Source organism: Puerhibacterium sp. TATVAM-FAB25, assembly GCF_046535855.1.
Taxonomy (GTDB): domain Bacteria; phylum Actinomycetota; class Actinomycetes; order Actinomycetales; family Cellulomonadaceae; genus Puerhibacterium; species Puerhibacterium variabilis_A.
The window spans coordinates 1-56966 of sequence record NZ_JAXUAK010000004.1; the positions used below are offsets into that span (position 1 = coordinate 1).

General features: G+C 75.6%; 48 protein-coding genes and 1 riboswitch (1 of these 49 running past the window's edge). Of the genes, 27 read left to right on the forward strand and 21 right to left on the reverse strand.

Going from position 1 to position 56966, the window contains the following annotated elements; all coding sequences use genetic code 11:
• Positions 1-226 precede the first annotated feature (226 nt).
• Genes U5M74_RS05405 through U5M74_RS05415 form a run of 3 tightly spaced genes read left to right on the forward strand, consistent with a single transcriptional unit; the run spans position 227 to position 2929 of the window.
• Positions 227-1624, forward strand: a complete 1398-nt coding sequence (locus U5M74_RS05405; protein ID WP_410906885.1) for a cytochrome P450 — start codon at positions 227-229, stop codon at positions 1622-1624.
• A 31-nt stretch (positions 1625-1655) separates the two neighbouring features.
• Positions 1656-1955, forward strand: a complete 300-nt coding sequence (locus tag U5M74_RS05410) for a hypothetical protein (protein WP_410906887.1) — start codon at positions 1656-1658, stop codon at positions 1953-1955.
• Positions 1952-2929 carry a UDP-glucuronic acid decarboxylase family protein gene (locus tag U5M74_RS05415; protein ID WP_410906889.1) on the forward strand — a complete coding sequence of 326 codons (978 nt, stop codon included), beginning with the start codon at positions 1952-1954 and terminating at the stop codon, positions 2927-2929. The genes U5M74_RS05410 and U5M74_RS05415 overlap by 4 nt, the downstream gene beginning before the upstream one ends.
• A 78-nt stretch (positions 2930-3007) precedes the next feature.
• Here U5M74_RS05415 and U5M74_RS05420 read toward each other — a convergent pair whose 3' ends face one another.
• The 10 genes from U5M74_RS05420 to U5M74_RS05465 all read right to left on the reverse strand — a co-directional run bounded on the left by U5M74_RS05420 (position 3008) and on the right by U5M74_RS05465 (position 14206).
• Positions 3008-4048, reverse strand: coding sequence for a glycosyltransferase family 9 protein (locus U5M74_RS05420; RefSeq protein WP_410906891.1), 1041 nt, complete (start codon positions 4046-4048; stop codon positions 3008-3010).
• A complete protein-coding gene (locus U5M74_RS05425) occupies positions 4045-4782 on the reverse strand; it encodes an SDR family oxidoreductase (protein WP_410906893.1) in 738 nt (245 codons plus the stop codon). Before U5M74_RS05425 ends, U5M74_RS05420 begins: the two co-directional genes overlap by 4 nt.
• 30 nt (positions 4783-4812) lie before the next feature.
• Entirely contained in the window at positions 4813-6324 is a 1512-nt protein-coding gene (locus U5M74_RS05430) for a PfkB family carbohydrate kinase (RefSeq protein ID WP_410906895.1), read from the reverse strand.
• Complete coding sequence (locus U5M74_RS05435) at positions 6321-7058, reverse strand: SIS domain-containing protein (protein ID WP_410906897.1); 738 nt, start codon at positions 7056-7058, stop codon at positions 6321-6323. Before U5M74_RS05435 ends, U5M74_RS05430 begins: the two co-directional genes overlap by 4 nt.
• Complete coding sequence (locus U5M74_RS05440; RefSeq protein ID WP_410906899.1) at positions 7055-8353, reverse strand: glycosyltransferase; 1299 nt, start codon at positions 8351-8353, stop codon at positions 7055-7057. Before U5M74_RS05440 ends, U5M74_RS05435 begins: the two co-directional genes overlap by 4 nt.
• Positions 8354-8444: 91 nt before the next feature.
• Positions 8445-9455 carry a glycosyltransferase gene (locus tag U5M74_RS05445; protein WP_410906901.1) on the reverse strand — a complete coding sequence of 337 codons (1011 nt, stop codon included), beginning with the start codon at positions 9453-9455 and terminating at the stop codon, positions 8445-8447.
• The gene (locus tag U5M74_RS05450; RefSeq protein WP_410906902.1) at positions 9452-10540 is read right to left on the reverse strand and encodes a glycosyltransferase family 9 protein; all 1089 of its coding nucleotides are present in this window, start codon (positions 10538-10540) and stop codon (positions 9452-9454) included. The genes U5M74_RS05445 and U5M74_RS05450 overlap by 4 nt, the downstream gene beginning before the upstream one ends.
• Positions 10537-12090, reverse strand: coding sequence for an HAD-IIIA family hydrolase (locus tag U5M74_RS05455; protein WP_410906903.1), 1554 nt, complete (start codon positions 12088-12090; stop codon positions 10537-10539). Before U5M74_RS05455 ends, U5M74_RS05450 begins: the two co-directional genes overlap by 4 nt.
• Positions 12087-13805: a carbamoyltransferase gene (locus U5M74_RS05460; protein WP_410906905.1), complete on the reverse strand. Its 1719-nt coding sequence runs from the start codon at positions 13803-13805 to the stop codon at positions 12087-12089. Before U5M74_RS05460 ends, U5M74_RS05455 begins: the two co-directional genes overlap by 4 nt.
• A gap of 209 nt (positions 13806-14014) precedes the next feature.
• Complete coding sequence (locus U5M74_RS05465) at positions 14015-14206, reverse strand: hypothetical protein (protein ID WP_410906907.1); 192 nt, start codon at positions 14204-14206, stop codon at positions 14015-14017.
• Positions 14207-14422: 216 nt separating this feature from the next.
• On the opposite strand from U5M74_RS05465, the gene U5M74_RS05470 reads away from it, so the two are divergent.
• A complete protein-coding gene (locus U5M74_RS05470; protein WP_410906909.1) occupies positions 14423-15184 on the forward strand; it encodes a PAS domain-containing protein in 762 nt (253 codons plus the stop codon).
• 91 nt (positions 15185-15275) lie between these two features.
• Here U5M74_RS05470 and U5M74_RS05475 read toward each other — a convergent pair whose 3' ends face one another.
• The 3 genes from U5M74_RS05475 to U5M74_RS05485 all read right to left on the reverse strand — a co-directional run bounded on the left by U5M74_RS05475 (position 15276) and on the right by U5M74_RS05485 (position 17292).
• Positions 15276-16235: a hypothetical protein gene (locus U5M74_RS05475; protein ID WP_410906911.1), complete on the reverse strand. Its 960-nt coding sequence runs from the start codon at positions 16233-16235 to the stop codon at positions 15276-15278.
• Positions 16232-16831 (reverse strand): SigE family RNA polymerase sigma factor, encoded by a 600-nt coding sequence (locus U5M74_RS05480; RefSeq protein WP_410907271.1) that lies wholly within the window; start codon positions 16829-16831, stop codon positions 16232-16234. Before U5M74_RS05480 ends, U5M74_RS05475 begins: the two co-directional genes overlap by 4 nt.
• Before the next feature lie 188 nt (positions 16832-17019).
• Positions 17020-17292 (reverse strand): DUF4235 domain-containing protein, encoded by a 273-nt coding sequence (locus tag U5M74_RS05485; protein WP_410906913.1) that lies wholly within the window; start codon positions 17290-17292, stop codon positions 17020-17022.
• A 303-nt stretch (positions 17293-17595) separates the two neighbouring features.
• On the opposite strand from U5M74_RS05485, the gene U5M74_RS05490 reads away from it, so the two are divergent.
• The 9 genes from U5M74_RS05490 (at position 17596) to U5M74_RS05530 (ending at position 30681) form a co-directional block, all read left to right on the forward strand.
• On the forward strand, positions 17596-18927 hold the full coding sequence (locus U5M74_RS05490; protein WP_410906915.1) for an ABC transporter substrate-binding protein: 1332 nt from the start codon (positions 17596-17598) through the stop codon (positions 18925-18927).
• A 170-nt stretch (positions 18928-19097) separates the two neighbouring features.
• Positions 19098-20024 (forward strand): carbohydrate ABC transporter permease, encoded by a 927-nt coding sequence (locus U5M74_RS05495; protein ID WP_410907273.1) that lies wholly within the window; start codon positions 19098-19100, stop codon positions 20022-20024.
• Positions 20025-20089: 65 nt separating this feature from the next.
• Positions 20090-21001, forward strand: a complete 912-nt coding sequence (locus U5M74_RS05500; protein ID WP_410907275.1) for a carbohydrate ABC transporter permease — start codon at positions 20090-20092, stop codon at positions 20999-21001.
• A 19-nt stretch (positions 21002-21020) separates the two neighbouring features.
• On the forward strand, positions 21021-21626 hold the full coding sequence (locus tag U5M74_RS05505) for a hypothetical protein (RefSeq protein WP_410906917.1): 606 nt from the start codon (positions 21021-21023) through the stop codon (positions 21624-21626).
• Between the two features lie 206 nt (positions 21627-21832).
• The gene (locus U5M74_RS05510; RefSeq protein ID WP_410906919.1) at positions 21833-24256 is read left to right on the forward strand and encodes a rhamnogalacturonan lyase; all 2424 of its coding nucleotides are present in this window, start codon (positions 21833-21835) and stop codon (positions 24254-24256) included.
• 117 nt (positions 24257-24373) lie between these two features.
• Positions 24374-25708, forward strand: a complete 1335-nt coding sequence (locus U5M74_RS05515; protein ID WP_410906921.1) for an ABC transporter substrate-binding protein — start codon at positions 24374-24376, stop codon at positions 25706-25708.
• 1 nt (position 25709) lies between these two features.
• On the forward strand, positions 25710-26663 hold the full coding sequence (locus tag U5M74_RS05520) for a carbohydrate ABC transporter permease (protein WP_069984156.1): 954 nt from the start codon (positions 25710-25712) through the stop codon (positions 26661-26663).
• Positions 26660-27592 carry a carbohydrate ABC transporter permease gene (locus U5M74_RS05525; RefSeq protein ID WP_410906923.1) on the forward strand — a complete coding sequence of 311 codons (933 nt, stop codon included), beginning with the start codon at positions 26660-26662 and terminating at the stop codon, positions 27590-27592. The genes U5M74_RS05520 and U5M74_RS05525 overlap by 4 nt, the downstream gene beginning before the upstream one ends.
• Positions 27589-30681: a glycoside hydrolase family 2 TIM barrel-domain containing protein gene (locus tag U5M74_RS05530; protein WP_410906925.1), complete on the forward strand. Its 3093-nt coding sequence runs from the start codon at positions 27589-27591 to the stop codon at positions 30679-30681. The genes U5M74_RS05525 and U5M74_RS05530 overlap by 4 nt, the downstream gene beginning before the upstream one ends.
• 104 nt (positions 30682-30785) lie before the next feature.
• Here U5M74_RS05530 and U5M74_RS05535 read toward each other — a convergent pair whose 3' ends face one another.
• A complete protein-coding gene (locus tag U5M74_RS05535) occupies positions 30786-32846 on the reverse strand; it encodes a beta-galactosidase (protein WP_410906927.1) in 2061 nt (686 codons plus the stop codon).
• 92 nt (positions 32847-32938) lie between these two features.
• Entirely contained in the window at positions 32939-33985 is a 1047-nt protein-coding gene (locus tag U5M74_RS05540; protein WP_410906929.1) for a LacI family DNA-binding transcriptional regulator, read from the reverse strand.
• Between the two features lie 160 nt (positions 33986-34145).
• On the opposite strand from U5M74_RS05540, the gene U5M74_RS05545 reads away from it, so the two are divergent.
• Complete coding sequence (locus tag U5M74_RS05545) at positions 34146-35012, forward strand: alpha/beta hydrolase (RefSeq protein ID WP_410906931.1); 867 nt, start codon at positions 34146-34148, stop codon at positions 35010-35012.
• A 63-nt stretch (positions 35013-35075) separates the two neighbouring features.
• On the opposite strand, the gene U5M74_RS05550 is transcribed toward U5M74_RS05545, so the two are convergent.
• Positions 35076-35795, reverse strand: coding sequence for a hemerythrin domain-containing protein (locus U5M74_RS05550; RefSeq protein ID WP_410906933.1), 720 nt, complete (start codon positions 35793-35795; stop codon positions 35076-35078).
• Between the two features lie 134 nt (positions 35796-35929).
• A riboswitch (TPP riboswitch) is annotated at positions 35930-36035 on the forward strand.
• Between the two features lie 84 nt (positions 36036-36119).
• On the opposite strand from U5M74_RS05550, the gene U5M74_RS05555 reads away from it, so the two are divergent.
• Genes U5M74_RS05555 through U5M74_RS05565 form a run of 3 tightly spaced genes read left to right on the forward strand, consistent with a single transcriptional unit; the run spans position 36120 to position 40197 of the window.
• A complete protein-coding gene (locus U5M74_RS05555) occupies positions 36120-37232 on the forward strand; it encodes a thiamine ABC transporter substrate binding subunit (RefSeq protein WP_410906935.1) in 1113 nt (370 codons plus the stop codon).
• The gene (locus tag U5M74_RS05560; RefSeq protein WP_410907277.1) at positions 37229-38950 is read left to right on the forward strand and encodes an ABC transporter permease; all 1722 of its coding nucleotides are present in this window, start codon (positions 37229-37231) and stop codon (positions 38948-38950) included. Before U5M74_RS05555 ends, U5M74_RS05560 begins: the two co-directional genes overlap by 4 nt.
• Positions 38950-40197, forward strand: a complete 1248-nt coding sequence (locus U5M74_RS05565) for an ABC transporter ATP-binding protein (protein WP_410906937.1) — start codon at positions 38950-38952, stop codon at positions 40195-40197. The genes U5M74_RS05560 and U5M74_RS05565 overlap by 1 nt, the downstream gene beginning before the upstream one ends.
• A 25-nt stretch (positions 40198-40222) precedes the next feature.
• Here the strand turns inward: U5M74_RS05565 and U5M74_RS05570 are convergent, their stop codons facing one another.
• Positions 40223-41398 carry a PrsW family intramembrane metalloprotease gene (locus U5M74_RS05570; protein WP_410906938.1) on the reverse strand — a complete coding sequence of 392 codons (1176 nt, stop codon included), beginning with the start codon at positions 41396-41398 and terminating at the stop codon, positions 40223-40225.
• A 93-nt stretch (positions 41399-41491) separates the two neighbouring features.
• Positions 41492-42361, reverse strand: a complete 870-nt coding sequence (locus tag U5M74_RS05575) for an aldo/keto reductase (protein WP_410906940.1) — start codon at positions 42359-42361, stop codon at positions 41492-41494.
• 165 nt (positions 42362-42526) lie between these two features.
• Here U5M74_RS05575 and U5M74_RS05580 point away from each other — a divergent pair, with 165 nt between their 5' ends.
• Positions 42527-43150, forward strand: coding sequence for a dihydrofolate reductase family protein (locus U5M74_RS05580; RefSeq protein ID WP_410906942.1), 624 nt, complete (start codon positions 42527-42529; stop codon positions 43148-43150).
• A gap of 110 nt (positions 43151-43260) precedes the next feature.
• Complete coding sequence (locus U5M74_RS05585; RefSeq protein WP_410906944.1) at positions 43261-44604, forward strand: S1C family serine protease; 1344 nt, start codon at positions 43261-43263, stop codon at positions 44602-44604.
• 88 nt (positions 44605-44692) lie between these two features.
• On the opposite strand, the gene pgi is transcribed toward U5M74_RS05585, so the two are convergent.
• Positions 44693-46408, reverse strand: a complete 1716-nt coding sequence (gene pgi, locus U5M74_RS05590) for a glucose-6-phosphate isomerase (protein WP_410906946.1) — start codon at positions 46406-46408, stop codon at positions 44693-44695.
• Positions 46409-46550: 142 nt separating this feature from the next.
• On the opposite strand from pgi, the gene U5M74_RS05595 reads away from it, so the two are divergent.
• On the forward strand, positions 46551-47333 hold the full coding sequence (locus U5M74_RS05595) for a copper homeostasis protein CutC (RefSeq protein WP_410906947.1): 783 nt from the start codon (positions 46551-46553) through the stop codon (positions 47331-47333).
• A gap of 96 nt (positions 47334-47429) precedes the next feature.
• On the opposite strand, the gene U5M74_RS05600 is transcribed toward U5M74_RS05595, so the two are convergent.
• Positions 47430-48587 (reverse strand): GNAT family N-acetyltransferase, encoded by a 1158-nt coding sequence (locus U5M74_RS05600; protein WP_410906949.1) that lies wholly within the window; start codon positions 48585-48587, stop codon positions 47430-47432.
• A 183-nt stretch (positions 48588-48770) separates the two neighbouring features.
• Between U5M74_RS05600 and U5M74_RS05605 the strand changes: the two genes are divergently transcribed.
• The 4 genes from U5M74_RS05605 (at position 48771) to U5M74_RS05620 (ending at position 52840) form a co-directional block, all read left to right on the forward strand.
• Entirely contained in the window at positions 48771-49217 is a 447-nt protein-coding gene (locus U5M74_RS05605; RefSeq protein WP_410906951.1) for a hypothetical protein, read from the forward strand.
• Positions 49218-49359: 142 nt separating this feature from the next.
• Positions 49360-50553, forward strand: a complete 1194-nt coding sequence (locus U5M74_RS05610; protein WP_410906953.1) for an aminoglycoside phosphotransferase — start codon at positions 49360-49362, stop codon at positions 50551-50553.
• Positions 50550-52172 carry a sensor histidine kinase gene (locus U5M74_RS05615; RefSeq protein WP_410906955.1) on the forward strand — a complete coding sequence of 541 codons (1623 nt, stop codon included), beginning with the start codon at positions 50550-50552 and terminating at the stop codon, positions 52170-52172. The genes U5M74_RS05610 and U5M74_RS05615 overlap by 4 nt, the downstream gene beginning before the upstream one ends.
• A complete protein-coding gene (locus U5M74_RS05620) occupies positions 52169-52840 on the forward strand; it encodes a response regulator transcription factor (protein ID WP_410906957.1) in 672 nt (223 codons plus the stop codon). The genes U5M74_RS05615 and U5M74_RS05620 overlap by 4 nt, the downstream gene beginning before the upstream one ends.
• 10 nt (positions 52841-52850) lie before the next feature.
• Here U5M74_RS05620 and U5M74_RS05625 read toward each other — a convergent pair whose 3' ends face one another.
• The gene (locus U5M74_RS05625) at positions 52851-53843 is read right to left on the reverse strand and encodes a LacI family DNA-binding transcriptional regulator (RefSeq protein ID WP_410907279.1); all 993 of its coding nucleotides are present in this window, start codon (positions 53841-53843) and stop codon (positions 52851-52853) included.
• Positions 53844-54129: 286 nt separating this feature from the next.
• On the opposite strand from U5M74_RS05625, the gene U5M74_RS05630 reads away from it, so the two are divergent.
• The 3 genes in view from U5M74_RS05630 to U5M74_RS05640 are tightly spaced (at most 56 nt apart) and all read left to right on the forward strand, a layout consistent with a single transcriptional unit that may run on beyond the window.
• Positions 54130-55419: an ABC transporter substrate-binding protein gene (locus U5M74_RS05630; RefSeq protein WP_410907281.1), complete on the forward strand. Its 1290-nt coding sequence runs from the start codon at positions 54130-54132 to the stop codon at positions 55417-55419.
• 6 nt (positions 55420-55425) lie between these two features.
• Positions 55426-56466 carry a carbohydrate ABC transporter permease gene (locus U5M74_RS05635; protein WP_410906959.1) on the forward strand — a complete coding sequence of 347 codons (1041 nt, stop codon included), beginning with the start codon at positions 55426-55428 and terminating at the stop codon, positions 56464-56466.
• A 56-nt stretch (positions 56467-56522) separates the two neighbouring features.
• Positions 56523-56966: the 5' portion of a carbohydrate ABC transporter permease gene (locus tag U5M74_RS05640; RefSeq protein WP_410907283.1), read on the forward strand. The gene runs 390 nt beyond the window's last position; 444 of the gene's 834 nt are visible here — the first part of the coding sequence; the start codon lies at positions 56523-56525; the stop codon falls past the right edge of the window.

Sequence of the window (56966 nt, forward strand, 5' to 3'; positions counted from 1 at the left end):
CCCCCCCCCGCGCCCCCCCGGCCCCCGCCCCCGCCCCCCCGCCCCCCCCCCCCCCCCCCCCCCCCCCCGGCCCCCCGGCCCCCCCCCCCCCCCGGGGCCCGGGCCCCCCCCCCCCCCCCCGGGGGGGGGCCCCCCCGGCCGCTCGCGCGCCGCGCCCGTCCTGCCCCGGCCGAAGCTCCACCTTGCCCTGCCCCAGGCCCCGAGACCCCGTCCCCGAGAGGAACGCATGAGCGCGACACCGGTCGACCTGTCCGCCCGCGAGACGCTGGACGTGCTGCGCCACGTGCTGGCGCCGATGCTCGCCGAGGGAGCGATCGTCCGGCGGCCGCGCGTCACCGCGTGGGCGGAACGCCAGCAGGTCGACCGGCAGGCGGCCCGGGTGCTCGACACGCTGCGCGACCGCTACGGCGGCGCCCCGCTGTCCGTGCGGCTCGGCCCGCGGCGCGTCGTGCTCGTCACCACCCCGCAGGACGTCGCCCGGATCCTCGACGGCTCGCCGGAGCCGTTCACGCCGGCCACGCGCGAGAAGACCGCCGCGCTCGGCCACTTCCAGCCCGCCGGCGTGCTCATCTCGCCGCCGGCGGCCCGCCGCTCGCGGCGACCCCTCAACGAGCGGGCCCTCGCCTCGGGCCACCGGGCCCACCCGGACGCCGACCAGGTCGTCGCCCAGGTGGCGCGCACGGCGGACGAGATCGCCGCCGCGGTGGACGCGTCCGGCGGGCTCGATGCCGCCGCGTTCACCGAGGCCTGGTGGCGCCTGGTGCGCACCGTGACGCTCGGCGAGCGCGCCCGCGAGGACCACGAGCTCACCGACCGGCTCTCCGCGCTGCGCCGCCGGGCCAACTGGGCCTACTTCCAGCCGGTGCGACACCGCCTGCGTGCGGCGTTCCGCGAGCAGGTGGCCACCCGCGTGGCCGAGGCCGAGCCCGGCACGCTCGCCGCCGCGGCGCGCGCCGCCGCGGAGGAGATCGCCCGGGCCGCCGACGGGACCGGGTACGCCTACGACCCCGCCGACCAGGTGCCCCACTGGCTGTTCGCCTTCGACGCCGCCGGGATGGCCACGCTGCGCGCGCTCGCCGTCGTCGCCGCCCGCCCGGCCGTGCGCGAGCGGCTGGTCGACGAGCTCGCCGCCGCCGACCCCGTCCTCGGGGACGCCGGGCCCGGCGCCCCCGTGCTGCCGTACGCGCGGGCGTGCGTGCTCGAGAGCGTGCGGCTGTGGCCGACCACGCTGGTGATCCTGCGCGACGCCACCGAGCCGACCGTCTGGGGCGAGCGCACGCTGCCCGCCGGCACCGGGTTCGCCGTCGTCAGCGGCTACGTGCACCGCGACGCCGGCCGCATCGACTTCGCCGACGCCTTCACGCCGGAGGCGTGGCTCGACGGGCGCGCCGACGCCGACCGCGCGCTCGTGCCGTTCAGCGCCGGACCGGCCGAGTGCGCGGGCCGCGACGTCGTGCTGTTCACCACCAGCCACCTGCTCGCCCGCCTCGCGGGCCTGGGCCTCACCGTCGACCGGGGTGAGCACCTGGCGGACGACCCGCTGCCGCGCACCGTCGACCACCTGCAGCTCCGCTTCCGGCAGCGCGAGCGAGTGACGTCGGTGGGCGGCACCGTGAGCACGTAAGCAGCCGGAAGGACCATGGGAGGAGCGCGGGATGAACCAGTCGTCCGAGACCAGGACCACCACGGACCACGACGAGATCCGCCGTTGGGTCGAGGACCACGACGGCCGTCCGGTCACCGTCCGCGGCACCGAGGGCTCCGGGGAGGACGCCGGCGTGCTCCGCATCGACTTCCCCGGCGGGGCGAGCAGCGGCGGCAAGGACGACCGCCTCGACCCGGTCGAGTGGGACGAGTGGTTCCGGAAGTTCGACGACGCGGGGCTCGCCTTCCTGTACCAGGAGCGCCGCGCGGACGGCGGTGACAGCACCTTCTTCAAGCTGGTGTCCCGGTGAGGGCCGTCGTCACCGGTGGCGCCGGGTTCCTCGGCAGCCACGTGTGCGAGCGGCTGCTGGACGACGGCTACGAGGTGGTCGCCGTCGACAGCATGATCTCGGGGACCCCGGCCAACGTCGCCCACCTGCGGGCCCGCTCCGGGTTCCGGCTGGTGCGCCACGACGTCACCCGCGGCCTGGGGGCCGCCGACGACGGTCCCGTGAACCTCGGCGCCGTCGAGCTCGGCGAGGTCGACCTGGTGCTGCACATGGCGTGCCCGGCCTCGCCGGTCGACTACGCGGCGCACCCGCTCGAGACGCTCGACGTGGCCTCCCGGGGCACGCGGGCGGCGCTGGAGCTCGCCGCGCGCGCCGGCGCCCGCTTCGTCACCACCTCCACCTCGGAGGTGTACGGCGACCCGCTCGTGCACCCGCAGCGCGAGGAGTACTGGGGCAACGTCAACCCCATCGGCCCGCGGTCCGTCTACGACGAGGGCAAGCGGTTCGCCGAGGCGCTCACCATGGCCTACCGGCGCTCGAGGGACGTCGACGCCGGCATCGTGCGGATCTTCAACACCTACGGCCCGCGGATGCGGGGGCACGACGGGCGCGTGGTGCCCACGTTCGTCCGCCAGGCGCTCGCCGGCGAGCCGCTGACCGTGGCCGGCGACGGCACCCAGACCCGCTCGCTGTGCTTCGTCGACGACCTCGTCGACGGCCTGCTGCGGTTCGCCGGGACGCACGAGGCCGGCCCGGTCAACCTCGGCAACCCGCACGAGCTCACCGTGCGGCAGATCGCCGAGGACGTCATCGCGGCCACGGGCAGCTCGTCCCGCATCGAGCACATCGACCTGCCGACCGACGACCCCAAGGTGCGGTGCCCCGACATCACGCGGGCGCGTGAGCTGCTCGGCTGGGAGCCGAAGGTCGCGTGGGAGGACGGGCTCGAGCGCACCGTCGCCTGGTTCCGCGAGGTGGGCGCCGCGGCGGCGTGACGCCCCGACGACGGCGGGCGGGCCGGTTCCTCGAGCCGGCCCGCCCGCCGTCGTCGTCGTGGGGTCAGGACACCGCGGTCAGGACGGGACGCTCCCGGGCGCCGCGACCGGCGCCGCGGGCTCGCGCCCGAGCAGGGTGGCCGCCTCGAGCACCTCGTCCACGGTGATCTCCGCCAGGGCCGGGTCGAGCTCGTCCGCGTGCGGGTCGCCGGGGGCGGCGGGGTCGCCGTGCCACAGCACGGTGTGCCGGTCGAGGTCGACGGCCGGGCCCCAGGCCGCCGGCGGCGTGGGCCCGAAGAGGGTGACCGACGGCGTGCCGAGGGCCGTGGCGAGGTGCGCCACGCCCGTGTCCCCCGAGAGCAGCAGCCGCGCGGTCCCGACGACGTCGGCGAGCGCGGGCAGGTCGAGCCGCCCGGAGGTGTCGGAGAGGCGGCCGGCGCCGTGCCGCTCGGCCTCAACGCGCACCCGCGCGCACAGCTCCCGCTCGGCGTCGCCGCCGGTGAGCACCACCTCGGCGCCCGCGGCCGAGAGCGCCGCGGCGACCCGGCCCCACCGCCCGGGCGGCCAGCGCCGCGAGCCGGACGCGGCGCCGGGGTGGACGACGACGTGGGGCCCGCGGCCCCCGGGCGGGTCGAGCGGGCCGAGCCGCAGGTCGTCGGGGCCGCACCCGCCACCCGCCGCGCGGACGAGGCGGCACCAGCGGAGCACCTCGTGCTCGGCGGGGTCCCAGGCCGGGCCGTCGTGGCCCGCCTCGGGGCTGGCGAAGGCGACGAGCCGCCCGGGGCGGGTCGCCTGCAGCAGGCGGTGGCTCTGCGGGCCCCTGCCGTGCAGGTTCACGGCGACCTCGGGCGTCTCGGAGCGCCCGGTGCCGGCCCCCCACGCGAGCGGCTCGAGGCCGCTGGCGGGCAGCACGTCGTCGACCAGCCCGTACGACGCGAGCCACCGGCCGAGCCCCGCCGGGGCGGCGAGCACCACCCGCCGCCCCGGCCAGGCCCGGCGCACCCCGCGCAGGGCGGCGACGCCCGTGAGGGCGTCGCCCAGGCCGATCGCACGCAGCACCAGGACCGTCCCGCCGGGACGGCCCGGGGCGTCGTGCGCGCCGGCCGCCGCGCCGGTCACGGCCAGGAGGCCTCGCCGGAGGCCATGACGAGCATCTCGCGGATCTCGCTGCCCACCGGCTGGGTGAGGGCCGTGATGACCGCGCCGGCGGTCGCGGCCGGGTCGTTGAGGTCGGCGTCCGGCCCGGGCTTGTACTGCTCGGTGCGGCCGTCGAAGAACGCGGTGCGCATGCCGCCGGGGATGAGGCAGGTGACGCCCACCCGGCCGGCGTACTCGGCGGCCAGCGCCTGGCTGAACCCGCGCACGCCCCACTTGGACGCGCAGTACGCGGTCGCGTCGCCCGCGCCGCGCAGCGCGAGCGTCGAGCCGACCGTGACCACGGTGCCGCGGACCTTCTCCAGGTGCGGCAGCGCCGCCCGGACCACCGCGACCGTGCCGAACAGGTTGACCCGCAGCACGCGCTCCCACGTCTCCGGGCTGATCTCCAGCAGCGGGCCGCACGCGTCCGTGCCGGCGGCGGTCACGACGGCGTCGGGCGGGCCGACCTGCGCCACGAGGTCCTCGACGGCCGCCGCCGCCGCGGCGCTGTCGGACAGGTCGACCTCCACGTGCGGCACGTCGGCCTTGGGCGGCGTGAGGTCTAGGACGGCGGGGGTGCCGCCCGCGGCGGCGACGGCCTCGACGAGCGCGGCGCCGAGGCCGCTGGCACCGCCCGTGATGAAGACCGTGCCGACCTTCCGCGGCGTGAGGGCCGCCGGCGCGGTGCTGGTCTCCTGCGTGGGAGCGGACGTCATGGTGTGTTCCTCTCTTCGGGGGTGGGGTCGTCAGGAGGCGCCGAGCGGCACCGAGCCGTCGGTGCGGGCGCGCTCGAGGATCGCGGTGGTGGACAGGCCGTCGAGGTAGGGCAGGACGACGGTGCGTCCGCCGTGCCGGGCGACGACCTCGGCCTCGGGCAGCTGGTCGACCGTGTAGTCGCCCCCCTTGACCCACATGTCGGGCCGCAGCGCCTCGAGCGCGGCGCGCGGGTCGTCCTCGTCGAAGACGACGGCCGCGTCGACGCAGTCGAGCGCCTCGAGCACGCGCACGCGGTCGGCGGCGGTCACCACCGGGCGGCCGGGGCCCTTGAGCCGGCGCACCGAGGCGTCGGAGTTGACCAGCACCACGAGCCGGTCGCCCAGCGCGCGGGCCGCCTCCAGGGTCGCGACGTGGCCGGCGTGCAGCAGGTCGAAGCACCCGCCGGTGGCCACGAGCGTGCCGGCCGGGCGCAGCCGGGCGCCGAGCCGCTCGAGCGCGACGGACCCGGTGGCGCCGCCGTCCGGCATCCCGGCCGCCTCCGCGGCACCCTGGTCGGCTCCCCGGTCGGCTCCCTGGTCGGCTCCTTGGTCGGCTCCGCCGCGGCGGAAGCCCTCGGCCCCGCCGGCGGACACCCAGGCGCTCGCGGCGGCGACGGCGTCGCGCACCGCGTCGGGCACGCGGCCGCCGCGGCCGAGCACGTCGACGGCGGTGGCGGCGAAGCGGTCGCCGGCGCCGCACGGGTCGCCGCCGGACGCCGGCACGGTCGGCACGTGCACCGGTGCGCCGCCGGCCTCGGCGACGAACGCGCCGCGGGCGCCCGAGGTCACGCACACCGCGCCCGCGGACCACGCCGCGGCGAGCGCGCCCGCCAGGGCACCGGCGTCGTCGGCGGGCACGTCGAGCTCGAGCCGGGCAGCCTCCCGGCGCGCCTCCTCGAGGTTCGGGGTCACCAGCGCGACGCCGGGCACCGGCGCGCCGCCGCGCGGGTGCGGGTCCCACACCACGGGCCGCTGCCGGGCGACGTCGGTGAGCACCTCGCGCAGCACCGGGTCCGTCGTCACCCCGCCGCCGTAGTCGGCGACGAGCACGGCGTCGCACGCGGCCAGCGCGGCCGCCACGTGCCGGGCGTCGACGTCCCGCGGGCGGCCGGGGCCGCCGTCGTCGAGCCGCACCAGGCTCTGCCCGGAGCTGCGCACGCGCGTCTTGCGGCGGGTGCCGCCCTCGTGGCCGAGGGCCACGACGGTCAGGTCGCGCAGGTGCTCGCGCAGCGCGCGCCCGCCGTCGTCGTCGGCCAGCGGCGCGACGAGCACGACGTCGGCGCGGCCCGCGCACAGCAGCGCGGCGAGGCCGGCGCCGCCGGGGCTCTCGCGCACGACGTCGACGTCGACGACCGGCACCGGCGCGTCCGGGCACAGCCGCGTGACGGTGCCCTCGACGTCACGGTCGAGCAGCACGTCGCCGACGACCGCGACGACCGGGCGGGTGGTGCTGCGGGTGGTGCTGCGGGCGGTGGGAGCGGGACGGGGGCCGGCCGCGCTCATGCCGAGGTCCCCTGCAGCCGGGCCGGGCGCACCCGGCGGCGGCGCTCGACGCGCGCGTCGATCGCGGCGCACAGCGCGTGCACCGCCACGAGGTGCACCTCCTGCACGGCCGACGTCGACGCCGCCTCGACGGCGATGACGTCGTCGCAGGCGTCGGCCAGCGGGTTGGGGCCGGGGCCGGTCAGCGCCCAGGTGTCGATGCCCAGCTCGCGGGCGCGCCGCACGGCGGCCAGCACGTTGGGGCTCTTGCCCGACGTCGACATCGCGATCAGCACGTCCCCGGGGCGGCCGTGCGCCGCGACCTGGCGGGCGTACATCTCCTCGGGCCCGTAGTCGTTGACGATCGCCGAGAGGCTGGAGGTCTCCGCGTGCAGCGCGATCGCGGACAGCGGCGTGCGCTCGCCCTCGAACCGGCCCACGAGCTCGGCCGTGAGGTGCTGCGCCTCGGCGGCGCTGCCGCCGTTGCCGGCCACCAGCAGGCGCGCCCCGCCGAGCAGCCGGTCGGCGAGCTCACGGCCCCACGCGTCGAGGCGGGCGCCGTCGCCGAGCAGGCTGTCCAGGCCGGCCACGAGCTCGCCGGTGTGCCGCGCGAGCCAGCTGCGGGCGCCGGGCGGCGCGGAGGGCAGCGGGCGCGGGGGCGCCGCCGGAGGTGTGGCGGGAGGCGCGGTGACGGGCACGCCCACCGGGACGGCGAGCGGCGTCGCCAGCGCGCGGGTCGTGGGCTCGGTGGTCATCGGGCACCTCCGGTGGTCGTGGCCGTGACGCCGTCGGCGGCGCCGGGCGCCGGGACGGTGAGCGGGGCGGGCCAGGGCACCGCCGCGCCGGGCGCCAGCTCCGCGTAGACCTCCGCGGTGCGGCGTGCCACGGTGGCCCAGCCGTACAGGTGCTCCGCGCGCACGCGGGCGGCGGCGCCGTACCGCAGCCGGGTCGGCCGGTCGGTGAGGCGCCGGAGCGCCGCGGCCAGGGCCGCCGCGTCGCGCGGGGGCACCAGCAGGCCCGTGCGGCCGTCGACCACCGTGTCGAGCAGCCCGCCCACGGCGCTGCCGACGACGGGACGCCCGCAGGCGGCCGCCTCGAGCGGGACGATGCCGAACGGCTCGTACCAGGGCGTGCACACCACGACGTCGACCGACCGCAGCAGCGCCGGGACGTCCGGGTGGGCGACCGCGCCGAGGAAGCGCACGCGGTCCGCGACGCCGTGCTCGGCGGCGACCTTGCGCAGGCGCCACACCTCCTGGTCGTCGTCGAGCGCGTCGGGCGCCGGTCCGCCGGCGACGAGCAGCTCGGCCTCGGGCACGTCCGCGAGGGCCTCGATCACCGTGCCGACGCCCTTGCGCTCCACCAGCCGGCCGACCGACAGCAGCCGCAGCCCGGTGCGGCTGTCCTGCGCCGCGCGGTCGGCGCCGGGCGTGAAGTGCCCCAGGTCGACGCCGCACGGCACCACGCGGATCCGGTCCGCGGGCGCGCCGAGCGCGTCGAGCTCGTCCACCTCGTCGTGGCACGTGGCCACGACGCGGTCGACGTCGCGGCACAGCCGCGACTCGAGCTCGACGCGCCGCGCGGGGCTGGTGTCCGCGGCGCCCTGGTGGCGCCGCTTCACCGACCCGAGCGCGTGGAACGTCTGGAGCACGGGCACGTGCACGCCCGTGGCCTCCTCGACCTGCCGTGCCGCGCGGACCGCGGCCAGGCCGGACATCCAGAAGTGGGCGTGCACCACGTCGGGGCGCCGCGCCGGGTCGGACCACAGGCGGGCGAGCTCGTCGCCCATGGCGTCCATCCACGGCAGCAGGTCGTCCTTGGGCAGGGGCGCCGCAGGGCCGGCGGTCACGTGGACCACCTCCACGCCCCGGTCGAGCGGGACCCGTTCGGGCAGGGCCGCGTCGTCGCGGCGCGTGCAGACCTCGACCTCGTGGCCGGCGGCGGCCAGGTGGCGGGAGAGCTCGGCGACGTGGACGTTCTGCCCGCCGGCGTCCGCCCCGCCGAGGGTGGCGAGAGGGCTGGCGTGCTCGGAGACCATGGCGATCCGCATGCGGTCACCTCCTGTGTCGGGTGCCGGACGTCCGGTTCTCGAGCCGTCCGGGACTGCGGGTTCTCGTGGGACGCAGCGCGTGCGCCGAGGCTCAGGTGGCGACGGCCTCCGAGAGGAGCGCGGTCCACCGGTCGGTGAACCGCTCGAGCGAGTAGCGGGCGAGCACCTGCTCGCGGGCGGCCTTGCCGTACGCCGCGGCCTCGGCCGGGTCGGCCAGCCAGCGGCGCGCGGTGGCCGCGAGCACGTCGGGGTCGGCGCTGAGCACGCCGGCCTCCGGCGGCACCGCGACCGGCGCCTCGGTGACCGGCAGGGCCAGCACCGGCAGCCCGATCGCCATCGCCTCGAGCAGCGACAGCCCGAGGCTGGTCCAGCGGTAGGGGTGCAGGTAGGCCCGCGCCCCGGCGACCGCGGCGTGCATCGCGTGCTGCGGCAGGTCCTGCAGCCGCCCGGCGCTCGCGGCCGCGGCGGGGGTGCCGACGGCGTGCAGGTGCTCAGCCAGCCCGTCGGTGCCCATGCCGTAGACCTCGAGCGGCACGTCACGGGCCACGTGCAGCAGCACGTCGGTGCCGGCCACGCGCCAGCGGCGCACCGGCTCGTTGACGACGGCGGCGACGTGCGGCCGCTCGCCCGTCCACAGGTGGCCGGGGTCGGGGATGCCGTGGTCGACCACCGTGGTGCGGGCGGTCCCGCAGTCCCACATGAGCCGGTTGAAGGCGGTGACGTGCACGACCGGCACCGTCCCGTCGGCCACCACGTCGAGGTCGGCCAGCGGGTGGCGGCTGCGCGCGGCGTGGTCGGTGGGCGCGTTGTGCTCGACGTAGAGGGCGGGCACGTCCCGCCCGGCGCGGCGGCCGGTCCACTCCTCGAGCAGGCCGACCTCGTGCGGCCGCTGCAGGACGACGACGTCGATCGCGCCGTCGTCGAACGCCGCGCGGATCTCGGCGGGGCTCGCCTCGGTCACCGACGCCGGCCAGTCCCACGTCTGCGCGCGGCCGCGGCCGTCGGGGCCGCGGTCCGGCAGCAGGGGGACGACGTACTCGTGCGGGCCCTGGACGAACGCCGTCGCCCACGACCCGTGCACGTGCCACAGCAGCACCCTCATGCGGGAACCTCCGTCCGGTGAGTCGTCGCAGCGGCGCCGGCCGCCGTCCGGGCCGGCGGCCGGCCGGCGAGGCCGGTGACCGCGCCCACGACCTGGCCGCCCGGGACGGACGCCAGGCAGGGGTGGCCGGCCACGGGGCACTCACGGGCCCGGGTGGCGCGGCACGGCGCGTCCTGGTCGCCGAGCACGGCGACCGGCACGCCCCACGGGGCCCACCGGTCGGCGGGCACCACGGGGGAGAACAAGCTGACCACGGGCGTGCCCACGGCCGCGGCGAGGTGCGCCGGGCCGGTGTTGCCGACCACCACGCACGCCGCACGCGCGAGCACGGCGGCCAGCTCGGCGAGCGTGGTGCGCCCGCCGAGGTCCACGGCGCCCGGGGCGCCGGACGCCGCGTGGGCGGCCAGCTCGCGCTCGCCGGGCCCGCCGGTGACGACCACGTCCCAGCCGGCGGCGCCCAGCGCGGCCACGTAGGCGCGCGCGTCGTCGGGCCGCGGGGCGCGGGCGGGCACCGAGGCGCCGGGGTGCACGACGACGTAGGGGCCGGCGGGCAACAGGTCGGCGACCGCGGGCGGCAGCGCGGCGAGCGGCCGGCGGACGGCGAGGCGGCCGTCGTCGGCGGCGGGCAGCGGCGCACCGGCGGCGCGGGCCAGGTCCAGGGCGGCCTCGACCTCGTGCAGCCCCTCGGGGCGGCGGTGGCGCACGTCGAGCAGCGCGCCGGGGTAGTCCTCGCTCGTCGCGCTGACCCGCCGCACGCCGGCCATGCGCGCGAGCAGCGCCATGGGCAGCGGTGACTGGTGGAACGACGTGAACACCACGGCCTCGTCGTAGTCGCGGGCCGCCAGCCCGGCGACCAGGCCGGCGACGGCGGCGGGGTCGAACGCGCCGGGGGCGTAGCCGCTCCACGGGGCGTCGAAGCGCAGCACGTCGCGCACGCCGGGCAGCAGGCGCGCGGCCTGCAGGCCCTGGCCGGAGACCAGCAGGTCCACGTGGTCGTGGGCGGCGGCCAGCGCGCGCACGGCCGGCCCGGTGAGCAGCACGTCGCCGTCGCTGTCGAGCCGGACGGCCAGGACCCGCGCGCTCACAGCAGCCTCACCGCCTCGGCCAGGTCGGCGGCGACGCGCGGCGCGGCGGCGACCTCCTCGGCGCGGGTCTCGGGCGTCGGCACCAGCACGGCGCGGGCGCCGGCGGCGACGGCGGCGCCGACGTCGGCCCCGATGTCCCCGACCACGGCGCACTCGGCCGGCAGCACGCCGAGCTCCCCGGCGGCGCGCAGCACCATGCCCGGCTCGGGCTTGCGGCAGACGCAGCGCTCGTCGGGGGTGTGCGGGCACCGCTGCCACGTGGCGAAGGGGCCGAGCAGCTCCTCGACCCGCGCCTCCACGGCCCTGACCTGCTCGGGCGTGAGGAAGCCGCGGCCGATGCCTGACTGGTTGGAGACCACGCCGACCGCGATGCCCTGAGCGCGCAGCCGGTCGAGCACGCGGCGGGCGCCCTCGACGGGGCGCACCAGCTCCGGGTCGCCGTTGTAGGGCACGTCGTGCACCAGGGTGCCGTCGCGGTCGAACAGCACGGCGCGCAGCGGCGGCGGCCACGCGGCGGCGCCCGTGCCGCCCAGGGCCCGCCGCCAGCGCCACGTGCCGGCGGCGCGGTGGGCGACGGCGGCGAACGGGATGGCCACGCTCGTCCACGCCATCCGCCGCGCCTCCGCGGCGAAGCCGTCCTCGCCCGGGCGCGGGCCGGGGCGCAGGCGCCGGGCGAGGAACTCGCCGGCCAGGCCGGCCCACGCGGTGGCCGCCACGGCGGCGAGGCGCGGGCGCCGCGCGGCGGCGAGCACGGGCACGGCGGCCGCGGCGGCCACGGTCGCGGCGTGCCACGCGAGGCGGCCGCGGCCCGTCTCGGCGACCTCGCGCCAGCGCGGCCCGTGCAGGGCGCGCATCAGCGCGTCGTCGGCGTTGCCACGCTGCACGCGCAGGCTCACGCCGTCGTCGGCGGGGCGCACCGGGTGGGTGATCGCGCGCTCGCCGCGGACCAGCCGGCCGCCGGCGGCCCGGACCCGCAGGGCGAGGTCGGCGTCCTCCCGGTAGGCGCGGGGGAACCGCTCGTCGAAGCCGTGCACCTGCTCCAGGACCGTGCGGCGGTAGGCCATGTCGGCCGTGGCCCAGGCGGCGGTCTCGAGACCCGCGGTGCTGCGCTCCCAGTCGGTGGGGCGCCGGTGGGCCGGCAGGGGCACGGTGATGCGGCCCTGCACCCCGGCGACGTCGGCGTGCGCGTTGGCGAGGTCCTTGGCGAGGCCGCCGGCCCAGGCGGGCGGCAGCAGCACGTCGTCGTCGAGGAACGCCACCCACTCCACGCCCGCGGCGGTGCGCCACCCGGCGTTGCGGGCGGCGGCCGGCCCGCGGCCGCCGGTGCGCACCGAGCGCACCGGGACGCCGGCCACCTGCACGGGCAGCGTCAGCGGCGGGTTCGCCGCGCCGTCGTCGCCGGCCGGCAGCGGGCGGTCGTCGACGACGACCACCTGCGCCGGGCGGGGCGCCTCGGGGCAGGCCTCCAGGGTGCTCGCCAGCGAGGTGAGCAGCCCGGCCAGCTGCGGGCGCCCGACGGTGGGCACCACCACGGCGTACGACGTCGTCATCCGGCCACCCCTGCGGCCGCGCCGTCCTCGGCGAACAGCGCACCGCGGTGCACCAGGTGCGGGCCCACGACCAGCAGGTCCACCGGCGCGGACCCGAACAGCTCCAGGGCGTCGCGCGGGTCGTCCACCATGGGCCGCCCGGCGGTGTTGAGGCTCGTGTTGACCACCACGGGCAGCCCGGTGCGGTCGCGGAACGCGCGGATCGTGGCCTGCAGCCGCGGCTGGGAGTCGTCGACGGTCTGGATGCGCGCGGTGCCGTCCACGTGCGTCACCGTGGGGATGCGCTCGCGCCAGGCGGGCACCACCTCGTGCACGAAGAGCATGTACGGGCTGGGGATCGGGCCGCCGGAGAAGATCTCCGGGGCGTCCTCCAGCAGCACCATCGGCGCCACCGGGCGGAACTGCTCGCGGCCCTTGACGTCGTTGAGGCGCCGCACGTTGTGCGCGTGGCCGGGGTGGGCGAGCAGCGAGCGGTGGCCCAGGGCCCGCGGGCCGAACTCGGCGCGGCCCTGGAACCAGGCGACGACGCCGTCGGCGGCGAGCACGTCGGCCACCGCGCCGGGCAGGTCGTCCGGCGTGGTGAACGGGACGCGGGCCTGGCGCAGCCAGTCGGCGAGCTCGTCGTCGGACCACTCGCGGCCGAGCGCGGCGGAGCCCATGGGCTCGATCGGCACGCCCGCCTCGGCGGTGAGCTGCAGCGCGGCCCCGAGCGCGGTGCCGGAGTCGCCGGCGGCCGGCTGCACCCACACCTCGTCGAACGGCGAGTCGCGCCAGATGCGCGAGTTGGCCACGCAGTTGAGCGCGGTGCCGCCGGCCAGCGTCAGGGCGGTGTCGCCGGTGCGCTCGTGCAGCCAGGTGGCCAGGTCGACGAGCACCTCCTCGAGGCGCGCCTGCACCGACGCCGCGAGGTCGGCGTGCGCGGGCGGCAGGCCGCCGTGCGCGTCGTCGGGCGTCAGGGCGTCCGCCATCGCCGGGTCCTGGATCGCGCCCGGCGTGGCGCGCGGTGCCCACCGCGTCCAGTCCGGCGCCTCGGCCCGGAACCCGCCGTCGGGCGTCACGTAGAAGACCTCGCGCAGGTCCTCGAGGAACCGCGGCTCGCCGTAGGACGCCAGGGCCATGACCTTGTACTCGTCGCTGGAGCGCAGGAACCCGAGGTGCTCGGTGAGCGACTCGTAGACCAGCCCGAGGGAGTGCGGCAGCTCCTGGCTCGCCAGCACCTCGAGCTTGCCGTCCACGTAGCGCCCGGCCAGGTGCGAGGAGCGCTCGCCGCGCCCGTCCAGGGACATCACGCTGCACGTGCGGAACGGGGAGGCCAGCGCCGCGGAGGCCGCGTGCGCCACCTCGTGCGGCACGAACCGCACCGTGGCAGGGGACAGGCCCGGCAGCGCGGTCGCGATGAACTGCGGGGCGCGCTCGGCGTACTGCACGCGCAGCCAGTCCCACGGGTCGGGCAGCCCCATCTCCTCGGTCGGCTTGGCCAGCGCGGGGTCGAACGAGTACGCGACGGCGTCGAGGTCGCCCGGCTCCAGGCCGCCGACCTCGAGGCACCACCGCATCGCCTGCTCCGGCAGCTCCCAGGCCGCGAACGGCACCGGCCGCTTGCCGTGCTTGCGCCGCGAGAAGCGCTCTTCCTCCGCCGCGGCGACGACCCGCCCGTCGACGACGAGGGCGGCGGACGGGTCGTGGAACAGGGCGTTGACTCCGAGCACTCGCATCGAGGCTGACCTCCACAGTTGCTGTCGCGGGCGTTGCGGTCCGGGTGCACCGTGTGCACGGTTCACCCCACTCGCAAGAGAAGTGGCTCTCTCGCTCGCAAGTTGAAGCGGGTGAAGTTGCTGCTCTCCTGGGCGGTGCCGGCCGTGCCCACGCACGACGAGGGCCGGCGGCGCCGCAGCGCCGCCGGCCCGTCACCGCCGGGGGGCGGTCAGCTCTCCGAGCCGCCCTCGGGCTCGTCGATCGTCGAGCGCGGGTTGAGGTTCGCCGCCTCCGCGTCGGTCTCGCTGTCCGACTCGGCGTCGCCGGACGCCTGGTCCCCCACGCGGGGGTTGAGCGACTCCGGCTGCGCGTCCGGGTCCTGGTCCGGGTCGTACGGGGCGGTGCTGTCGTTCTCGCTCATCGAGTCCTCCTTCACGTGCCAGCGGCCCGCGCAGGGCCGTCGCCCTTCGCGGGCCCCTTCACGCTGGCACGGTCCGGCGACGCTCGCAGGCGGGCCGCAGGCGGCACCACCTGCGCAAACACTTCTCGACTGGCGCGATCTTCACCCGCGGCTACGGTTGGGGGCACGGGAGGTCAGGAAGCGGCCCCCAGGATCTCGGTTCTGGGAGGTAGTCAGATGACAGTCGCGCTCGACGCACCGAAGGCCACGGCGCCGGCACGCTCGAACAGCGGTGCCACGGCCGCCGACCTGGCGAGCGTCACGCAGGCGATCGCGGTCGGCACGCCGCTGCTGGTCGGCCGGTACCGGGTCGACCTGGCGAGCGGGCAGTGGTGGTGGTCGGACGAGGTCTACCTCATGCACGGACGCGAGCCCGGCGAGATCGAGCCGGGCCTCGACACCATGTGCTCGCGCAAGCACCCCGACGACCGGCAGCGCCTCATCCGCGCCGCCACCGTCGCGCTCAAGGCGGGCAAGCCGTTCGCCTGCAGCCACCGCATCGTGGACCCGAGCGGCAAGGCCCGCACGGTCGTGGTCACCGGACAGGGGCGTCGCGACCACGGCGGCAAGCTGACCGAGGTGGTCGGCTACATCGTCGACGCGACCACCGTGCAGCGCGAGGCGCTGGAGCGGGAGGCGCAGCAGGCGGTGTCCCGGGCCTTCGTCCACGCCGCGGCGGTGGAGCAGGTCAAGGGAATCATCATGCTCGTGCGCGGCGTCGACGACATGACCGCGGCCCGGGAGCTGGCCGAGGTCGCGCAGAACGTCACGGTGCCCGTGCACGTCGCCGCCTCGCAGGTGATGACGGCGATCAAGAAGGCCGGCGCCGCCGGCCCGACGGGGGAGGCGACGCTCGAGGCCGCGCTCGCCGCCGTCCACCCGGTGGAGCGCCCGCGGGGCCACGAGGCCCAGCTCACGCGCCGCCGCTCCCGCGGCTGACCCGCTCGGCCGGCCGGGATCCCAGCGCCCAGCCGCCGCCGTCGGACCGCCCCTGCGGGCGCCGACGACGGCGGCTGCGCCGTGCCCGGCGCTAGCAGTTCTCCCACCGGGCGCAGCCCGCCATCTCGAGCGTGGGCTCGATCGGCGGCGCGCTCGCCGGGCGCTCCTCCAGGTACGTCTTTCGGGACGTGACGTCGAGATCCCCGGTCACGACGTCCTGGACCATGGCAGCGCCGGCCACGTTCGCCCGTTCGAGGAGCCGATGCTCATCGGCGTCGTAGACCAGCCGGTAGGTGGTGCCCTCGACCGTCCGGGTGGCGCCGACGCCGGTACGCCCGGCGGCGTCGGTCGCCTCCTCGAGGACGGTGGTGCCGGGCAGGCCGGTGATGACGTGCCACGCCGCGTCGCGCAGCGCGGGCGGCGCGGGGCTGGCGTCGAGCAGCTCGAGCGCCATCTCGGCCACCTTGTCGTCCGGCGTGCCGACGCTGCGGCCCTCCTCGACCGAGTCGCGAAGGATCTGCTCGAGCCGGTCAGGATCGGTCGGCAGCTCGTAGAGCTCGTCCCAGCCGATGAGGGTGTCGGCACCGTCGACCATGAAGCGTCCCCAGGCCGCCGGACCGGACGCGGTCGGCGCGCTCGTGTCGCCGTCCTCGAACCACAGCCCGGGCTCGGTGTGGCCGTACCAGTGCTCCGAGACCACGACGTCCAGGTCTCCCGAGGAGCTCGTCGACGCGATCTCCGAGCGGACGTACCAGTAGGGCGCGTCCGGCCAGCCGGCCTCGGTGGGCGGGGACGGCGTCGGGCTCGACGCGACCTGCAGCACCGCCGTCTGCTCCGGCCCGGGCGCCCACGGCTGGGCCTGCACGGTCCACCCCGCGGCCACGACCACGGCGGTCAGCGCGCCGACGCCCGTCGCCGCCCGGCGGCGGGCGCGCCGCCGACGCGCGGCGGGGACCACCCGGGCGGTGCGCACGTCGATGCGTGGGACGACCGCGTCGGCGAGCTCGCGAAGCTCCCGGCCGAAGTCCTCGTCCTGCTGCTGCGCGGTCATCGTGCGCTCCTTCCGGACGCCGGGGCGTCGGTCACGGGCTCGGCCGTCGCGGCGCCCAGCACGGACCGCAGCTGGGCCAGGCCGCGCGAGGCCGTGGACTTCACGGTGCCGACGGAGACGCCGAGGTCGGCGGCGACCTCGCGCTCGCTGAGGCCGACCAGGTGGCGGAGCACGACGACGCGGCGCTGTCGCGGGCTGAGCGTCGCCAGCGCCCGCACCAGCCGGTCCCGGTCGGCGTGCTGGGCGGCGGCCGACGTGCCGTCGGCGCCCTCGGGCAGCTCCGCGGGCGCGGTGAGCACCTCCCGCCGGCGCTTGCGCCACATGTCGATGCGCACGTTCGCCAGGACCCGGCGCGCGTAGGCGAGCGGGTCACGGTCCCGGGCGCGCGACCAGTGGAGGTACGTGCGCTCCAGGGCCTGCTGGACGAGCTCGTCGGCGAGGTGCTCGTCGCCGCACAGCAGCCACGCGGTGCGCGCCAGCTGCGGGGCCGCCCACTGCATGAAGTCCGTGAACTCCTGCTCGCGGGACGTGGCGACGCGGACGAGCTCGAACCCGTCCGGGGGCGCGTCGTCGTCGGCGGCCTCGCCGGCGATCATCGTCATGCTCATGACTGTGACACGGCCGGTGACCGGGAAAGGTTGAGCGCCGCCCCAGGATTGTCCGCGCCAGAAGACGCCGACGGCTGGAGAAGCAGGACGGAGCTCAGCGAGTTCCGTCCTGCTTCTCCAGCCGTCGGCCGCACGGGGGCGGCGGGGCTGCGCGGACGCCTCCGGCGCCCGTCACGTCACTTCGAGACGAACCGCGCGACCGCGCGGGCGGCGCCCTTCTTCGCGAAGCGCTGGGTCAGCGCGGCGACGCCGGCGGAGACGGCCGCGAAGGTGGTGGCCTGGACGATGCCCAGCGACTCGTCGTCCTTCTTCAGCGGGTGCTCCGCGTGGGTGGCCTTCTGGAAGACGATCCCGACGAGCTTCTGCGCCAGCCAGCCGGCGGCCAGCGTCAGGCCCAGGGTCATGACCTTCTCGACGACGGTCTCCTTGGTCTGCTGCGACTCCGCCACGGGCACTCCTTCGACATCGGATCGGCTGGCCTGCACCACCGTAGCGTCCACCGCGACGCTCGCCACCGGCGCCGTCGGCGCTGCACCGGCGCGCACAGGACGAGAGGGAGCGCTCGACGCCGTCGTCCGAGGTCGTCCCGGCGTCGACGCCACGCCCGTTTCGCCCCTTTCGCGGGCGTGATCCAACCGTGTGGGAAAGCGCTACCCAAGCCCGCGAATCTCTTGTATCGTTTCAGCCGCACGCAGAGGTGTGATGGCCGTCACCGGCCCACCGACGACGGTGACCAGAGCAAGGAGGCTCACATGAGGATCACGCGCAACGCCGCCGCAGCGGTCGGCGTCGCCGCCGGTGTCGCGCTCGCCCTGAGCGCGTGCGGGAGCGGCGACGGGCCCGCCCAGGGCGCCGAGCCCGGGTCGGCGGAGTCCCTGGACACGGAGCGGGACATCACCCTCTCGCTCGCGTGGTGGGGCAACGACGACCGCGCGGCCAAGTACGAGGAGGCCGTCGACCTCTTCGAGGAGAAGTACCCGAACATCACGGTCCAGACGCAGTTCCAGGCGTGGGACGACTACTGGACGGCGCGCAGCACCGAGGCCGCGGGCCAGACCCTGCCGGACGTGTTCCAGATGGACCTGTCCTACCTGCGCCAGTACGGCGCCACGAACCAGCTGCTCGACCTCAACGGCCAGACCGGCGTCAACCTCGACGTCGAGGGCGTGGACGACACGCTCCTGGAGTCGGGCGTCATCGACGGCTCGCAGTACGGCATCCCGACGAGCACCAACACGCTCGCCTTCTTCTACAACGCCGACCTCACCGAGAAGTTCGGCATCGAGCCGCCGGCCGAGGGCTACACCTGGGACGACTACGCGGCCTGGGTGCAGGAGGTCTCCGAGGCCGGTGCCGGGGCCGACCCGGCCGTCTACGGCTCGGGCGACTACACCGGCACGTTCTGGTTCTTCCTGCAGTGGCTGATCCAGGACGGCACCGACCCGTTCACCGAGGACGGCGGGCTGAACTTCGACGAGGCCGACATGACCGCGTGGCTCGAGCAGGCGCAGCCGCTGCGCGAGGCCCAGGCGTTCTACCCGATCGAGAAGTCCAAGCAGCTCGAGCCGCTCGGCGGGTTCACGGTCAACGAGGCGGCCTCGGAGATCAGCTGGGACAACTTCCTGGCCGGCTACGTCGCGGACTCCGGCACCGACAACATCCAGATGCTGCCGATCCCCGCGAACGACGAGGGCGAGACGGGCATGTTCTACAAGCCGTCGATGCTGCTGTCGGCCTCGGCCGCCACGGAGGAGCCGGAGGCCGCCGCGGCGCTCATCGACTTCCTCGTCAACGACCCCGAGGTCGGCACGATCTTCGGCACGTCGAAGGGCGTGCCCGCCGTGGCGGCCCAGCGTGACGCGATGGAGGTCGAGCCCGGCTCGATCGACGAGCGCGTCGTGGCCTACGAGGAGCAGGTCGCCGAGCAGGTGACCGAGTCCGCGCCGGTCCCCGTCGAGGGCTTCGGCGCCATCGAGGCGGAGTTCAAGCGGCTCGGCGAGGAGCTGCAGTACGGCACGATCACGCCCGACGAGCTCGTCGAGCAGTGGTTCGCCTTCGCCGAGGACACCATCCCGCAGTCCTGACGCGGCCCGCCCCCACGGGGGCCGCACCGGTGGCGCGGCGCGCTCGACGACGCGAGCGGCGCACCGACGGCGCACGACGCCGCGCCGCGCCGCGCCACCGGGACCCTCATCCTGCGACCTGAACGGACGACGTCATCGTGACCGTGACCCGTGAACCGATCGAGGCGGCGGTGCCCGCCGCCGTGCCGCCCGCGGGGCGTCCGCGCCCGCGGTGGAAGCGCGAGGACGTGCGCGCCGGGTACGCGTTCCTGTCGCCGTGGCTGCTGGGCTTCGTCCTGCTGACCGCGGGCCCGATGATCGCGTCGCTGTACCTCGCGTTCACCGACTACAACCTGTTCCGCAGCCCGCAGTGGGTGGGCCTGGAGAACTTCACCGACCTGTTCTCCGACAAGCGGTTCCTCACGTCGGCGAAGGTCACGGCGGTCTACGTGCTGCTGGGCACGCCGATCAAGCTGATCGCCGCGCTGGCGGTGGCGATGCTGCTCAACATGCGGCACCGCGGGCAGGGCGCCTACCGGTCGATCTTCTACGCGCCCTCGCTCATCGGGGCGAGCGTGTCGGTGGCGATCGTGTGGAAGGCGATGTTCATCGACGAGGGCGTCGTGGACCGCATCAGCCAGTTCTTCGGCGGCCCGGCTGGCGGCTGGGTCGGCGACCCGACGATGACCATGCCGATGATGATCCTGCTGGCCGTGTGGCAGTTCGGCGCCCCGATGGTGATCTTCCTGGCGGGCCTCAAGCAGGTCCCGGCCGAGCTCTACGAGGCGGCGGCCGTCGACGGCGCCGGCCCGGTGCGCAAGTTCGTCCGCATCACGCTGCCGATGCTCAGCCCGGTGCTGTTCTTCAACCTGCTGCTGGAGACCATCAACGCCTTCCAGGTGTTCTCCTCGGCGTTCATCATCTCCGGCGGCACCGGCGGTCCGGCCGACTCCACCCTCTTCTACACCCTGTACCTCTACGTCAAGGGCTTCAGCGAGTTCCGGATGGGCTACGCCTCGGCGATGGCCTGGGTGCTGGTCGTGGTGGTCGGCATCCTCACCGCCATCCTGTTCCGCACGTCCAAGGCCTGGGTCCACTACAGCGGAGACGCACGATGAGCGAAGCGATCACCCCGAACCTGCCCGCCAAGGCCGCCGGCGCCGTCGAGCTGCTCGACCCCGCCCTGCGCACCACCGGCACCGGCCCGGACGACGCGCACGGCCGGGCCGACTCGGCCCGCCGCCGCGCCGCCGCCCGCCGTCGCCGGGGCGTCAGGTCGCTCGGCTTCCACGCGCTGGTCCTCGTCGTGACCGTGGTGATCCTCTACCCGGCCGCCTGGATGCTGATGAGCGCGTTCAAGCCGTCCAGCGACATCGTCGGCAACATCAACCTCATCCCCGAGAGCTTCACGCTCGACAACTTCGCCAAGGCGATGGGCGGGATCGGCGGCGTGTCGTTCTGGACGTTCTTCGGCAACTCGATGCTGCTGGCCGTGCTGTCGGTGGTGGGCGTGGCGCTGTCCTCGGCGGTGGCGGCCTACGCCTTCGCCCGGATCCAGTTCCCCGGCCGCGGGATGTTCTTCGCGGTCATGATCGGCACGCTGCTGCTGCCGTTCCACGTGGTGCTCATCCCGCAGTACATCCTGTTCAACAACCTCGGGATGGTGAACACCTTCCTGCCCCTGCTGATCGGCAAGTTCCTGGCCGCGGACGCGTTCTTCGTCTTCCTCATGGTGCAGTTCATGCGCGGCCTGCCCCGGGAGCTGGACGAGGCGGCCCGCATCGACGGCTGCGGCCACTGGCGCACGTTCAGCTCCATCGTGCTGCCCCTGCTGCGCCCGGCGGTGATCACCAGCAGCATCTTCGCGTTCATCTGGTCCTGGAACGACTTCCTCGGCCCGCTGCTGTACCTCAAGAAGCCCGACCTCTACCCGCTGCCGGTGGCGCTGCGCCTGTACGTCGACCAGACCTCGGTCTCCGACTACGGCGCGCAGATGGCCATGGCGGTGCTCGCGCTCGTGCCGGTGATGCTGTTCTTCATCCTGTTCCAGCGCTACATCGTCGACGGCGTCTCGACCCAGGGCCTCAAGGGCTGAGGCCGCGACGGTGACGGCCATGACGGACCGGGGTGCCCGGCGCGGCGAGGCGCTGACGCTGTTCGGCGAGGTGCTGCTCACCGGCCTCCTCGTGCTCGTCGGCAGCCTGCCCGTGGTGACGGTGCCGGCGGCGGTGGCCGCCGGCACCGCGCACCTGCGGCGCCAGGTGGCCGGGCTGGACCACGGCGCCGGCCGCTTCGCCGTCGAGTGGTGGGCGGCGACCCGGCGGCTGTGGCCGCTGGGGGCCGGCGCCCTGGTGCTCGCGGCGCTGCTCGGGCTGAATTTGCGGCTCGTCGGCACCGGGGCGCTGCCCGGCGGCGAGGTGGTGCGCTGGGTGACGCTCGCCGTGGCCGCGGCGGCCCTGGTCGTGCTGCTGCGGACCGCGGGGGCCTGGTCCGACGCGGAGGGCGCCCCGCGCGCCGACGTCGGCGCGCGCCGGGCGCTCGCCGCGGGCGCCCGCGCGGCGGGCGACGACGTCGCCGGCTCCGTGCTGCTGCTCGTAGCCGTGGGCCTGTGCGCCACGTTCGTGTGGATGCTGCTGCCGCTCGCCGTCGTCGCCGGCGGCCTGCTGAGCATGGCGGTCGTGGGCGTCGAGGCCCGACGCCGCTCCACCGCGGGGCGCTGAGCGCGCCCGAGAGAGCCCGGGAGGCGACCTGGGAGGCGACCTGACGGACGACCTGACGCACGACCTCATGACCTGACAGACCACCCGCCGGCGTCCGAGGACGCGCGCCGGCGAGGGCTCCGGCCCGGACCCCGGGCCGGACGGCCCGCCCTGCGCGGCGGGCCTTGCGACCGACCACGGCAACGACGCACGGAGGGGGACGAGCGATGCGCACCACCAGGGGGACGTCGAGCACCGGAGGCCCCGGCGCGTGGCGCCGGGAGACCTACGGACCACGAGCACCGCGGCGGGGCACACGACGGGGCACACGACGGGGCACACGGCGGGGCACGCAGCGCGCGGTCGCCGCGCTGACCGTCGCCGTCCTCGCGGCGAGCGGGACGGCGGGGGCCGCGGCGGCGCACGACGACGGCTCCGGGCGCGGCCACGGCCACGCGCGGGGCACGCAGCTCGAGGACCTGGACCGCGGCCTGGTCGCCGTCGGCACGAGCGAGGGGATCTTCCTGTCCTGGCGGCTGCTGGGGGACGAGGTGACGGGCCGCACCGCGACCGGGATGGCGGGCGCCGACTTCGTCGTCTACCGCGACGGGAGGCGGCTCGCCACGGTCACCGGCTCGACGAACTTCGTCGACCCCGACGGCACGGCGCGGTCGCGCTACGCCGTCGCGCCGGTCACCGACGGCCACCAGGGCCGGCGCAGCGCACCGGTCACCGCCTGGGCCGACGGCCACCTCGACATCCCGCTCAGCAAGCCGCCCGCCGGCGTCACGCCGCTCGGCGAGCCGTACGACTACGCGGCGAACGACGCCTCGGTGGCCGACCTCGACGGCGACGGCGCCTACGAGGTCGTCGTGAAGTGGTACCCGTCGCGGGCCAAGGACGTGTCGCAGAAGGGGTACACCGGCAACACCTACCTCGACGCCTACGAGCTGGACGGCACCCAGCTGTGGCGCATCGACCTGGGCGTCAACGTCCGCTCCGGCGCGCACTACACGCAGTTCCCGGTCTACGACTTCGACGGCGACGGCCGCGCGGAGGTCATGGTCAAGACGGCGCCGGGGACCAGGGCGACGACGTACCGGGACGGCCGCCCGGCGAGCAGCCGCTTCGTGCAGATCCCGCAGGACGACCGGCGGGCCGGCGTCACGCACGACGACGACTACCGCTGGAGCGCCGCCGACTACGCCGAGCACCTGGTCGAGGTCTTCCAGGAGTGGACCACCTACCCCGAGGTGCGCAGCGGCCAGTGGCCCGCGACCCTCGAGGAGGCGTTCGGCATCGAGCCGCGGTACGACTACCCGCTGGCCGAGGACGACGCCCGCGAGCTCGTGGACTTCTTCGTCGACGAGTACGCCCCGGGCCGCTCCGACCGCAACGACCTGCGCACCTTCGACGGCTTCGTGCTGTCCGGCCCGGAGTACCTGTCGGTGTTCGACGGGCGCACCGGGCGGCCGCTGGACACGGTGGACTACGAGCCGGGCCGCACCGACGACGGCCTGCGCTGGGGCGACTACGAGTGGACCCGCATCGAGCCGGGCAACCGCGTCGACCGGTTCCTCTCCGGCGTCGCGTACCTGGACGGGGAGCGCCCGTCGGCGATCTTCGCCCGCGGGTACTACACCCGGGCCGCGGTCGTGGCCTACGACTGGGACGGGCGGCGCCTCTCGACCCGGTGGACCGCGGACTCCGGCTTCAAGCCCATGGGCAACCCGTTCGACGACCGCGTGCCGGACCCGGCGCCCGACCGCTCGAACCCGCTGACCGCGCTGTGGGGGCAGGGGTTCCACTCGCTCGCGGCGGCCGACGTCGACGGCGACGGCCGGCACGAGATCGTCTACGGGGCCGCGACGCTCGACGACGACGGGTCGCTGCTGTACTCGTCGTCAGACACCCTGCCCGAGGGCTCGGCGGACCCAGGCGCGACGGCGAACCTGGGGCACGGCGACGCCCTGCACGTCACCGACGTCGACCCCGCGCGCCCCGGCCTGGAGATCTGGAGCTGCCACGAGGGCGGGGCCGGCGTGCCCTACGGCTCGGCGCTGCGCGACGCCGCCACCGGCGAGGTGCTGTTCGGCGCCTTCTCCGGCCGCGACACCGGCCGCTGCATGGTCGGCGACGTGCGCACGGACGTGCCGGGCCTCGAGGTGTGGGCGTCGATGCCGGGCGGGACGGACGCCTCCGGCACCCTGAGCGCCACGGGCGAGCGGCTGTCGGACGCCGTCCCGGGCACCAACCAGTCGGTGCGCTGGGCCGCGGACGGGTCCACGCAGCTCGTCACCGGCGCGCGGGAGGAGACCCCTGCGATCGTCGACGGCGACGGCACCGTGCGCCTGACCCTGACGGGCACGCGCACGAACAACGACACCAAGGGCAACCCGTCGCTCGTGGCCGACGTGCTCGGCGACTGGCGCGAGGAGGTGCTGGTGCGCACGGCGGACTCGTCGGCCCTGCGGCTGTACCTGTCCACCGAGGTCACCGACCGCAAGATGTACACGCTGATGCACGACCCGCAGTACCGGGCCGACGTCGCGCGCCAGCAGACCGCCTACAACCAGCCGGCGTACCCGGGCTTCTACCTGGCCGCGGACACCGACTTCGCGCACGTGCCGGTGCCCCGCCTGCGGCACTGAGCCCGACGGTGCCGGCGGGACCAGATGCCGACCACCTGTTAGGTTGGGCGCGCGCTCGGGGCAGAGCGCACGGGGGGCGACGCTGCCACCAGCCGATTCACGACGAAGTGAGGACGGATGCGAACGATCACCAGACGGGAGCTCCTGGGGCTCGGGCTCGGGGCCGGCGCGGCGGCGGTGCTCGCCGGGTGCGCCACGCCGGGCACGACGTCGGTCAACGCCCAGCCGGTCGTGCCGGCCGCCGCGGGCGAGAAGGTCACGCTGACCTACTGGGCGTGGCTCAAGGACCTGCAGAAGGTCGCCGACGTGTGGAACGCCCAGCACCCGGACGTCCAGGTCGAGGTGGCCTGGATCCCGGGCGGCAACTCCGGCGGGTACCAGAAGCTGTACTCGGCGCTCGCGGCCGGCGGCGGCCCGGACCTGGCGCAGGTGGAGATGCGCACGGTCCCGGAGTTCATGCTCGTCAACGGGCTCGTGGACCTGACCCGGTACGGCGTCGAGGAGCACGCCGAGAAGTTCGACCCGACCCTGTGGTCCCAGGTGAGCTTCGCCGGCGGCGTCTACGGCATCCCGCAGGACTCCGGCCCCACCGGCACGTACTACCGGCCCGACCTCTTCGAGCAGGTCGGGGCCGAGGTGCCGACCACGTGGAGCGAGTGGGCCGAGGTGGCGCCCGCCTTCCGCGACGCCGGGATGTTCATCGACGCGTTCCCACTCTCCGACACCTCCGTCTTCACGGCCCACGCGATGCAGGCCGGCGCCACGTGGCTGCGCACCGCGGAGGACGGCTGGGAGATCGACATGGCGAGCGAGGTGACCCTCGACGTCGCGCGGTTCTTCGACAAGGCGATCGACGACGGCGTCGTCTCCACCTCGCTCAACCCCTACAGCCCCGGCTGGTTCGCCGCCGCGGCCGACGACAAGATCGCCTCCCTGGTGAGCGCGAGCTGGGGCGACGCGCTGCTGGCGGGCGTCAGCGGCGCCGAGGGGAAGTGGCGCGTGGCGCCGGCCCCGCGCTGGGACCACGGGTACGGCTCGTCCTTCATCGGCGGCTCGACGTCGGCGGTGATGGCGAACAGCAAGCACCCGAAGGAGGCGATGGAGTTCGCCGTCTGGCTCAACACCGACCCCGCGGGCATCGACGCCATGATCGAGCACTCGGGCATCGGCTGGTCGCCGGCGCGCGACTACATCGGCCAGGCGCGGCAGCAGCCCAGCGACTTCTTCGGCGGCCAGCGCTACAACACCGAGGTCTTCCAGCCCGCCACCCAGGAGCAGAACCCCGACTGGCAGTGGTGGCCCATCACGCAGCAGACGTTCAACATCCTCGCCGACGGCTTCCGGTCCAAGGCGACGGGCGGCACGCTCGTCGACGCCGTGGTCGCCGCCGAGCAGCGGACCATCGAGGTCTTCCGCAACAAGGGCCTCACGATCCGGAAGGCGGAGGGCTGACATGGCGACCGCGACCACCACCCGTCCCGCCGCCGCGGCGGGGACCACCGACCGGCGCCCGCGCCGGCGCTCCACGGCCGTCACCCGGGCGCCCTGGATCCTCGTGGCGCCGTTCCTCGCGCTGTTCGTGCTGACGTTCGTGCTGCCGATCCTCGTGGCGATCGGCCAGAGCTTCACCACCGTCACCCGCGAGGGCCTGTTCGGCGAGGCCGGCGTGACCAGCAGCTTCGCCTGGTTCGAGAACTACCGGCTGGCGCTCGAGGACGGCAACTTCATCGCCTCGATCGGGCGCATGCTGCTGTTCGGCGTCGTGCAGGTGCCGATCATGATCGTCGCGGCCACGCTGCTCGCGCTGCTGCTCGAGTCGGCGTCCGCGCGCTGGCCGGGGCTCTTCCGCGCGGCGTACTTCCTGCCCTACGGCATCCCGGGCGTGCTGGCCACGATCCTGTGGTCGTTCCTCTACGTGCCCGGCCTCAGCCCGATCATCGACGTCACCAGCATGCTGTTCGGCTTCGAGCCCGACTTCCTCGGGGCCGGGACCGTGCTGTGGTCCATCGCGAACATCGTGACCTGGACCTACGCCGGCTACAACATGCTCATCATCGTGGCCCAGCTCAAGGCGATCCCGCCGGAGCTGTACGAGTCGGCCCGCGTGGACGGCGCCGGCCCGTGGCGCACCGCCTGGAGCATCCAGCTGCCGCTGATCCGCCCGGCCCTGGTGCTCACCACGGTGTTCTCGATCATCGGCACGCTGCAGCTCTTCGCCGAGCCGCAGCTGCTGCAGACCGTCTCGCCGGCGATCGACTCGCAGTACACCCCGAACCTCTCCGCCTACACGACGGCGTTCGCCTACAACGACTACAACGTGGCGGCGGCCCAGTCGGTGCTCATCGCGCTGGTCGCCTTCGCCCTGTCGTTCCTCTTCCTGCGGCTGACGAACAGGAGCTCGCGATGACGACCGCCACCGTCCCGACCCGCCCCCTCGGTCCCGCGGACCGCGCCGAGGCGGCCGACCCCGCGGGGCGCGCCGGCCGCGGCCCCGGCCGCCGGCCCGCCACGACGATCCTCGTCACCGGCATCCTCGTCGTCGTCGCCGTCTACTTCCTCGTGCCCGTCTACTGGGTGGTGGTCGCGGCGACCAAGACCACCGACGACCTGTTCGGCACGAACGGGTTCCTGCTCGGCGAGCAGTTCGCGCTGTTCGAGAACCTCCGCGCCGTCCTGGGCTACGACGACGGCATCTTCGTGCGGTGGTTCCTCAACTCGGTGGTCTACGCGGGGGTGGGCGCGCTCGTGGCGACGTACCTCGCCGCGGCGGCCGGCTACGCCCTCGCCAAGTACCGGTTCCGCGGCAGCAACCTCGTCTTCGGCCTGGTGCTCGGCGGCGTCCTCGTGCCCGGCACCGCCACGGCGCTGCCGCTGTTCCTGCTGTTCAGCCAGCTCGGCCTGGCCAACACGTACTGGAGCGTGCTCATCCCGTCGCTGGTGTCGCCGTTCGGCCTGTTCCTGTGCCGGATCTACGCCGACGCCACGGTGGACGGCTCGCTCGTGGAGGCCGCCCGCATCGACGGCGCCGGCGAGCTGCGCATCTTCCACACCATCGGCCTGCGGATCATGACGCCCGCTCTGGTGACCGTGTTCCTGTTCCAGCTCATCGGCATCTGGAACAACTACTTCCTGCCGCTCGTCATGCTCAGCGACCAGGAGCTGTACCCGATCACGCTCGGCCTGAACAACTGGCGCAGCCAGACCGACCGGCTGCCGGAGTTCTACGAGCTGACCACCGGGGGCGTGCTGCTCTCGGTCATCCCGCTCGCCGTCGCCATGATCGTGCTCCAGCGGTTCTGGCGCGGCGGCCTCACGGAAGGCGCTGTGAAGGCATGACCCTGCTGTCCCACGAGTCCACGGTCCCGGCCGCCGGGCGCGTCGAGCCGCCGCGGGCGGCGCTCGACAGCGACGCGCCCCGGCTGTCCCTCGACGGGACCTGGCGGTTCCGGCTGCTGCCCGGCGTGCCGGGCACGCCGGGCGGCCACGGGGTGTTGCCCGACGGCGAGGCGCCCGACGACTTCGCCCGACCCGACTACGCGCCCGGCGCCGGCTGGGACGACGTCCCGGTGCCGGCCCACTGGGTGCTGGTCGGCGACGGCCGCTACGGGCGCCCGATCTACACCAACGTGCAGTTCCCGTTCCCCGTGGACCCGCCGCACGTGCCGGACGAGAACCCGACCGGCGACTACCGGCGCGACGTCGAGGTGCCGGAGGCCTGGACGCGCGAGGGCCGGGTGCTGCTGCGGTTCGACGGCGTCGAGTCGTTCTTCCGGGTGTGGGTCAACGGCGTCGAGGTGGGCGCCGCCTCGGGCAGCCGGCTCGCGCACGAGCTCGACGTCACCGAGGTGGTGCGCCCCGGCGCCAACACCGTCGCGGTGCGGGTGGTGCAGTGGTCGGCCGCCAGCTACCTCGAGGACCAGGACCAGTGGTGGCTGCCGGGCATCTTCCGCGACGTCACGCTGCTGCACCGGCCGGCCGGCGCGCTCGACGACGTGTGGCTCGACGCCGACGTCGACCCTTCGACGCTCGAGGGGACCGTGGTGCCCGAGCTGCGCGCCGGCGCAGCGGCCTTCCCCGTGCGGCTGCGGGTCGACGAGCTCGGCGTCGACGTGACGTGGCAGACGCCCGACGACGTCGCGCCCGTGGCGGTCGGCGTGGTCGAGCCGTGGTCGCCCGAGACGCCGCGGCGCTACACCGCGACCGTGGCCGCGACGGGGGAGACCGTCACGCTGCGGCTCGGGTTCCGCCGGGTCGAGATCGTGGGCGACCGGCTGCTGGTCACCGGCCGGCCGGTGACGTTCTCCGGCATGAACCGGCACGAGACGCACCCGGACCGCGGCCGCGTCTTCGACGAGGCGCACGCCCGGGCGGACCTGGCGCAGATGAAGCGCCACAACGTCAACGCGATCCGCACCAGCCACTACCCGCCGCACCCGCGGCTGCTGGACCTCGCCGACGAGCTCGGCCTGTGGGTGATCCTCGAGTGCGACCTCGAGACCCACGGCTTCGAGGCCGGCGGCTGGGTGGACAACCCCAGCGACGACCCGCGCTGGCGCGAGGCCTACCTCGACCGTGTCCGCCGCACCGTGGAGCGGGACAAGAACCACCCGAGCGTGGTGCTGTGGTCGCTGGGCAACGAGTCGGGCACGGGCCGCAACCTCGCCGCGATGGCCGAGTGGGTGCACGGCCGCGACCGCACGCGCCCGGTGCACTACGAGGGCGACTACGCCGGCGAGTACACCGACGTCTACTCGCGGATGTACGCCACGGTGCCCGAGGTGGAGTCGATCGGGGCTGCCGACGGCAGCGCCGGCCGGTCGTTCACGCCGCTGCTCGGCTGCAGCACCGCCGACGCCGCGCGGCAGCGGTCCAAGCCCTTCCTGCTGTGCGAGTACGCGCACGCCATGGGCAACGGCCCCGGCGCGCTGGACCAGTACCGCGAGCTCGTCGACCGCTTCGACCGGCTGCACGGCGGGTTCGTCTGGGAGTGGCGCGACCACGGCATCCGCACCACGACGCCCGACGGCGTCGAGTACTTCGCCTACGGCGGCGACTTCGGCGAGGTGGTGCACGACGGCAACTTCGTCATGGACGGCATGGTGCTGTCCGACGGCACCCCGAGCCCCGGCCTGGCGGAGTTCGCCCACGTCGAGCGGCCGGTCGTCGTGCGGCCCGCCGCGGCCGGATCAGCCGGTGCGACCGGCGGCGCCGTCGAGGTCCGGAGCCGCCGGTTCGCCGCGGACACCGCCGACCTCGAGCTGCGCTGGCGCGTCGAGCACGACGGCGCGGTGGTGGCGCAGGGCACGGCGCCGGCCGCGGACGCCGACGGCCGGCCGGTGGCCGCCGGCCGGCGCGCCGTCGTCGAGCTGTTCGACGCCGCCGCGCTCCCGCAGCCGGCGCCGGGCACCGAGGCGTTCGCCACGGTCGAGGTGGCCCTGCGCGAGGCGACCGCCTGGGCGGAGGCCGGCCACGTGGTCGGGCGCGACCAGTGGGCGCTGCCCGTCCCCGCCCCGGTCCGCGCGCCGCGCCGGGCGGGCGTGCCGCTCGCGGACGCGCCCGTCGTCTTCCGCGGGGCGGAGCTCGTGGAGCTCGCCGGCGCCGCCGTCTCGGCGCCGCGCGTCGAGCTGTGGCGCGCACCCACCGACAACGACCGCGGCGCCGCGATGGGCAGCTACGACGTCGACGACCCGACCGCGCTGCCCTGGCGCGGCGAGCCCGCCCTGCCGGCCGCGGTGCGCTGGCGGGCCCAGGGCCTCGACCGGCTGGTGCACCGCACGGTCGACGTCGAGGAGTCGCCGCAGCGGCTGCGCGTGCTGCGGCGGGTCTCGGCCGCCCAGAGCCGGGCGTCGCTCGACGTCGAGGAGACGTGGACCGCCGAGCGCGCCGCCGACGGCGCGGTCGAGGCCGTGCTGCGCGTCGTCGTCGCGCCGGACGACGGCTGGCCGGACGTGTGGCCCCGCGTGGGCGTGCACCTCGGGCTGCCCACCGACGTCGACGGCGCCGGCTGGCTCGGCCTGGGCCCGCACGACTCCTACCCCGACGTGCGCGGGTCCGTCGTCGTCGGCCGGTACCACGCCGGGATCGGCGACCTCACCGTGCCGTACGCGCGGCCGCAGGAGTCCGGGCACCGCTCCGAGGTCCGCGAGCTGGACCTCGAGCGGTCGGGGCGACCGTGGCTGCGGATGGTCGCGCGCCGCGACGCACAGGGCCGCCTGCCCGGGTTCACCCTCGCGCGGCACTCGGCGCACGAGCTGGCCGCGGCCGGGCACCCGCACGAGCTGCCCACCCCGCGGCGGCACCACCTGTACGTCGACGCCGCCCAGCACGGCCTCGGCTCGCGGGCGTGCGGCCCGGACGTGTGGCCGACGGCGATGCTGCGGCCCTCGGCGCGCACGCTCGAGCTGCGCTGGCGGGCGCTGGGCTGACCGGCCCCGGCACGGACGGACGGCGGCGCCCCGCGGAGGGGCGCCGCCGTCCGTCCGTGCGCGGGGCACCGGTCCGGGACGCCGGCCCGGTACCCGCGCGGGCGTCAGCCCTCGCGGACCACGCGCACGGCGCCGCCGGGCACCACGAGCGTGCCGTCGACCTCGTCGCCGGTGACGAGCTCGCTGCCCGTCGCCTTGACCGCCGCCTCCGCCGGGCCGTGGTTGATCGCGAACAGCCAGGACCGGCCGTCGTCGGCGTGCCGGCGCACCAGCTCCAGGCCGACGGCCGGCTCGTCCTCGGGCAGCACGCCGGCCTCGGTCGCGACGGCGCGGGCCAGCGCCGTCGTCGCGGCCTCGTCGAGCCGGGCGCCGGTGTACCAGGCCGCCCCGCCGCCGGGCGTGGCGCGGCGGGTCACCGCCGGCCAGCCGGACAGCACGCCGTCGTCGTACACCGCGACCACGTCGGTGCCCTCGGCGACGTGCGTGCGCTCCGTCCACAGGTCCGCCACGGCGCCCTCGGGCAGCGGGCCGCCCACGACGCGCACCGTCTCGCCCTCCTGCAGGGTGGCGAACTCCTCGGTGCGCACGCCGAGCAGGTCGCGGAACGCGCCGGGGTAGCCGCCGAGGCGCACGTGGTCGTGCTCGTCGACGATCCCGGAGAAGTACGTGACCAGCACCGTCGCGCCGCGGTCGGCCGCCGCCGCGAGGTTCGCGGCGTCGGCGTCGGTGACGAGGTACAGGGTGGGCACGACGACGAGGTCGTAGCCGGCGAGGTCGCCGCCGGGGTGCACGACGTCGACCGTGACGCCCAGCCGCCACAGGGCGGCGTACCAGGCGCGCACCTGGTCGGTGTAGCGGAACGCCTGCGTGGGGTGCGAGTCGAGCTCGGACGCCCACCACGCTTCGTAGTCGAAGACGAGCGCGGCGCGCGAGCGCACGCGCGAGCCGCGGACCTCGCCCAGCGCGCGCAGCGCGCGCCCGAGAGTGACGACGTCGCGCCACACGTCGGTGCCGGTGCCGCCGTGCGGCACCATCGCCGAGTGGAACTTCTCCGCCCCGGCGGCGGACTGGCGCCACTGGAAGAACATCACCGAGTCGGCGCCGCGGGCCACGTGCGACAGCGAGTTGCGCAGCATCTCGCCCGGCGCCTTCGGGCGGTTGCGCGGCTGCCAGTTGACCGCCGAGGTGGAGTGCTCCATGAGGATCCACGGGTCGCCGCCGGCGATGCCGCGGGTGAGGTCGGCGGAGAACGCCAGCTCGACGTGCCGCTCGTCGTCGGCCGCGATCGTGTAGTGGTCGTTGGCGACCACGTCGAGGTCGGCGGCCCAGGAGAAGTAGTCCATGCCCTTGGTGCCGGTGGACGCCATGAGGTTCGTGGTCGTCGGCACGTCGGGCGTGAGCTCGCGCAGCGTGTCGCGCAGGTCGCGGTAGTAGTCGCGCAGCGCGTCGGAGCTGAACCGGTCGAAGTCGAGCTGCTGCGTGGGGTTGGCGTAGGTCGGCGCCGCCAGCGGCGGCAGCACGTCGTCGAACGAGCCGTAGCGCTGCGACCAGAACGCCGTGCCCCAGGCCGCGTTGAGCGCCTCGAGGGTGCCGTAGCGCGCCCGCAGCCACTCGCGGAACGCCTCGGCGGCCGCGTCGGAGTAGTCGCGCGGCACGTGGCATCCGATCTCGTTGTCGACGTGCCACAGCGCCAGCGCCGGGTGGTCGCCGTAGCGCTCGGCCATGCGGGCGGCCATCTTCAGCGCGTAGTCCCGGTAGACGGGGTGGGTGGGGGCGTAGGCCTGGCGGCCGCCCTGGTGCAGCACGGTGCCGTCGGCCAGGCGGGGCAGGATCTCGGGGTGGCGGCGGGTGAGCCACGGCGGGGGCGAGGCGGTGGCGGTGGCCAGCGCGACGCGCACGCCGCCGTCGTGCAGCCGGTCCATGGTGCGGTCGAGCCAGGCCCAGTCGAGCTCGCCCTCGACCGGCTCGATGGTCGCCCAGGAGAAGATCGCGACGCTGACGAGGTTGACCCCCGCCTCGCGCATGAGGCGCACGTCCTCGACCTGCACCTCGTCCGGCCACTGCTCGGGGTTGTAGTCGCCCCCGTAGCCGAGCCCGTCGATCCGGGCGTTCCAGGGCCGCACGGCGGCCGGGTCGAAGCCCTCGGGGGCGCTGCGTCGTCGCATGGCGGCGAGTATGGCACGGGGGCCGTCCCGGCGGCAGGGGATGTGGTGAAACGGTTCAGGGCGGCGACGCGGGCCGGGCCCCCGCGGCGCGGTCAGCGGCTGCGGCCGCCGCTCGACTCGCGCACCACGAGCTCGGGCTGGAACAGCACCTGCTCGGCGCGCCCGTCGTCGCCGCGCAGCAGCAGGTCGGCCGCCCGCTCGCCGAGGCGGTGGCGCGGCTGGCGCACGGAGGTCAGCGGCGTCGCGAGCTCGGCAGCGAACGTCACGTCGTCGTAGCCGACCAGCGCCATGTCCGTGGGCACGGCGATCCCCAGCTCGCGCAGGGTGCGCAGGGCGCCGAGCGCCGTGAGGTCGTTGACGCAGAAGACCGCCGTCGCGCTGTCCCCGGAGGCCGCCAGGCGCCGGGTCGCGGCCTCGCCGCCCTCGGCGTCCAGCGACGGCACGGTGAGCTCCACGACGGCCTCGGCCGGGTCGAGGCCGGCCTCGGCGACCGCCTGCAGCACGCCGGCGTGCCGGTCGGCGCACTGGCGGATGGTGTGCGGCCCGTTGAGGAACGCGATCCGCGCGTGCCCCTGCGCCAGCAGGTGGGCCGCGGCGAGCGCGCCGCCGGTGACGTCGTCGACGGCCACGGAGGACACGTCGGGCAGCGGGGAGGGGCGGTCGAGCAGCACGACGCCGACGCCGCGCGAGCGCAGGGCGAGCAGGTGGTCGATCTGCTCGGTGGCAGGCACCACCATGACGCCGCGCACGCCGTGCCCCTCGAACAGGCGCAGGTAGCGCTGCTCGCGGTCGGGGTCGTCCTGGGAGCTGGCGACCATGAGCGTGCAGTCGGCCTGCGCCAGGCGGTCCTCGATGCCGCGCGCGACGTCGGTGAAGAACGGGTTGGCGATGTCGAGCACGATCGCCCCGACCGTGGTGATCGTGCCCGCCCGCAGCTGGCGCGCCGAGCCGTTCGGCACGAACGCGAGCCGCGCGATCGCCGCCTCCACCCGCTCACGCGTGGCCGGCGCGACGCGGTCGGGCCGGTTGAGCACGTTGGACACCGTGCCGACGGAGACCTCCGCCAGGCGCGCGACGTCGCTGATCGACGGGCGGCGGCGTGCGCCCTGCCGCGGCCGGGGCTGGGCCGGCGTGGTCATGTGCTCCTCCTCGTCCCGGGCGCCGTCGCCCGGTCGTGACCCGTCTCCGCGCCACCTCGGTGTGGTGCTGCCGCGGCGAGCACGCTCCCGGCCATTATGAAGCGATTCACCAGCGCCGCGGCGGTGGACCGGCCGCGTGCCGCGACGGACGAGGAGGACCATGACCGGCAGCAGCGCCAACGCACCCCTCGACGAGCGCCTCACGGTGGTCCCCGCGGCGGGCGCCGGGGAAGGCGCCGCAGGAGGTGCTGCAGGAGGTGCCGGGCGCGGCGCGGGCGACGCCCGGCCCGCCGTCCTCGTGCTGCCCGGCGGCGGGTACGAGCGCCAGGCCGACCACGAGGCCGAGCCCGTCGCCGCCTGGCTCGCGGGCCTCGGGCTGCACGCCGTCGTCCTGCGCTACCGCGTCGCGCCGCACCGCCACCCGGCGCCGCTCGACGACGCCCGCGCCGCGCTGCGCCGGCTGCGCGCCGGCGACCTCGGCGTCGCGGCCGATCCGCGCGCCGTCGGGGTGCTCGGCTTCTCCGCCGGCGGGCACCTCGCCGCCACGCTCAGCACCCTCGGCGACGACGACCGCGCCGTCGGCGGCGACGGTGGCGACGGTGACGACGGTGACGACGACAACGGTGGCGGCGGCGTGAGCGCGCGCCCCGACTTCGCCGTCCTGTGCTACCCGGTGATCTCCCTCGAGGACGAGACCCACGAGGGCTCGGTGGCGGCGCTGCTGGGGCCGGACGCGACGCCGGAGGCGCGCCGGGCGCTCAGCGCGGACCGGCTCGTCACTGCCGCGACGGCGCCCACCTTCCTGTGGCACACGGCCGACGACGAGGCCGTGCCGGTGACCAACGCGCTGCGGTACGCCTCGGCGCTGCACCGCGCGGGCGTGCCGGCGTCGCTGCACGTCTACCCGCACGGGCGGCACGGGCTGGGGCTCGCCGCGGGCGAGCCGGGCGCGGGGCGGTGGACCGCGGAGTGCGCGGCGTGGCTGCGGGAGAGAGGCATCGCCCCGGCGCCCCCGGACCGCGGCTGAGCCTCCGGCGCGCCGGGACCGACCGGGGCAGGGCGGTGCGTCGGGCGGCCCTCAGGCCGCCCCTCAGGCGGCGCTGCCCGTGCTGCGGGTGGAGGGGTCCTCCCCGATGCGCAGCAGCGGAAAGCGCTCGACGCGGTGCGCCGCCGCGGTGAGCACCCGCGACGCCGCCCACAGCCGGTCGGCGACGTCGCCGGAGGACCGCCGGGCGACCGCCTCGGCGGCGTCGCGCAGCCGGTCGAGCACCGACAGCGGCAGGGCCGAGATCACGTTGCCCGGCGGCCGGCGTGCCACGACCGGGTGCGCTCGCGTGGGGGCGATGCGGCGGAGGACCTCCCAGTACACCCCGAGACGCCGCAGCTCGGCGGTGGTCGTCACGGCCTGCAGCCGCGGGAACAGCTCGTCCTCCTCGTCGCGCACGTCCTCGCGCAGCACCTCGACCAGCCGTTCGAGGACCGGGCCGCGCTCCGGGTCGTCGGGGTCGAGCCGCTCGAGCCGCGTGACGAGCTCGTTGACCTCCTGGTGCTCCTGCTCCACCTCGAGCGTCAGCGCGTGCCCGTCCGGCAGCGCCCGGCGCATCACCGGCCACAGCACCGACTCCTCGGCGAACGCGTGCGGGAAGACGAGGCGGTAGATCCGCAGCAGCACCCGTTCCTGCTCCTGGCCGTGCGTGCCCTCCAGCTGTTGCAGCAGCCGGTCGAGCTTCACGTGGTCGCGCTTCTGCCGCGCGAGGACGCTCACGCGCCCGCCCAGCTCCGCGTCGGTCTGCTCGGCGATCGAGGTCATGGGCGGGCACCTTCCGGGCGTCGGGCGGGGTGCGCGCACCGTATGCCCGCTCGACGGGGCCCGCACACGTTCGCGCGTCGGTCGACCGTCGGCCGGCCGGCGGCCGGTGCCAGGCGTGCCGCGGTAGACTCGGGGGCGAACGACAGGGGAGCGCCATCGGGGCGCTGAGAGTGCGGGCCACCGCAGACCCTCGAACCTGATCCGGTTAGCACCGGTGGAGGAAGTCGGGCTTCTCGATCCCTGCGCGTGCGTCGTCGGCGGCCGTGCGGCCGCGGGCGCGGCACGCGCGGGGCCCCCTTCTCGACGTCCGAGGAGGACCTTCGCATGACCACCACGCACGGCGGCACCGCCCGCCGCGCCCTCGTCCGCCGCGCCGCCACCCGCATCGGCGCCGTCGCCGCCGCCGTCGGCCTGCTGCCCGCCCTCGCCGCCTGCGGTGGCGGGGACGAGCCGGGCGCGAGCGCGTCGTCCGGCGCGGCGTCGGGCACCGTCACCCTCGTGACCCACGACTCCTGGGCGGTGAGCGAGGAGGTGCTCGCCGCGTTCGAGGAGGAGTCCGGGCTCGAGGTGAAGCAGGTGCCCGCCGGCGACGCCGGCACCCTGGCCAACCAGCTCGTGCTGACCAAGGACGCGCCGCTCGGCGACGTCGTCTTCGGCATCGACAACACCTTCGCCTCGCGCGTGGTCGACGCCGGCGTGCTCGACCCGTACACGCCGTCCGCGCTGCCGGAGTCCGCGCAGCAGTACGCCGTCGGCGACGGCGGCGAGCTCACGCCCGTGGACATGGGCGACGTGTGCATGAACCTCGACACCGGCTGGTTCGACGAGCAGGGCCTCGAGCGGCCGCAGACGCTCGAGGACCTCACGGAGCCGGAGTACCGCGACCTCACGGTGGTCACCAACCCGGCGACGTCGTCGCCCGGCCTGGCGTTCCTGCTCGGCACCGTCGGCGCGTTCGGCGAGGACGGCTGGCAGGGGTACTGGGAGCGCCTGCGCGACAACGGGCTCAAGGTCGACGACTCCTGGGAGGACGCGTACTACGCCGACTTCTCCGGCGCCGGCGAGGGCGGCCAGCGCCCGATCGTGCTGTCCTACGCCACCAGCCCGGCGTTCACCGTGACCGAGGACGGCTCGGCCTCGACCACCGCCGCGATGCTGGACACCTGCTTCCGCCAGGTGGAGTACGCCGGCGTGCTGGCCGGCGCCGCCAACCCCGAGGGCGCACGGCAGCTCGTCGACTTCCTGGTGTCGGAGGCGTTCCAGGCCGACGTGCCGGGTCAGATGTACATGTACCCGGTGGACGACGCGGTCGAGCTGCCCGCCGAGTGGCAGCAGTTCGCGCCGCTCGCCGAGAACCCCTTCACGGTGGAGCCGGCGGACGTCGCCGAGCACCGCGAGGAGTGGATCGAGCAGTGGACGCAGACGGTCGTCGGCTGACGACGGGCGCGCGCCGCGGCGGCGTCACCCCCGGCACCCTCGGCCGCGGCGCCGCCTGGGCGCTCGCGGCCGGGGTGCCGCTGCTGTTCCTCGGCGTGTTCTTCGCCTGGCCGGTGCTCGCGCTGGTCGGGCGCGGGTTCCTCGGCGAGTCCGGCGGCGTCGACCTGTCCGCCTTCCGCGACGTGCTGGCCGCGCCCCGGACCTGGCGGCTGGTCGGCCTGACGCTGGGGCAGGCCGCCGCCGGGACGGCAGGGTCGGTGCTGCTGGGGCTCCCGGCCGCCTACGTGCTGTACCGCTGCCGGTTCCCCGGCCGCACGCTCGTGCGCGGCCTCGTCACGGTGCCGTTCGTGCTGCCCTCGGTGGTGGTCGGCGTCGCCTTCTCGTCGCTGCTGCAGCCCGGCGGCCTGCTCGGGTGGGCGCACCTGGAGGAGACGTTCGCCGCCGTCGTGCTCGCGCTCGTGTTCTTCAACTACGCGGTGGTGGTCCGCACCGTCGGCGGCCTGTGGGAGCGGCTCGACCCGCGCGCCGAGCAGGCCGCGCGGGCGCTCGGCGCCTCCCCGTGGCGGGCCTTCCGCACGGTCACCCTGCCGGCGCTCGCCCCGGCGATCGCCTCGGCCGCCGCCGTCGTCTTCCTGTTCTGCGCGACGGCGTTCGGCGTCGTGCTGGTGCTCGGCGGCATCCGCTACGGCACCGTCGAGACGGAGATCTGGACGCGCACCACCCAGTTCCTCGACCTGCGCACCGCGTCGGTGCTGTCGATCCTGCAGCTCGTGGTCGTCGCCGCGGCGCTCGCCGTGTCGTCCCGCGCCCGCGCCCGGCGCGAGCACGCGCTCCAGCTCCTGCCGGAGCGCAGCACCGCCCGCGCGCTCGACCCGCGCCGCGGCCCCGACGCCGCCGCCGCGGCGGTGACGGCGCTGACCGTCGTCGGGCTCGTGCTGCTGCCGATCGCCGGCCTGGTGCTGCGCTCCTTCCGCGCGACCGACGGCACCTGGGGCCTGGACAACTACGTCGCGCTCGGGACCACGGGCGGGCGCAACGCCCTCGTGGTGACGGTGTGGGAGGCCCTGGGCACCTCGCTGCGCACCGCGCTGCTGGCCGCGGCGCTCGCCGTCGTCGTGGGCGGGCTCGTGGCCCTGGTGGTGTCCCGCCGGCCGCGCGCCCGCGCCGCCCGCCGCACGGTGGGCGTGCTCGACGCGGTGTTCATGCTGCCGCTCGGCGTCTCGGCCGTGACGGTGGGGTTCGGCTTCCTCGTGACGCTCGACCGGCCGCTCGGCCTCGACGTCGACCTGCGCACGTCCGGCCTGCTGGTGCCGGTGGCGCAGGCCGTGGTGGCCGTCCCGCTGGTGGTGCGCACCGTGCTGCCGGTGCTGCGGGCGATCGACCCGCGCCTGCGGGAGGCGGCGGCCGTGCTCGGCGCGGCGCCCGGCCGCGTGCTGCGCGACGTCGACCTGCCGGTGGCGCTGCGCTCGCTGGGCCTGGCGGTGGGCTTCGCCTTCGCCGTGTCGCTGGGCGAGTTCGGTGCGACGTCGTTCCTGGCGCGGCCGGACGCCGCGACGCTGCCGGTGGTGATCTTCCGGCTCATCGGCCGACCGGGCGCGGACAACTACGGCATGGCGCTGGCGGCGTCCGTGGTGCTGGCGGTGCTCACCGCCGCGGTGATGATGCTGGCCGAGCGGCTGCGCGGGGACCGCCTCGGCGCGGCCGGAGGGGAGTTCTGATGGGCCTGCACGTGCGGGACGCCGTGGTGCGGTACGACGGCACGACGGCGGTGGGCGGCGTCTCGCTCGACGTCGCCGACGGCGAGGTGCTGGCGCTGCTGGGCCCCAGCGGCTGCGGCAAGTCGTCGCTGCTGCGCGCGGTCGCCGGGCTGGAGCCGCTCGCGGCGGGCGGCGTCGCCTTCGACGGCCAGGACCTGGCCGGCGTGCCGGTGCACCGCCGCGGGTTCGGGCTGCTGTTCCAGGACGGCCAGCTCTTCGCGCACCGCGACGTGGCCCGCAACGTCGCCTACGGGCTGGAGACCGCGCGCGTGCCGCGGGCCGAGCGGGCCGCGCGGGTGCGCGAGCTGCTCGAGCTCGTGGGGCTGGCCGGGTACGAGCGCCGGGCCGTGGCCACGCTGTCGGGCGGGGAGCGGCAGCGCGTCGCCCTGGCCCGGGCGCTGGCGCCGCGCCCGCGGCTGCTGCTGCTCGACGAGCCCTTCTCCGCCCTGGACCGCGGGCTGCGCGAGCGGCTGGCCGTCGAGGTGCGGGCCATCCTCACGCGCACCGGCACCACCGCCGTCTTCGTCACCCACGACCACGACGAGGCGTTCACCGTGGCCGACCGGGTCGCCGTGATGGGCGCGCGAGAGGGCGGCGGCGCGCGGCTCCTCCCGGGCTCCGGCGCGCGAGCGTCCCGCGATGTCGCCGAAGCCGGCGCGGAGGACGACGAGGCGGGACGCTCGCCGGACGGGCGTGGCGCCGAGGGTGGCGTGCTGCTGCAGGTCGCGGCCCCCGAGGAGCTGTGGCGCGCGCCGGTGTCGCGACGGGTGGCCCGGTTCCTGGGCTACCAGGTGTTCGTGCCGCTCGCGGAGCTGCCCGGCGTCCCCGAGCACGACGGCTGGCTCGCCGTCGGACCCACCGGCCTGCGCGTCCTGCCCGTCGACGTGTCAGAACGGCGGTGGGGCATGGCGCACCCGGCGTCTGACACGTCCGGCGGTGCGGGGCGGGGCACGGTGGCGGGCACGGTGGCGGGCACGGTGGCGGGCACGGTGGCGAGCGTGGCGGCGGGCACCTGGACCGGCGAGGCGGTCGGGTCGGTGTTCCGGCGCGGGCGCACCGAGGTCACGGTCGACGTCGACCTCGGCGCCGGCACGCAGCGGCTCGCGGCGGTGCTCGACGGCGCGGTACCTGGCGGCGGGGCGCCCGCGCCCGGCGACAAGGTCGCGGTGGTGCTCGACCCCGCCGGCTGCGCCGTCGTCCGCCGCTGACGGCTGCGCCGTCGTCCGCCGCTGATCAGCGCAGCAGCCCGGGCGGCGCGGCGGGGCCGGACCCGCGCAGCCGGCGCGCCGCCTCCGCGCCGAGGAACGCCTGGCGCGCGGCGTACATCAGCGCCACCAGCGGCTGGCGGCGCATCTCGAACTCTGCCCGCTCGATGCCGCCGCGGTCGGCCCGCTGGTGCAGCAGCGCGAGCTCGACGGCGGCCTGCTGGTAGTCCGTCATGGCGCGGGCGGTGGCCGTGCCGCCCGCCCCGCGCGCCCAGACCCGGGCCGCGCGGCGCGCGGGCATGCTGGCGAGCATCCGCACGTCCTGCGCCGTGACGGCGCCGGTCGCCGCGTAGGGCGGCAGGTAGCGGCCCACCATCGCGACCGTCCGGGTGCGGTCCCGGCGCACCACCACCAGCAGCGCCACCAGGACGACGAAGCCGACCCCGTAGGCGAACACCACGCCGGCGAACCCGAACGCCGTCGACCCGTTCCACAGGGCGTGCAGCGCCATCGCGCCGGCCAGCCCGACGAAGGCGGGCACCAGCCGGCCCGGCCCGGGCCGCCGCGTCGCGGCCGCCGCGATCCCGACGCCGGTCAGCGACGTGCACAGCGGGTGCAGCAGCGGCGTGAGGATGCCGCGGGCCAGGAACGTCGCCTCGAGCTCGCCGAGCTGCGCCGTGGCCGTGTAGTAGCTGACGTTCTCCACGGTGGCGAAGCCGAGGCCCACCATCGAGCCGTAGATGATGCCGTCGGTAGGGCCGTTGAGCTCGTGCCGGCGCAGCCAGAGCATGCCGAACAGCACGGCGCCCTTGAGCGTCTCCTCCACCACCGGCGCGCCGAGCGTGGCGCTCAGGTACTGGCCGAGGTCGGGGCCGAAGAGCGGCTCGAGCAGCAGCGCGTAGCCGAGGGTGTTGACGAACATCGCCACGAGCACGGCCACGCCGGCGCCCCACAGGAACGCGAGCAGCAGGGCGTCGGGCGGTTCGGGCTCGAGGCGGTCGAGCGCCAGGATGCCGGACAGCAGCAGGGGCAGCGGCAGCAGCGCGAGCAGCAGCCCGACCGCGAAGGTGGGCCCCTCGAGCGCGATGACGAAGAGCGCGACCAGCAGGCAGACCGACGAGATCGCGATCAGCAGGATCGTGCCGACGGAGGGACGGGCGGTCGAGCGCCCCGCCAGGATCGCCCGGGGGTCGAGGGCGGACATGCCTCGGATGCTACGGGGCGGGTGGTCCGCCCGCCCTGCGGCGGGCGCGGGCGGCCCGACGACGGTGCGCCGGGCCGCCCGCGGGTACCGGGGTCAGCCCGCGGCGCTGAGCCGCTCGACCTCCTCGGGCGTGAGCTCGAGCTCGGCCGCCCGCGCCGAGTCCTGGATCGACTCCGGGCGCGAGGCGCCCGGGATCGGGACCACCACGGGCGCGAGCGCCAGCTCCCAGGCGAGCGCCACCTGGAACGGGCTGACGCCGTGGGCCTCTGCCACCTCGAGGAACGGGGCGAACTCCGGCCCGAGCTCGCCGGAGCGGGCGAGCGCGATGCCGCCGAGCGGGCTCCACGGCAGGAACGCGATGCCGAGCTCGGCGCACAGCTCGAGCTCGGGCAGCGACGAGCGGAAGCGCGGGGAGAACTGGTTCTGCACCGAGACCAGCCGGCCGCCGAGGATCTCCTGGGCCTCGCGGATCTGGTCGGGGTCGGCGTTCGAGATGCCGGCCCGCTCGATGACGCCCTCGTCGAGCAGCTCACGCAGCGCACCCACCGAGTCGGCGTACGGCACCTCCGGGTCGGGGCGGTGGAACTGGTAGAGGCCGATGGCGTCCACCCCGAGGCGCTCGGCCGAGGCCTTCGCGGCCTCCTTGAGGTGGTCCGGGTGGCCGTTCTTGGTCCAGGAGCCGTCGCCGGGCCGCAGGTGCCCGCCCTTCGTGGCGACCAGGACGTCGGACGTGTCGCCGCCGTACGAGCGCAGCGCACGGGCGATGAGCTCCTCGTTGTGACCGACCTCGTCGGCGTGCAGGTGGTAGGAGTCGGCGGTGTCGATGAACGTCACGCCGGCGTCGAGGGCGGCGTGGATCGTGGCCACCGACCGGGCCTCGTCGGGCCGGCCCTCGATCGACATCGGCATGCCGCCGAGGCCGACGGCGCTCACCTGACGGTCACCGAGGGTGCGGGTCTGCATGGTTCGTCCTCCCGTCGGGCCCGCGGGTGTCTGCCCTCGGGATCGAGGAGCCGCGGGCCGTCCGCCACGCTACGCACCGGCGATGAGTCCCGCGCGGCGGCGCCGTCTACCCGGCTGCACGCACCCGCCCACCGCACGCTCGCGCACCGCAGGAGGACACCCACCATGGCGACCGTCGTCTCCACCTTGTTCATCTCCCTCGACGGCGTCGTCGAGATCGACCCGGCGTGGCACTTCCCGTACTACGACGACCACATGGGCGCCGGGGTCGACGAGGACTACGCCGGCACCGACGTCATCGTCATCGGGCGGGTCACGTACGACAGCTTCGCCGGGGCGTGGCCGGAGCGGGAGGCGGCCGGCGAGGCCGACGCGGACTTCGCGCGGCAGCTCGGCGACACCCGCAAGGTCGTGGTCACCCGCGGCCGCGGGCGCGACCTGGGGTGGCGCAACGCGACCCCGCTCGACGGCGAGCTGGTCGACGTCGTCGGCCGGCTCCGCGCCGATGCGGCGCTGAGCAAGGTGCTCGTGCCCGGCTCGATCTCCGTGGTGCGCCAGCTGCTCGACGTCCGGCTGGTCGACGAGCTGCGCCTGTACGTGCACCCCGTCGCGGCGCGGGCGGGCGAGCGGCTCTTCGCCGAGGCGGGCTCGCCCTACCCGCTGCGCCTGCTGCGGTCCGAGGCGTTCCCCACCGGGGTGCTGCGGCTCGTCTACGCCCCGGGCGAGCTCGGCAGCGGCGGCTACGAGGAGGCCCGAGAGAACCTCGCGAGCGCCCGCGCCGCCGGCTGACGGCCGGGCGGCGCCGCGCCGGCGTCTCCGGGAAGCTCCCAGCCGAGACCCAGCCCCGTCGAGGGTTGCGGGAGTGGGCTGTCGTCCAGGAACCCCACCTGGAGGCAGAGATGAGCACCGGACCCACCCCCCACGTCCCCGCCGAGGACCGCGCCCCGGCCGGCGCGACCGCCGCGGGCGCCACCACGGCTGTCGCGCCCGCCGGCCACCGCCGCCGGCGGGTGGCCGGGGTCCTCGCCGGCGGACTCGCGCTCACGCTCGTGGCCGGCTCGACGGCCGCCGCGCTGCCGCGCGAGCCCCTGGTTGCCGCCGTGCACGCGGCGCCCGGCGCGGGCGGGGTGCCCGCGTGGCCCGACGCAAGCTCCGGGTCCGGGTCCGGGTCCGGCTCCGGGTTCGGCGCCGGCGGCGGCACCGGGACCGCGGCGACAACCCAGACCGACGCCACGCCGGCCACCGCCGACGAGGCCACGGGCGTCGTCGTCGTCGAGACCGTGCTGGGCTACCAGGACGCCGAGGCCGCGGGCACCGGCATCGTGCTCACCTCCGACGGGCTGGTGCTGACCAACAACCACGTGGTCGCCGGCGCCACGGAGATCCAGGTGGAGGTCCCGGGCACCGGCGCGACCTACCCGGCCACCGTCGTCGGCACCGACGCCTCCTCCGACGTCGCGGTGCTCGAGCTGGACGACGGAAGCGGGCTGGCCACCGCCACGCTGGACGACGACGGCGAGCCGGCCGTCGGTGACGCGGTGACCGCCGTCGGCAACGCGGGCGGCACGGGCGAGCTCGTGGCGGCGGACGGCACCGTGACTGCGCTCGAGCAGACGATCACCACCGCGGCCGAGGGGTCGGCCGCGGGCGAGACGCTCGACGGCCTCATCGAGGTGGACGCCGACATCGTCTCGGGCGACTCGGGCGGCCCGCTGCTCGACGCCGAGGGCGAGGTCGTGGGCGTCGACACGGCCGCCTCGTCGGGCACCGCCGACATCGTGGGCTACGCGATCGACATCGACGACGCGATGGCGATCGTCGAGCAGGTGCTCTCCGGCGAGGAGACCGCGACGGTCTCGCTCGGCTACCCGGCCTTCCTCGGGGTGGAGGTCGCGTCCGAGCAGACCGCGTCGGCCGCCTACCCGAGCCGCGCCGGGTACGGCTACGGCGCCGGCACGTGGTCGGGTGGCGACGCCGGGCTGGGCACGTCGTCGACGGCCGCGACGGCGACCGCGGGCGCGCTCGTGGCCGGGGTCGTCGCAGGGACGCCGGCCGCGACGGCGGGGCTCGCCGCGGGAGACACCATCACCGCCGTCGACGGCGCGGCCGTCGGCACGGCGGACGACCTCACCGCCGACCTCGCCGAGCACGACCCGGGCGACACGGTGACCGTCACCTGGACCGACGCCGCCGGCCAGGGCCACGAGGCAGACGTGACCCTCGCCCAGGGCCCGGTGGCCTGAGCCCGGGTCGAGGCCGCGGAAAGACGTCAGGGTCGGTTCCGGGATCCCCGTGATCCCGGAACCGACCCTGACGTCCCTTCGTGGAGCCTCAGCCGCGCAGCTCGCGGTACCTGCGCACCAGCGCCTGCGTCGAGGCGTCCTGCTGCGCCAGCGCGGCGTCGTCGCCGGCCACGGCCGGGGCGATCTCCAGCGCGAGCTTCTTGCCGAGCTCCACGCCCCACTGGTCGAACGAGTCGATGCCCCACACCACGCCCTGGACGAAGGTGATGTGCTCGTACAGCGCGATGAGCTGGCCCACCACCGACGGGGTCAGCGCGGGCGCGAGGATCGACGTCGTCGGCCGGTTGCCCGAGAACGTGCGGGCGCTGACCAGGTGCTCGGCCGTGCCCTCGGCGCGCACCTCGTCCGGCGTCTTGCCGAACGCCAGCGCCTTGGTCTGCGCGAAGAAGTTGGCCAGGAACAGCTCGTGCACGTCGGCGCCGGCCGGGACCTGCTTGCCGTCGCCCTCGGCGTCCACCAGAGGGTAGGCCGGGTTGGCGACGGCGATGAAGTCCGCCGGGATGAGCCGGGTGCCCTGGTGGATGAGCTGGTAGAAGGCATGCTGGCCGTTGGTGCCCGGCTCGCCCCAGAAGACCTCGCCGGTGTCGGTGGTGACGGGCGTGCCGTCCCAGCGCACCGACTTGCCGTTGGACTCCATCGTCAGCTGCTGCAGGTAGGCCGCGAAGCGGTGCAGCTGCTGGGCGTAGGGGAGCACGGCGTGCGACTGGGCGCCGAGGAAGTTGGTGTACCAGACGTTGAGCAGGCCCATGAGGGCGGGCACGTTGCGCTCGAACGGGGTGGTGCGGAAGTGCTCGTCCATGGCGCGGAAGCCGGCGAGCAGCTCGCGGAACCGGTTCGGGCCGAACGCGACCGCCAGCGAGGTGCCGATCGCCGAGTCGACCGAGTAGCGGCCGCCGACCCAGTCCCAGAACCCGAACGCGTTGGCCGGGTCGATGCCGAAGTCGGCGACCTTGTCCAGGGCGGTGGAGACGGCGACGAAGTGCTGGCCGACGGCGGCGGTGCGCGCGGCGTCGGTGTCCTCGATCGCGCCGGCGGCGGCCAGCCCCTCCCAGAGCCAGGCCCGCGCCAGGCGTGCGTTCGTCAGCGTCTCCAGCGTGCCGAACGTCTTGGACGCCACGATGAACAGCGTGGTCTCGGGGTCCAGGTCGGCCGTCTTCTGCGCGACGTCGGTGGGGTCGATGTTGGAGACGAACCGCGCCTCCAGGCCCTCCTGCAGGTACGGCCTGAGCGCCTCGTACACCATCACCGGGCCGAGGTCGGAGCCGCCGATGCCGATGTTGACGATCGTGCGCACCGGCTTGCCGGTGACGCCCGTCCACGCGCCGGAACGGACCTTGTCGGCGAACGCGGCGATCTTCTGCAGCTCGGCCTCGACGTCGGCGTCCACGTCCTGGCCGTCGACGACGAGGTGCTCCTCGCCCTCGGCCGGCAGGCGGCGCAGCGCGGTGTGCAGCACCGCGCGGTCCTCGGTGACGTTGATGTGCTCGCCGCGGAACATCGCCTCGATGCGCTCGGGCAGGCGCACCTCGTCGGCGAGCCGCACCAGCAGCGCGAGCGTCTCGTCGGTGGCGAGGTTCTTCGACAGGTCGACGTACAGGTCCGCCGCCTGGAAGGCGAGCCGCTCCGCGCGGGCCGGGTCCGCGGCGAACCAGCCGCGCAGGTCCGGCTCGAGAGCCTCGTGGTGGGTGGTGAGGTCGGCCCAGGCGCTGGTGGTGGTCGGGTCGACGGGGGAGGACGTCGTCATGGCTCCTACCGTAGTGACGTGACCGGGCCGGTGCGGCGGGTCCCGACGTGCGTGGCGTCACGCCCGGGCCCTCGGGTGCGACAGACTGCCGGGCAGGAACGACCGGGGCCGGGCCGCGCGACCCCGGCCGGAGAGGAGCCGCATGCAGCACCCTGACGCGAGCGCCGGGACGTCGACCGGGCCGAGCGAGTCAGGCCGCGTCGTCCTCGAGATCGCGGTGCAGGACGTCGCCGGCGCCCGCGCCGCGGTGTCCGCCGGCGCCGACCGGCTCGAGCTGTGCGCCGCGCTCGCCGCGACGGGCGGCCTCACGCCGTCGGCCGGGCTGGTGCGGCACGTCGCGGCCGCGGCGGGCGTGGGCGTGCACGTGCTGGTGCGGCCGCGGGCCGGCGGGTTCGTGTACACCGCCGAGGAGCTTGCCGTGCAGGTCGCGGACGTGCGCACGGTGCTCGACGCCGGTGCGGCCGGCGTCGTCGTCGGCGCGCTGACGCCGGCCGGTGCGGTGGACGCCGCGGCGCTCGCGGCGCTCGTCGAGGCCGCGGACGGCGCGGAGGTCACGTTCCACCGGGCGCTCGACGTCGTCGCCGACCGACCGGCCGCCCTCGAGGTGCTCGCCGCCCACGGCGTGCGGCGCGTGCTCACCTCGGGCGGCGCGCCCCGCGCCGGCGAGGGCGTCGCCGCGCTCGGCGCGCTGGCCGAGCGGGCGCGCGAGCTCGGCGTGGAGGTCATGGCGGGCGGGAGCGTGAGCGCGGACGACGTGGCGGCGCTGGTCGGCGCGGGCGTCCACGCGGTGCACCTGTCGGCGCGCCGGGCCGTGGCCGGCGACGGCGGCCCGGGCGGCGGGGGCGGCGGCGGGTACGACGCGACCGACGCCGGGCTGGTCGCGGCGGCGCGCGCGGCGCTCGACGCCGCCCTCCCGCCGAGATAGAGAGGGTTCCCGCCGAGATAGAGAGCGCCCGCGCCGAGATAGAGAGGGAGCTCTCTATCTCGGCGGGAACCCTCTCTATCTCGGCGTGGGAGCTCTCTACTTCGGCGGGAGGAGCTTCTGCACCGCCGCCGCGCCGCCCGCCGGCCGGAAGCCCAGCGCCACGTTGATGGCCAGCATGTGGCTGTTCTCCTCGGCGTTCCACGTGTGCACGCGCCGGGTGCCCGGCCGCAGCGCGGCGAGCTGCTGCAGGTTCACCGCCTTGACGAGCATCCCGAGCCGGTGGCCGCGGTGCGCCCGGAGCACGATCGTGTCCCACTGGAACGCGAACTCCCGCGGCTCGCGGTGCCAGGTGAGCATCGTCATCGCGGCGAGCTCGCCCGACGCCTCGTGCTCGGCCGCCGTGATGACGAAGTCGCGGCCCATCTCGGCGATCTGCTGCTCGTTGCGGCGCACCCGCCCGGCGTCCCACACGTCCTCGCGCCAGTCGAGGCCGCCCATCGGCGCGTCCGTGGACATGCGGGTCTCGAGCACGGCGAACGGCTCCACCCACTCCTCGGGCACGTGCCCGTGCCACACGTGCGTGCGGTAGCCGGCGGCCTTGCCGCGGGCCTCGGCGGCGAACGCCTCGAGCAGGTCCGGCGCGACCGGCACGTCGAGCTGCGAGCGTCGCTCCACCTGCTCGACGACGTAGCCGCGCCTCAGCGCGAAGCGCACGCCCGGCAGGTCGGCCGGGGCGGTGCCGGTGCCCGTCGTCGGCGCGACCTGCGGCCCCTCCGCGTGCTCGCCGAACCCGACCCAGCTCTGGACTGTGCCGCGCCCGGCGTCGCGGGCCACGCCCTCGGCCCAGGCGAGCAGCTCGGCGCCCGTCCCGCGCCCGCGGCCGTCGGGCCGCACCATGACGTCGACCTCGGCCAGGTGCTGGTTGGCCGACGTCGGCAGGAACACCAGCGCGACGCCGACCACGGCGTCCGGGTCGCCGTCGGCGCCCTCGACGGCCACGGCGAGGCGGACCAGCTGGTCCTCCTGGTGGCGCAGCTTGGTCTCGTACTCCGCGGCCTCGAACGCCTCGTCGGCGTGGCCGAAGGTCTCCTGCGCCACGGCGCGGCCCACCTGCTCCGCGCCCCGCAGGGCCCAGCCGTCGGGTCCGTCGAGCAGCCGCTCGAGCGGCCCCTCACCCGGCCCTCCGCCCACCCCGGCGGCGACGTCGATCAGGCGCCAGGTGCACTCCCCGGCGGCGGCGTGCGTGGTCTCCATGCCGCCCAGCATGCGCGCCGACGGCGCCCGGCGGCACGGTCATTTCCGGGTCGTCTCCGGGTCGTCTCCGGGCCGGCCGGATGAGAGCCCTCTCATCCGCGTCTCCTCGGCATCTCATCGAGGCCCCGCAGGCTGGAGGCCGGACGGCGGCCGACCCGCGGCCGTCGAGGAGGGAGCACCACCATGAAGCCGTCGATCACCAAGCGGTGGGTCGTCGTCGGGACGGCCGCCGCCCTCGGCGTCGGGGTCGCCGGGGCCGCCGCGGCCGCCACGCTCAACGACCGGCCCGCCGCCGAGCAGGCCGCCGCGGCCGTCACGCTCGCCGCGGCCGAGCCGTCGAGCCAGCCGTCGAGCCAGCCGACGGGCCAGGCCTCGGCCCAGCCGGCGACCGAGACCTCGGCCCGGCCCACGCCGGAGGGCGACGCCAGCCCGGAGTCCGCCGACTCGCCGGACGAGTCCGCCGTCGACTCGCCGGCGCCCGCCCCCGCCCGGGTGCAGGTCGTGGACACGGTGGACACCGCGGACACGCCCGCGGCCGACGACGCCGACGACCGCACGGCCGACACCCCCGACGACGCCGACGACACCCCCGACCGGACGGCGGACACCCCCGACGACGCGGACGACTGAGGTGCCGCTGCACCCCGAGCCGGCCGGGACCACCCTCGCGACCCCGGCCGGGACGCTGGCCGGGACCGCGGCACGGACCGTGCCGGGCGAGGTCGCCGAACTTCGCCCGGCACGATCGGCCGCCACTGACCAGGATGGGCACGTGGCCACCGACCTCGACGTGCTGACCGGGCCCGGCGCCGGTGCGCTGCTGACGGCCGCGGTCGCGACGGCCGGCGGCGAGGTCACGACGTGGTCCGTGCGGCAGGTCGACCACCGCCCCGGCCGCTCCACCACCGTCTCGTACCGCGCGAGCGTGCGCTGGCCGCACGGCGTGCGCGGCGAGACGCTCGGGGCGAGCCTCGGCCGCCCGGACGACGCGCAGCGGCCGGGCGTCGTCGCGCTCGCGGACGGCGACCGCACCGCGGCGGTGTGGATGTTCCAGGACGACCCCGGGCTGCCCGCGCTGCGGCCGCTGCACGAGCCGCGCGCCCTCGCCCGGCTCCTGCGCGACCTGTGCGTGCCCGACGCGGGCGGCCCCGCGCGGCTGCAGGTGCTCGCCTACCGGCCCACCCGGCGCGCCGTCGTCGAGGCGAGCACGCCCCGGGGCCGGGTGTTCCTCAAGGTGGTGCGGCCCGACCGGGTCGAGGCGCTGCACGCCCGCCACGCGCTGCTGGCCGACGCCGGCCTGCCCGTGCCGCGGCCCCTCGGCTGGACCGACAGCGGGCTGGTCGCCCTGGCACCGCTGCACGGCACCCCGATGCGCGACGTCGTGCGCGACGGCGGCCGGGCGCCGTCGCCGGCGCAGGTGCTGGAGCTGCTGGACCGGCTGCCGCCCGCGGTGCGGGGGCTGCCGCGCCGCCGCTCGTGGAGCGAGGGCGCGGCGCACTACGCGGCCGTCATCGGCATCGCGCTGCCGCAGGAGGCCGAGCGGGCGGCACGGCTCGCCGCGGCGGTGACCGACGCCGTCGCCGGCGACCCCGGCGACGAGCCGACGCACGGCGACCTGTACGAGGCGCAGGTGCTGCTCACCGGCGGCCGCATCACGGGGCTGCTCGACGTGGACTCCGCGGGTCCCGGCCATCGCGCCGACGACCTGGGCTGCCTCGTCGCGCACCTGGAGACGCTGTCGCTGCTGCGCGGGTGGGACGCCGCGCGGCTGCGGGCGTACGCCCGCGAGCACGCCCGCGCGTACGCCGACGCCGTGGGCGCCGACGCGCTCGCGGTCCGCACGGCGGGGGTGCTGCTGTCGTTGGCCACGGGCCCGCACCGGGTGCAGGAGGCCGGCTGGCGGGAGGCGACGTCGCGCCGGCTCGACGCCGTGGAGCGCTGGCTCGACGGGACGGCGCTGCGGTGAGGCGACCGCTGACCGTCCGCGCCAAGGTCGTGGCCTCGGTGCTCGCGATGACGGCGCTCGGGCTGCTCGCCACGGGCCTGCTCACCGATGCCATCCAGACCCGCACCGTGGTGGACGGCGTCGACGAGGACCTGGGGCAGGAGGTGGAGGAGTTCCGCCGCCTCGCCGCCACCGGCGTCGACCCGGACACCGGCGAGCCGTTCACCAGCGTCGAGCAGCTGCTGCGCGTGGCGATCGAGCGCAACGTGCCCGGCGCGCACGAGGCCCTGGTGACGTTCCGCGACGGCGACCCCGAGCTCTACTCGCCGGCCTGGGCCGCGGCGCTCGCCGACGACGCCGCGCTGCGCGCCACGGTGGCCGGCGTGCCGCCGGACACCGCGCGGGTCGTCGAGCGGCACCTCGACACCGACGTCGGGCGGGTGCACTCCGTCGTCGTGCCCGTGCGCATCGACGGCGAGCCGCACTCCGGCGCCTACGTGGTGGCCGTGGCGCTGGACCGCGCCCTGGAGCCGCAGGCCGACCTGATGCGCACGTTCACCGTGGTCGGCGTGGTGGTGCTGGTGCTCGTCGGCATCGTGGCGTGGCTCGTGGCCGGGCGCCTGCTGCGCCCGCTGACGCTGCTGGGCGCCACGGCGCGGCAGGTGGGGGAGGACCGCCTGGACCTGCGCGCGCCGGTGCGCGGCGACGACGACGTCGCCGCGCTGGCCCGCACGTTCAACACGATGCTCGACCGGCTCGCCGCCTCCTTCGAGGGCCAGCGGCAGTTCCTCGACGACGCCGGGCACGAGCTGCGCACCCCGCTGACCGTGCTGCGCGGCAACCTCGAGGTGCTCGACCCCGACGACCCGGCCGACGTCGCCGAGACCCGCGCCCTGCTGCTCGACGAGATCGCCCGCATGAGCCGCATCGTCGAGGACCTGGTGCTGCTGGCCAAGGCCGAGCGGCCCGACTTCGTGCGCGCGGCGCCCGTGGACCTGGGCCGCCTCACCGACGACCTGCTCGACCGGGCGCGCGCCCTCGGCGACCGGCGGTGGGTCGTGGACGCCCGCGCGGACGCCGTCGTGCCCGGCGACGCTCAGCGGCTCACGCAGGCGGGGCTGCAGCTGGCGGAGAACGCCGTGAAGTTCACCGCGCCGGGTGCCACGGTGGCGGTCGGCTCGGGGGTGGTGGACGGGCGCGCCCGGCTGTGGGTCCGCGACACCGGGCCGGGCGTGCCCGCGGCCGACCGCGAGCGGATCTTCGAGCGGTTCGCCCGCGGCGACGCCGCGCGCGGCACCCGCGGCTCGGGCCTGGGGCTCGCCATCGTGCGCGCCATCGCGGCCGGGCACGGCGGGCACGCCCGCGCGGAGGCGGCCGCGCCCGACGGCGGCGGGCTGCTGGTCGAGCTCGCGTGGCCGGCGGCGGGCGCGCCGCCGGGGGACGACGGCGCCGCCCACGCCGGTGCGGCGATCGACGGTGCGGCGGTCGACGGTGCGGCGATCGACGGTGCGGCGATCGACGGTGCGGCGATCGCCGGTGCGGCGATCGACGGCGCGGCGGTCGACGGTGCGGCAGGCGGGGTGGACGACGACCCGCGGCAGGCGGCGGCCCGGGCCGGCGCGTCGGAGGGAGAGCGGTGAACCGGATCCTCGTGGTCGAGGACGAGCAGCGGATCGCGCAGTTCGTGCGCAAGGGGCTGCGCGCCCACGGCTTCCAGCCCACGGTGGTGGACGACGGCACCGCGGCGCTGCAGCACGCCCTGACCGGCGGCTACGAGCTCATGGTGCTCGACCTCGGGCTGCCCGGCATCGACGGGTTCGAGGTGCTCTCCCGGCTGCGCGACGCCGGCAGCGCGATGCCGGTGATCATCCTGTCCGCCAAGGACTCGATCACCGACCGGGTGGCCGGGCTGCAGGGCGGCGCCGACGACTACATGTCCAAGCCGTTCGGGTTCGAGGAGCTGCTCGCCCGCATCCGGCTGCGCCTGCGCGAGCCCGCCGCCCGCGCCGGGGGCGGCGCCGCGGATCCGGCCCTGGAGCGGCGGGGGCTGCGGCTCGACGCCACGGCCCGCCGCGTGACGGTGGACGGCCGCGAGGTGGAGCTGTCCGCCCGGGAGTTCGCGCTCGCCGAGGTGTTCCTGCGCCACCCGGGGCAGGTGCTCTCGCGCGAGCAGCTGCTGTCGATGGTGTGGGGCTACGACTTCGACCCCGGGTCCAACGTGGTCGAGGTGTACGTGCGCTACCTGCGGCGCAAGGTCGGTGCCGAGCGGGTCGAGACCGTCCGCGGCGCCGGGTACCGGCTCGTGTGAGCGCGGTCCGTCAGCGCGCGGGCGCCGGGCCCGAGCTGCGCCGCACCACCAGCCGCGCGGGCATGTGCACGTGCTGCTCGCGCTCCTTGCCGTCGAGCAGGTCGAGCAGCATCCGCACCGCGTCGGCGCCCATCTGCTGCAGCGGCTGAGCCACGGTCGTCAGCGGCGGCTCGCACGTGGACGCCTCGGGGATGTTGTCGAAGCCGACGACCGACAGGTCCTGCGGCACGCGCAGCCCCAGCTCGCGTGCCACCTCGACCGTCCGGATCGCCGAGAGGTCGTTGGCCGCGAAGATCGCCGTCGGCCGGTCGGGCAGCTCGAGCAGCTCGCGCGCGGCCTGCGTCGTCGTCGCCGCGCGGTAGCCGCCGTCGCGCACCAGGTCCGGGTCGAACGGGATGCCCGCCTCCGCCAGGGCCTCGCGGTAGCCGCGCTCGCGCCGGTGGGCGGACTCCAGGTCCGTGCGGCCGCGCACGTGGCCGATGCGGCGGTGTCCCAGCTCGAGCAGGTGCCGGGTGGCGGCGCGGGCGCCACCCACGTTGTCGGAGTCGATGGTGGTGGGGCCGGTGGGGCCGGTGTGCGGGTCGATGGCCACGACGGGGACGCTCGCCGTGGGGAACACGACGGTGGGCGTCACGATGACGGCGCCGTCGATGAGCGTGCCCGCCAGCCGCGACAGCGACCGGCGCTCCCAGCCCACCCGGTTGCCGCCGGAGACGCTGCCGGAGTACGCGAGCACGTCGTAGCCGGTGCCGGCCACCGCGGCCGAGACGCCCTTGAGCAGCTCGGTCGCGAACGGCTCGAACTCCGCCACGAGGATGCCGATGACGTCGGTGCGCCGGCGCCGCAGCGAGCTCGCGACCAGCGACGACTCGTAGCCGAGGCGCGTGACCACCTCCATGACCTTCTCGGAGGTCGAGGCGGCGACGCCGTAGCGCCCGTTGATCACCTTGGAGACCGTGGCCACGGACACACCGGCGGCACGCGCCACGTCGGTGATGGTCACGCGGCCCCCGGGCACCGGGAGGGCCGCCGCGTCGACGGGTCTCGCGGCGGTGCTCGGGTCGGCCTCGGTGCTCACCCCGGCACGCTAACCCGTCGGCGCCGTTTCGGACAGACCTGGGACGCGCGAGACGAAACCGTTATCGAAAACGATTGACAAGCCGTCGCCGCGTCGGCTTGTCTATGCGGTACCCCCGAGCGCTCCGTCGCGATCGGCGGGCACCCGTGTGCCGTTCGTGGTCTTCCGACGACGCGGCAGACATTCTCAACGAGGAGGATCACTCATGAAGATGAGCGCGCGCAGGTCGCTCGCGGTCACGGCCGCTCTGGTCATGGGGCTCGGTGGCCTCACCGCGTGTTCCAGCGGCGACAGCGGCTCCGCCGAGGCCGACGGTCCGGTGACGCTGACGGTCTGGCACAACTCGACCACCGGACCCGGCAAGGCGTTCTGGGAGGAGGCGGCGGCCGCCTACACGGAGGAGCACCCGGACGTCGAGTTCGACCTCCAGTCCATCCAGAACGAGGACATGGACGGCAAGCTGCAGACGGCCGTCAACTCCGGCGACCTGCCCGACATCTTCATGGCCCGTGGCGGCCAGAAGCTGGCGGACATCGTCGCGACCGGCAACGTGAAGGACCTCAGCAACCTGCTGAGCGACGAGACCAAGGGCACGATGGGCGCGGCGCTGTCGGCCTTCGAGGTCGACGGCAAGAACTACGCGGTGCCCACGGCCGTGCTGCCCGGCGGCATCTTCTACTCGAAGGACCTCTTCGCCGAGGCCGGCATCGAGGCGGAGCCGACGACGATGGCCGAGCTCGAGGACGCCGTCACCAAGCTCAAGGCGGCGGGCATCCAGCCGATCGCCCTGGGCGCGAAGGACGCCTGGCCGGCCGCGCACTGGTTCTACTTCTTCGCCCTGCGCGAGTGCTCCGAGGAGACGATCGCGGGCCTGGCCGGCTCGACGGACTTCTCGGACCCGTGCTGGGAGAAGGCCGGCAAGGACCTCGAGGAGTTCGCGGGCACGGAGCCGTTCAACACGGGCTACCTGACCACGCCGGCCCAGGAGGGTGCGGGCTCGTCCGCCGGTCTGATCGCGAACCACCAGGCCGCCATGGAGCTCATGGGTGGCTGGAACGTCGGCGTCATCGCGTCGCTGACGCCGGACCAGAAGCCGCTGCCCGACCTCGGGTGGTTCCCGTTCCCGGCCGTCGACGGCCAGAAGGGCGACCCGACCGCCATGATGGGTGGCGTCGACGGCTTCAGCTGCGCCAAGGACTCCCCGGCCGCGTGCGAGGACTTCCTGAACTTCATCGCGTCGAAGGAGCAGCAGGAGAAGTACGCCGAGGCGTACCAGACGATCCCGGCCAACCAGGAGGCGCAGAGCGTCGTCGCCGACCCGGCCCTCCAGCCGATCATGGCGGCGTACAACGAGGCCGCCTACGTCAGCACGTGGATGGACACCGTGCTCGGCCAGAGCGTCGGCAACGCGCTGAACACCGCCGTCGTGGACATGCTCGCCGGCAAGGGCGACGCGTCCACCATCGTCTCCACGATGGAATCCGCCGCGGCGCGAGGGTGATCTGACATGGCTGACTCCCAGGCTCTGCCCGTCCGGGCAGCAGCACCTGCGGGTCTCACGACCACCGGGGGCGGCGTCACGCCGCCCCCGGCGGGTCGGCCGGCGGGCCGCAAGACCCGCCAGGGGCCCGACTGGCGCAAGCGCGCAGAGATCGCGGTGCTCTCGGGCCCCGCCATCGTCGTCTTCCTGACCTTCGTCATCGTGCCCGTGCTGATGGCGGCCTACTACGGGTTCTACCGGTGGAAGGGCTTCGGCCCCCCGACCGAGTTCGCGGGTCTGCAGAACTACGTGACGATCCTGACCGACCCGACGTTCCACGCGGCGGTCGGCCACAACTTCGTCATCGTCATCCTGTCCCTCGTCCTGCAGGGACCCGTGGCGATCCTGTTCGCCCTGCTGATGAACCAGAAGATCCGCGGGCGCTCCGTCATCCGCATGCTCATCTTCGTGCCCTACGTGATCTCCGAGGTCATCGTCGGTACGGGGTGGGCGCTGATGATGTCCGACACCGGGGCCTTCAACACGCTCCTCGGCAAGATCGGCCTGGAGAACCTGCAGCAGAGCTGGCTCGCCGACCCGGGCATCGCCATGGGCACCCTGATGCTCATCCTCACGTGGAAGTACGTGGGCTTCGCGGTCATCCTCATGCTGGCCGGCCTGCAGTCCATCCCGGAGGAGCTCTACGAGGCCGCCGCGATCGACGGCGCGACCTTCTGGCAGCAGCAGTTCCGCATCACCCTGCCGCTGCTCGGCCCGACGATCCGCATCTGGGCGTTCCTGTCGATCATCGGCGCCCTGCAGCTGTTCGACCTGGTCAACATCATCTGGGGCCAGTACGTGGCCGCCACCGCCGGCACCTCGACCATGGCGACCTACATGTACCTCAACGGCCACATGGCCGGTAACTACGGCTACGGGAGCGCGGTCGCCGTGGTCCTGTTCCTGATCTCGCTGGTCGTGGCGCTGGTCTACCAGCGGCTGGTCCTGCGGCGCGACACCGAGGGCGCCCTGACCGGCGACTCCGGGCGGAAGGGGAAGAAGAAGTGAGTGCCTCCGCCACCCTCCCCACCGGGCTGCCGACGGCGACGCCCGACACCTACGAGGTGCGCAGCTCCAAGAAGTTCCAGTGGGGCAGCCCCGTCACCTACCTGATCGCGGTCGTGCTCATCGCGGCGTGCATCGGGCCGGTCCTGTACATCATCCTCGGCGGGTTCCGGACGAACTCCCAGATCACGGAGGACCCGTCGGGGCTGCCCGCGCCGTGGGTCTTCACCAACTACACCGAGGTCCTGGCCAGCGAGTCGTTCTGGATCGCGATGACCAACTCGACGATCTCGGCGCTGGGCACCACCCTCGGCGTGGTCGTGCTGGGCGTGATGGCCTCGTACGTCATCGCCCGGTACCAGTTCGCCGGCAAGGGGGTCATGTACTCCCTGTTCGCCGCCGGCCTGATGTTCCCGATGACGGTGGCCATCACGCCGCTGTACCTGATGGTGCGCACGCTGGGCCTGACGAACTCGCTGGCCGGCATCATCCTGCCGCAGATC

Bases quoted from the DNA above. Each gene is read 5' to 3' on its own strand.
- U5M74_RS05405 (WP_410906885.1), top strand. From the start codon at position 227: ATGAGCGCGACACCGGTCGACCTGTCCGCCCGCGAGACGCTGGACGTG.
- U5M74_RS05410 (WP_410906887.1), top strand. From the start codon at position 1,656: ATGAACCAGTCGTCCGAGACCAGGACCACCACGGACCACGACGAGATC.
- U5M74_RS05425 (WP_410906893.1), bottom strand. From the start codon at position 4,782: ATGACGTCCGCTCCCACGCAGGAGACCAGCACCGCGCCGGCGGCCCTC.
- U5M74_RS05430 (WP_410906895.1), bottom strand. From the start codon at position 6,324: ATGAGCGCGGCCGGCCCCCGTCCCGCTCCCACCGCCCGCAGCACCACC.
- U5M74_RS05435 (WP_410906897.1), bottom strand. From the start codon at position 7,058: ATGACCACCGAGCCCACGACCCGCGCGCTGGCGACGCCGCTCGCCGTC.
- U5M74_RS05440 (WP_410906899.1), bottom strand. From the start codon at position 8,353: ATGCGGATCGCCATGGTCTCCGAGCACGCCAGCCCTCTCGCCACCCTC.
- U5M74_RS05445 (WP_410906901.1), bottom strand. From the start codon at position 9,455: ATGAGGGTGCTGCTGTGGCACGTGCACGGGTCGTGGGCGACGGCGTTC.
- U5M74_RS05455 (WP_410906903.1), bottom strand. From the start codon at position 12,090: ATGACGACGTCGTACGCCGTGGTGGTGCCCACCGTCGGGCGCCCGCAG.
- U5M74_RS05460 (WP_410906905.1), bottom strand. From the start codon at position 13,805: ATGCGAGTGCTCGGAGTCAACGCCCTGTTCCACGACCCGTCCGCCGCC.
- U5M74_RS05465 (WP_410906907.1), bottom strand. From the start codon at position 14,206: ATGAGCGAGAACGACAGCACCGCCCCGTACGACCCGGACCAGGACCCG.
- U5M74_RS05470 (WP_410906909.1), top strand. From the start codon at position 14,423: ATGACAGTCGCGCTCGACGCACCGAAGGCCACGGCGCCGGCACGCTCG.
- U5M74_RS05475 (WP_410906911.1), bottom strand. From the start codon at position 16,235: ATGACCGCGCAGCAGCAGGACGAGGACTTCGGCCGGGAGCTTCGCGAG.
- U5M74_RS05480 (WP_410907271.1), bottom strand. From the start codon at position 16,831: ATGATCGCCGGCGAGGCCGCCGACGACGACGCGCCCCCGGACGGGTTC.
- U5M74_RS05490 (WP_410906915.1), top strand. From the start codon at position 17,596: ATGAGGATCACGCGCAACGCCGCCGCAGCGGTCGGCGTCGCCGCCGGT.
- U5M74_RS05505 (WP_410906917.1), top strand. From the start codon at position 21,021: ATGACGGACCGGGGTGCCCGGCGCGGCGAGGCGCTGACGCTGTTCGGC.
- U5M74_RS05510 (WP_410906919.1), top strand. From the start codon at position 21,833: ATGCGCACCACCAGGGGGACGTCGAGCACCGGAGGCCCCGGCGCGTGG.
- U5M74_RS05515 (WP_410906921.1), top strand. From the start codon at position 24,374: ATGCGAACGATCACCAGACGGGAGCTCCTGGGGCTCGGGCTCGGGGCC.
- U5M74_RS05520 (WP_069984156.1), top strand. From the start codon at position 25,710: ATGGCGACCGCGACCACCACCCGTCCCGCCGCCGCGGCGGGGACCACC.
- U5M74_RS05525 (WP_410906923.1), top strand. From the start codon at position 26,660: ATGACGACCGCCACCGTCCCGACCCGCCCCCTCGGTCCCGCGGACCGC.
- U5M74_RS05530 (WP_410906925.1), top strand. From the start codon at position 27,589: ATGACCCTGCTGTCCCACGAGTCCACGGTCCCGGCCGCCGGGCGCGTC.
- U5M74_RS05535 (WP_410906927.1), bottom strand. From the start codon at position 32,846: ATGCGACGACGCAGCGCCCCCGAGGGCTTCGACCCGGCCGCCGTGCGG.
- U5M74_RS05540 (WP_410906929.1), bottom strand. From the start codon at position 33,985: ATGACCACGCCGGCCCAGCCCCGGCCGCGGCAGGGCGCACGCCGCCGC.
- U5M74_RS05545 (WP_410906931.1), top strand. From the start codon at position 34,146: ATGACCGGCAGCAGCGCCAACGCACCCCTCGACGAGCGCCTCACGGTG.
- U5M74_RS05550 (WP_410906933.1), bottom strand. From the start codon at position 35,795: ATGACCTCGATCGCCGAGCAGACCGACGCGGAGCTGGGCGGGCGCGTG.
- U5M74_RS05555 (WP_410906935.1), top strand. From the start codon at position 36,120: ATGACCACCACGCACGGCGGCACCGCCCGCCGCGCCCTCGTCCGCCGC.
- U5M74_RS05565 (WP_410906937.1), top strand. From the start codon at position 38,950: ATGGGCCTGCACGTGCGGGACGCCGTGGTGCGGTACGACGGCACGACG.
- U5M74_RS05570 (WP_410906938.1), bottom strand. From the start codon at position 41,398: ATGTCCGCCCTCGACCCCCGGGCGATCCTGGCGGGGCGCTCGACCGCC.
- U5M74_RS05575 (WP_410906940.1), bottom strand. From the start codon at position 42,361: ATGCAGACCCGCACCCTCGGTGACCGTCAGGTGAGCGCCGTCGGCCTC.
- U5M74_RS05580 (WP_410906942.1), top strand. From the start codon at position 42,527: ATGGCGACCGTCGTCTCCACCTTGTTCATCTCCCTCGACGGCGTCGTC.
- U5M74_RS05585 (WP_410906944.1), top strand. From the start codon at position 43,261: ATGAGCACCGGACCCACCCCCCACGTCCCCGCCGAGGACCGCGCCCCG.
- pgi (WP_410906946.1), bottom strand. From the start codon at position 46,408: ATGACGACGTCCTCCCCCGTCGACCCGACCACCACCAGCGCCTGGGCC.
- U5M74_RS05595 (WP_410906947.1), top strand. From the start codon at position 46,551: ATGCAGCACCCTGACGCGAGCGCCGGGACGTCGACCGGGCCGAGCGAG.
- U5M74_RS05600 (WP_410906949.1), bottom strand. From the start codon at position 48,587: ATGGAGACCACGCACGCCGCCGCCGGGGAGTGCACCTGGCGCCTGATC.
- U5M74_RS05605 (WP_410906951.1), top strand. From the start codon at position 48,771: ATGAAGCCGTCGATCACCAAGCGGTGGGTCGTCGTCGGGACGGCCGCC.
- U5M74_RS05630 (WP_410907281.1), top strand. From the start codon at position 54,130: ATGAGCGCGCGCAGGTCGCTCGCGGTCACGGCCGCTCTGGTCATGGGG.
- U5M74_RS05635 (WP_410906959.1), top strand. From the start codon at position 55,426: ATGGCTGACTCCCAGGCTCTGCCCGTCCGGGCAGCAGCACCTGCGGGT.